35 protein-coding genes are annotated in these 55,361 nt (G+C 48.3%); 17 read left to right on the forward strand and 18 right to left on the reverse strand.

What is annotated here, in order from left to right; translation table 11 throughout:
• Together OEY58_18870 and OEY58_18875 are read left to right on the forward strand one after the other, a co-directional pair.
• On the forward strand, positions 1-1,164 hold a 1,164-nt coding region (locus OEY58_18870), incomplete at its 5' end, for a hypothetical protein (GenBank protein MDH5327519.1).
• A gap of 370 nt (positions 1,165-1,534) precedes the next feature.
• Positions 1,535-5,866 carry a hypothetical protein gene (locus OEY58_18875; protein ID MDH5327520.1) on the forward strand — a complete coding sequence of 1,444 codons (4,332 nt, stop codon included), beginning with the start codon at positions 1,535-1,537 and terminating at the stop codon, positions 5,864-5,866.
• Between the two features lie 138 nt (positions 5,867-6,004).
• On the opposite strand, the gene OEY58_18880 is transcribed toward OEY58_18875, so the two are convergent.
• Entirely contained in the window at positions 6,005-6,988 is a 984-nt protein-coding gene (locus OEY58_18880; GenBank protein ID MDH5327521.1) for a protein phosphatase 2C domain-containing protein, read from the reverse strand.
• 379 nt (positions 6,989-7,367) lie between these two features.
• Between OEY58_18880 and OEY58_18885 the strand changes: the two genes are divergently transcribed.
• Positions 7,368-8,528 (forward strand): FAD-dependent oxidoreductase, encoded by a 1,161-nt coding sequence (locus OEY58_18885; protein MDH5327522.1) that lies wholly within the window; start codon positions 7,368-7,370, stop codon positions 8,526-8,528.
• Between the two features lie 39 nt (positions 8,529-8,567).
• On the opposite strand, the gene OEY58_18890 is transcribed toward OEY58_18885, so the two are convergent.
• From OEY58_18890 to OEY58_18900, 3 genes are read right to left on the reverse strand one after another with little or no spacing between them, the layout of a single operon-like run.
• Positions 8,568-9,407: a hypothetical protein gene (locus OEY58_18890; GenBank protein ID MDH5327523.1), complete on the reverse strand. Its 840-nt coding sequence runs from the start codon at positions 9,405-9,407 to the stop codon at positions 8,568-8,570.
• A gap of 35 nt (positions 9,408-9,442) precedes the next feature.
• Entirely contained in the window at positions 9,443-11,470 is a 2,028-nt protein-coding gene (locus OEY58_18895) for a caspase family protein (protein ID MDH5327524.1), read from the reverse strand.
• A 25-nt stretch (positions 11,471-11,495) separates the two neighbouring features.
• On the reverse strand, positions 11,496-13,193 hold the full coding sequence (locus tag OEY58_18900; GenBank protein ID MDH5327525.1) for a serine/threonine-protein kinase: 1,698 nt from the start codon (positions 13,191-13,193) through the stop codon (positions 11,496-11,498).
• A 392-nt stretch (positions 13,194-13,585) separates the two neighbouring features.
• On the opposite strand from OEY58_18900, the gene OEY58_18905 reads away from it, so the two are divergent.
• Together OEY58_18905 and OEY58_18910 are read left to right on the forward strand one after the other, a co-directional pair.
• Positions 13,586-14,122, forward strand: a complete 537-nt coding sequence (locus OEY58_18905) for an outer membrane beta-barrel protein (GenBank protein ID MDH5327526.1) — start codon at positions 13,586-13,588, stop codon at positions 14,120-14,122.
• A gap of 2 nt (positions 14,123-14,124) precedes the next feature.
• A complete protein-coding gene (locus OEY58_18910) occupies positions 14,125-15,543 on the forward strand; it encodes a hypothetical protein (GenBank protein MDH5327527.1) in 1,419 nt (472 codons plus the stop codon).
• Between the two features lie 8 nt (positions 15,544-15,551).
• Here the strand turns inward: OEY58_18910 and OEY58_18915 are convergent, their stop codons facing one another.
• Positions 15,552-17,216, reverse strand: a complete 1,665-nt coding sequence (locus OEY58_18915) for a protein kinase (protein MDH5327528.1) — start codon at positions 17,214-17,216, stop codon at positions 15,552-15,554.
• Positions 17,217-17,258: 42 nt separating this feature from the next.
• On the reverse strand, positions 17,259-20,237 hold the full coding sequence (locus OEY58_18920; protein ID MDH5327529.1) for an Rne/Rng family ribonuclease: 2,979 nt from the start codon (positions 20,235-20,237) through the stop codon (positions 17,259-17,261).
• 429 nt (positions 20,238-20,666) lie between these two features.
• On the opposite strand from OEY58_18920, the gene rluC reads away from it, so the two are divergent.
• The 3 genes from rluC to OEY58_18935 all read left to right on the forward strand — a co-directional run bounded on the left by rluC (position 20,667) and on the right by OEY58_18935 (position 23,362).
• The gene (rluC, locus tag OEY58_18925) at positions 20,667-21,623 is read left to right on the forward strand and encodes a 23S rRNA pseudouridine(955/2504/2580) synthase RluC (GenBank protein MDH5327530.1); all 957 of its coding nucleotides are present in this window, start codon (positions 20,667-20,669) and stop codon (positions 21,621-21,623) included.
• Positions 21,623-22,276, forward strand: coding sequence for an HAD-IA family hydrolase (locus OEY58_18930; GenBank protein MDH5327531.1), 654 nt, complete (start codon positions 21,623-21,625; stop codon positions 22,274-22,276). Before rluC ends, OEY58_18930 begins: the two co-directional genes overlap by 1 nt.
• A 63-nt stretch (positions 22,277-22,339) precedes the next feature.
• Positions 22,340-23,362 carry a S49 family peptidase gene (locus OEY58_18935; GenBank protein ID MDH5327532.1) on the forward strand — a complete coding sequence of 341 codons (1,023 nt, stop codon included), beginning with the start codon at positions 22,340-22,342 and terminating at the stop codon, positions 23,360-23,362.
• A 63-nt stretch (positions 23,363-23,425) separates the two neighbouring features.
• On the opposite strand, the gene OEY58_18940 is transcribed toward OEY58_18935, so the two are convergent.
• Positions 23,426-24,556: an aminotransferase class V-fold PLP-dependent enzyme gene (locus tag OEY58_18940; GenBank protein ID MDH5327533.1), complete on the reverse strand. Its 1,131-nt coding sequence runs from the start codon at positions 24,554-24,556 to the stop codon at positions 23,426-23,428.
• Between the two features lie 362 nt (positions 24,557-24,918).
• Here OEY58_18940 and OEY58_18945 point away from each other — a divergent pair, with 362 nt between their 5' ends.
• On the forward strand, positions 24,919-26,871 hold the full coding sequence (locus OEY58_18945) for a lytic transglycosylase domain-containing protein (protein ID MDH5327534.1): 1,953 nt from the start codon (positions 24,919-24,921) through the stop codon (positions 26,869-26,871).
• A gap of 21 nt (positions 26,872-26,892) precedes the next feature.
• Here the strand turns inward: OEY58_18945 and OEY58_18950 are convergent, their stop codons facing one another.
• On the reverse strand, positions 26,893-27,747 hold the full coding sequence (locus OEY58_18950; protein ID MDH5327535.1) for a hypothetical protein: 855 nt from the start codon (positions 27,745-27,747) through the stop codon (positions 26,893-26,895).
• A 248-nt stretch (positions 27,748-27,995) separates the two neighbouring features.
• Here OEY58_18950 and OEY58_18955 point away from each other — a divergent pair, with 248 nt between their 5' ends.
• Complete coding sequence (locus OEY58_18955) at positions 27,996-28,826, forward strand: hypothetical protein (protein ID MDH5327536.1); 831 nt, start codon at positions 27,996-27,998, stop codon at positions 28,824-28,826.
• A 145-nt stretch (positions 28,827-28,971) separates the two neighbouring features.
• On the forward strand, positions 28,972-29,931 hold the full coding sequence (locus tag OEY58_18960; GenBank protein MDH5327537.1) for a phosphoribulokinase: 960 nt from the start codon (positions 28,972-28,974) through the stop codon (positions 29,929-29,931).
• Between the two features lie 17 nt (positions 29,932-29,948).
• On the opposite strand, the gene OEY58_18965 is transcribed toward OEY58_18960, so the two are convergent.
• The 4 genes from OEY58_18965 to OEY58_18980 all read right to left on the reverse strand — a co-directional run bounded on the left by OEY58_18965 (position 29,949) and on the right by OEY58_18980 (position 33,131).
• The gene (locus OEY58_18965) at positions 29,949-30,263 is read right to left on the reverse strand and encodes a plastocyanin/azurin family copper-binding protein (protein MDH5327538.1); all 315 of its coding nucleotides are present in this window, start codon (positions 30,261-30,263) and stop codon (positions 29,949-29,951) included.
• 25 nt (positions 30,264-30,288) lie between these two features.
• Complete coding sequence (locus tag OEY58_18970) at positions 30,289-31,374, reverse strand: tryptophan tryptophylquinone biosynthesis enzyme MauG (protein ID MDH5327539.1); 1,086 nt, start codon at positions 31,372-31,374, stop codon at positions 30,289-30,291.
• 214 nt (positions 31,375-31,588) lie between these two features.
• Positions 31,589-31,984: an ACT domain-containing protein gene (locus OEY58_18975; GenBank protein ID MDH5327540.1), complete on the reverse strand. Its 396-nt coding sequence runs from the start codon at positions 31,982-31,984 to the stop codon at positions 31,589-31,591.
• A gap of 10 nt (positions 31,985-31,994) precedes the next feature.
• Positions 31,995-33,131 (reverse strand): histidine decarboxylase, encoded by a 1,137-nt coding sequence (locus tag OEY58_18980; GenBank protein ID MDH5327541.1) that lies wholly within the window; start codon positions 33,129-33,131, stop codon positions 31,995-31,997.
• Between the two features lie 231 nt (positions 33,132-33,362).
• Here OEY58_18980 and hrpA point away from each other — a divergent pair, with 231 nt between their 5' ends.
• Positions 33,363-37,346 carry an ATP-dependent RNA helicase HrpA gene (gene hrpA / locus OEY58_18985; GenBank protein ID MDH5327542.1) on the forward strand — a complete coding sequence of 1,328 codons (3,984 nt, stop codon included), beginning with the start codon at positions 33,363-33,365 and terminating at the stop codon, positions 37,344-37,346.
• 42 nt (positions 37,347-37,388) lie between these two features.
• On the opposite strand, the gene OEY58_18990 is transcribed toward hrpA, so the two are convergent.
• The 3 genes from OEY58_18990 to OEY58_19000 form a co-directional block, all read right to left on the reverse strand.
• On the reverse strand, positions 37,389-37,997 hold the full coding sequence (locus OEY58_18990) for a DUF4124 domain-containing protein (protein MDH5327543.1): 609 nt from the start codon (positions 37,995-37,997) through the stop codon (positions 37,389-37,391).
• Between the two features lie 148 nt (positions 37,998-38,145).
• Positions 38,146-39,495, reverse strand: coding sequence for a YdgA family protein (locus OEY58_18995; GenBank protein MDH5327544.1), 1,350 nt, complete (start codon positions 39,493-39,495; stop codon positions 38,146-38,148).
• Between the two features lie 270 nt (positions 39,496-39,765).
• On the reverse strand, positions 39,766-40,791 hold the full coding sequence (locus OEY58_19000; GenBank protein ID MDH5327545.1) for an ankyrin repeat domain-containing protein: 1,026 nt from the start codon (positions 40,789-40,791) through the stop codon (positions 39,766-39,768).
• A gap of 214 nt (positions 40,792-41,005) precedes the next feature.
• Between OEY58_19000 and sbcB the strand changes: the two genes are divergently transcribed.
• The gene (sbcB, locus tag OEY58_19005) at positions 41,006-42,442 is read left to right on the forward strand and encodes an exodeoxyribonuclease I (protein ID MDH5327546.1); all 1,437 of its coding nucleotides are present in this window, start codon (positions 41,006-41,008) and stop codon (positions 42,440-42,442) included.
• Between the two features lie 121 nt (positions 42,443-42,563).
• On the opposite strand, the gene OEY58_19010 is transcribed toward sbcB, so the two are convergent.
• Together OEY58_19010 and OEY58_19015 are read right to left on the reverse strand one after the other, a co-directional pair.
• Entirely contained in the window at positions 42,564-45,515 is a 2,952-nt protein-coding gene (locus tag OEY58_19010) for an insulinase family protein (GenBank protein ID MDH5327547.1), read from the reverse strand.
• Between the two features lie 126 nt (positions 45,516-45,641).
• Positions 45,642-46,544 carry a hypothetical protein gene (locus tag OEY58_19015; GenBank protein ID MDH5327548.1) on the reverse strand — a complete coding sequence of 301 codons (903 nt, stop codon included), beginning with the start codon at positions 46,542-46,544 and terminating at the stop codon, positions 45,642-45,644.
• 211 nt (positions 46,545-46,755) lie between these two features.
• Here OEY58_19015 and OEY58_19020 point away from each other — a divergent pair, with 211 nt between their 5' ends.
• Positions 46,756-47,352 (forward strand): NERD domain-containing protein, encoded by a 597-nt coding sequence (locus tag OEY58_19020; protein ID MDH5327549.1) that lies wholly within the window; start codon positions 46,756-46,758, stop codon positions 47,350-47,352.
• Positions 47,353-47,387: 35 nt separating this feature from the next.
• Here the strand turns inward: OEY58_19020 and OEY58_19025 are convergent, their stop codons facing one another.
• Positions 47,388-48,833 (reverse strand): hypothetical protein, encoded by a 1,446-nt coding sequence (locus OEY58_19025; protein MDH5327550.1) that lies wholly within the window; start codon positions 48,831-48,833, stop codon positions 47,388-47,390.
• 436 nt (positions 48,834-49,269) lie between these two features.
• Here OEY58_19025 and OEY58_19030 point away from each other — a divergent pair, with 436 nt between their 5' ends.
• The 3 genes from OEY58_19030 (at position 49,270) to OEY58_19040 (ending at position 55,098) form a co-directional block, all read left to right on the forward strand.
• Positions 49,270-49,857, forward strand: a complete 588-nt coding sequence (locus tag OEY58_19030) for a hypothetical protein (GenBank protein ID MDH5327551.1) — start codon at positions 49,270-49,272, stop codon at positions 49,855-49,857.
• Between the two features lie 222 nt (positions 49,858-50,079).
• On the forward strand, positions 50,080-54,186 hold the full coding sequence (locus OEY58_19035; protein MDH5327552.1) for a DUF6531 domain-containing protein: 4,107 nt from the start codon (positions 50,080-50,082) through the stop codon (positions 54,184-54,186).
• A 360-nt stretch (positions 54,187-54,546) separates the two neighbouring features.
• The gene (locus tag OEY58_19040; GenBank protein MDH5327553.1) at positions 54,547-55,098 is read left to right on the forward strand and encodes a transposase; all 552 of its coding nucleotides are present in this window, start codon (positions 54,547-54,549) and stop codon (positions 55,096-55,098) included.
• Positions 55,099-55,361: the final 263 nt, after the last annotated feature.

The raw sequence follows: 55,361 nt of genomic DNA on the forward strand, positions 1-55,361 counted from the left end.
CCCATCGATCACAGTCAGACCACGGATCAGTGTGCCAACTGCCATAACAACGTCATTGCCACAGGTAAAGGCCCGGGTCATATTCCCACCACCTTGGCGTGTGACTCCTGTCATAACACCAACACCTGGGTAGGGGCCGTGTTCAATCACGCCTTAGTGGCCGGGCAAGCCTGTGCTCAGGCCGGTTGCCACGATGGCGCCAGTGGATTGACCTTTAAGTCTGTCACTCACCCCATCACCAGCAATCTGTGCGATCGTTGTCATACCACCAACGTCTGGACCCCCACGTTGCAACCCATCGACCACAGCCAGACCACGGATCAGTGCGCCAACTGCCACAACAACGTCATTGCCACAGGTAAAGGCCCGGGTCATATTCCCACCACCCTGGCGTGCGATTCCTGCCATAGTACCAACACCTGGGCCGGGGCCACCTTCAACCATGCCCTGGTGGCCGGGCAAGCCTGTGCTCAGGCCGGTTGTCACGATGGCACCAGTGGTCGGACCTTCAAATCCGCCACTCACCCCATTACCAGTAACCTCTGCGATCGTTGCCACAGCACCAATGTGTGGGTGCCCACATTGCAACCCATCGACCACAGCCAGACCACCGATGCTTGTGAGAACTGCCATAACAACAGCATCGCCACGGGCAAAGGACCGGGGCATATACCCACCACCTTGCCCTGTGATGCCTGCCACACCACCACAACATGGTTAGGTGCGGTATTCAATCATGCTCTTGTGGCCGGTCAGGCCTGTGCCCAGGCCGGGTGTCATGACGGTATCAGTGGGCCCACAGGCAAGCCTGCAACCCATCCCATTACCAGTAACTTATGCGACGCCTGTCATACCACCACTGCCTGGCTGCCGGTAATTGTGCCGTTCCGGCACGATCAGACCACGGATCGGTGTGATACCTGTCATACCTTGCCGGGAGGGCATTGCACCATAGGGCCGGGGGATGATTGCAGTGTTTGCCATGTGACCACACCGCCGTGGACCAACACCATAGGTGATTGCCCGGCCCCTCCGGCGCCGCCGCCACCCCCACCGGGTATTCCGCCACCGCCGCCGGCTGTTCCACCGCCACCGCCGCCGCCACCACCACCGCCGCCCATGGGAGGAATGGGCATGGGGGGCATGGGTGGTATGGGTATGTGATCACCAATTGTGGTTAAGTGCATGATTTTGGGGTGTATGGTTATAGATTGCGCATTATTTAAGTAGTGAACTATTTGCAATGGGACCATTGATTACATTAATATGTAATCACGAGTAATCCTATCGGCTATTCCAGAGTACTGATATTACGGGGGATAGAAGTCATACGGATCCAGTTGTTGAGTGGATGAGAGTAACGACAAACAGCAGGGTCAGTGATATCAGCCATCTGGAATAAGTAGCAACATGGTGTGAGTACGTAATACCTGTTGCAGGCTTTTCCACTCGGTTAGCAAGTTCGGGGGATAGGTTGCCACAATAATAAACCAGGGGCGGTAGTGGTAGACGTATGCAAGCACTAGGGCGGGTCATGAGTAGCAGACGCGGTCTACAACGCACATGTTGTGGCGTTTTCCTGTTGCTGTCTCTTTTTTTTCTGGGTGAGTTGCTCGCAGCACCGGCGCCTGCGGCTGATGACACACCTTTAAAAGATCCTACGGACTTTGATCATACCCAAACCGGCTTTCCATTGTTGGGCCTGCACGATTTGCTGGCTTGCGAAGATTGCCATTTCAATTCCATTTTCGAAGCACTACCGACCCAATGTTCTGCTTGTCATGATGGCAGTTTGGCCATCGGCCAGCCTGTGGATCATATTGTTACCGCGGCACCTTGCGACAGCTGTCACGAACCGACGGGTTTTGCCATATCCGCCGCTGCGGTCTTTGATCATAGTGTGGTGGGCGTTCGTCCCTGTTTTTCATGTCACAATGGAATTTTGGCCACTGGAATGGATGCTCAGCATCTCCCCACCAGTAACCGTTGCGAAAGTTGTCACAATACGCAAGCCTGGCTGCCCATAACGGGGTTTGATCACACCGAAGCGCCAAGCCGTTGCTCGCTTTGTCATGACGGCATCAGGGCTACCGGCAAAGGTCCCACTCATATAGTTACTAATGAGGAATGCGAAGTATGCCACTTTGATACCAGTAATTGGTTTGCGGCTTTTGATCACAGTACTGTGGCAGGGCAGGCTTGTGCCAGTGCCGGTTGTCATGATGGTACAGGAACCGGCTTAGGCAAGACAGCGACTCATCCCTTAACCAGTGATTTGTGTGAGCGGTGTCACCGTACCGGCGGATCTTTTTCACCTACTTTAATCCCCATCGATCACGGTCAGACCACAGACGCCTGTGCCAACTGCCACAATAACGTCGTTGCCACAGGGAAAGGCCCCAATCACATACCCACTACTTTGGCCTGCGACGTGTGTCATAACACCACCAGCTGGCTGAGTGTGACTTTTGACCACACGTTGGTGGCCGGGCAGGCCTGTGCCGGCAGCGGTTGTCACGATGGTTTGAGCGGCGTCACCGGTAAAAGTGCCACCCATCCTCCCAGCACCGATCAATGCCAAAGTTGTCACAGTACCACTGTCTGGGTGCCGGTTTTGACTCCCATGGATCACAGTCAAACCAGTGCAGCTTGCGCCAGCGCCGGTTGTCACGACGGTAACAGCAGCGGTACCGGCAAAACGGCCACTCATCCGACTACCACCGACGCCTGCGAAACCTGCCACACCAATAGTGCCTGGTTGCCACTGATTTTGCCGTTCCGTCACGATCAGGCCGTAATTACCGATTGTGCTACTGCCGGGTGTCACAGCAGCGCCGATAAAAGCGTTACTCATCCGCTCACCAGTGATCTATGTCAAGCTTGTCACACCAGTTCTGCCTGGTTACCTCTGGTGTTGCCCTTTGCACACGATCAAGCCGCTGATGTATGCAGCAACTGTCACAACGGCAGCATTGCCTTGGGCAAACATCCTGCTCACGTGCCCACCACAGCGGAATGTGATATTTGTCATCACAGCACCTTGAGTTTTCTGGTTTCCATATTTGATCATGGCACGGTGGTGGGGCAACCCTGTGCACAATCCGGCTGTCACGATGGCACTGGCATTGGCTTGGGTAAGAGCCTGAACCATCCGCTCACCACCGAAGCCTGTGAACTGTGTCATCAGTTCAGTGGTTGGACCCTGTTATTGACTCCATTCAACCACAGCCAAACCACCGCAGCCTGTTTCAGCAGTGGCTGCCATGATGGTCTGGGTCTTGCCGGTGGTAAGAGCACGAACCACCCGCAAAGCAGTGATAATTGCCAGGCTTGCCACACGGATACCGCCTGGATACCCCTGCGGCTACCGTTTGGCCACAGCGAAACCCAAGCGGCCTGTTTTAGCGCCGGTTGTCATGACGGCAACAGTGTTGCTGCCGGGAAAGGAGCTGCACATCCCTTAACTACGGATACCTGTGAGCTGTGCCACACAAACACTGCTTGGTCACCAACCTTATTACCGTTTAACCACAGCCAGACCAATGACGCTTGTGGTAACTGTCACAACAACACTATTGCTATTGGCAAGGGTGCCAGTCATCCAACCAGTGTGGATGCCTGCGAGCTGTGTCATCTTTATATCAACTTTGTGACTTTGGTGACTCCGTTCGATCACAGTCAGACCAGCGCGGCCTGTAATGCGGCGGGTTGTCATGACGGTGTGAGTGCTCGCCCATTTAAGAGCGCGACACATCCCTTGACCTCCGATGTGTGTCAGTCTTGTCATAATAACACCGCCTGGGTTCCCACTCTGATACCCATTGATCATACGCAGACCACGGATGCTTGTGCCAACTGCCACAACAATGCTATTGCTACGGGGAAGGGTCCCACTCACATCGTGACCACTGCGCCTTGTGATACCTGTCATAACACCACGACCTGGCTGGGTGCCTTTGATCACAGTCTGGTGGCCGGTCAGCCCTGTGCTCAATCCGGCTGTCATGACGGCACCGGGACGCCAACCTATAAACCGGCAAGTCATCCCTTAACCACCGAGGCTTGTGAAGCCTGCCACAGCAGTAACGGCGCATGGTTACCGGTTATCCTGCCATTTGATCACAGTCAGATAAACGATGCCTGTGCCAACTGCCACAACGGTACAATTGCAACGGGCAAAGGACCAAGCCATGTGGCAACAACCGCCGCTTGCGATGTGTGTCATACCACAACATCATGGTTGGGAGCGGCTTTTGATCACAGCACTGTAGTTGGCCAACCATGTACACAATCCGGTTGCCACGATGGTGTAAGCCCAAGAACGGTAAAATCCGTCACCCATCCGGTAACCAGTAATTTGTGCGATCGTTGTCATACCACTAACGCCTGGCGACCCACATTACAACCCATTGACCACAGCCAGACCACCGATGCCTGCGAAAACTGTCATAATTCTGTGATTGCTACGGGTAAAGGTCCGACGCATATTCCTACCACCTTGCCCTGTGACTCCTGTCATAACACCAGCAGTTGGTTAGGGGCTGTGTTCAATCATGCTTTGGTGGCAGGGCAGGCTTGTGCCCAGTCCGGTTGTCATGATGGGGCCGGTGGGCCTACCTTTAAGTCTGTGACCCATCCCCTCACCAGCAATTTGTGTGACCGTTGTCATACTACTAATGCCTGGCGACCCACACTACAGCCCATCGATCACAGTCAGACTACCGCGGCTTGTGAAAACTGTCACAATACGGTGATTGCTACCGGTAAAGGTCCGGGACATATTGTTACAACATTGCCGTGCGATTCCTGCCACAACACCAGTTCCTGGTTAAATGCAACTTTTAATCATTCTCTGGTAACGGGACAACCCTGCGCTCAAGCCGGTTGTCATGACGGAGCCGGTGGTGCCACCTTTAAATCCGTGAATCATCCGGTCACCAGCAATTTGTGCGATCGTTGTCATACCACCAACGTCTGGATACCCACACTACAGCCCATTGATCACAGTCAGACCACCGCCGCCTGTGCCAATTGCCACAACAATACCATTGCCACCGGTAAAGGCCCGGGGCATATTCCAACCACTTTGCCTTGCGATTCATGTCACACTACCAATACTTGGGCCGGAGCGACGTTTAACCATGCTCTGGTTGCGGGCCAACCTTGTGCCCAGTCCGGCTGCCACGATGGAGTCAGCGGTCCTACCTTTAAATCCGGCACTCACCCGTTGACCAGTAATTTGTGTGATCGTTGCCACACCACCAATGTGTGGGTGCCCACGTTGCAACCCATCGATCACAGCCAGACCACAGCGGCTTGTGAAAGCTGTCATAACAACACAATTGCTACAGGCAAGGGTCCGGGGCATATACCCACTACCTTACCTTGCGATTCCTGTCACACCACCACGACTTGGCTTGGGGCGGTATTCAATCATGCCTTGGTCGCCGGCCAGGCTTGCGCCCAGGCGGGCTGCCATGATGGCGTGAGCGGTCCAACGGGTAAATCCGCTGCGCATCCCATCACCAGCAATTTGTGCGAGGCATGTCACACCACCAATGCCTGGGTGCCGGTGATTGTGCCGTTCCGGCACGATCAGACCACGGATCGGTGTGATACCTGTCATAATTTGCCGGGGGGACATTGCGCCATAGGTGCGGGCCAGGATTGCTCTGCTTGTCACGTGACGACCTCATGGGTTAACACTATTGCCGATTGTCCGGCAACCCCGGCGCCACCACCGGCGCCAGGCTTACCGCCACCGCCGCCGGGCGTTCCGCCGCCACCGCCACCGCCGCCACCACCGCCACCACCGCCACCGGCGGGTGGAGGTATGGGGGGTATGGGCGGAATGGGTGGCATGTAACTCCCGGCCAATAGAACAGAACGGTCTTTTTGAGACCGTTTTGTTTTTTAAGAAGAGTTACTGGTAAAGCCGGAATAAAGGTTTGCGAGGCTTAACAGAAGAGTGATTGTGACCCGGGGTCCACTATGGGGAGAGTGCCTATCGGGAGGGTTTCTCCTCATTGTCATTATCGGCGGGCTCAGGCTTCTCAGAATCGGATTCTACCTCAGCTTCTGATTCGGCAGACTTCGTGATTGCCTCTGCGTCTACGTTGCTGGTATCGTTTTCTGCTTCCTTTGCGGCGATTTCAGAAATTTCTTCAGCAACAACATCCGCTTCAAGATCCACGGTACGTTCTAGATCAGCGTCTGTTTCCGGGAGCTCAGTCTCTTGAACTTCGTCAGCATTAGCCGCTTCAGCTGACACCACTACCACCGTAACGTTGTCAGTGGCTCCTCGTGCCAGAGTGGTTTCGATGAGACTTTTGCAAATATCTTCTAAATCGTTGTTTTGCAGGAGTTCGACCAGTTCGTCGTCGGCAATGTGTTTATACAGGCCATCACTACAGAGTAAGAATTTGTCGCCGGGTTGGGCTTCATCTACGTCCACATCAACAAATAATTGGTCCGATGCACCAACCGCCCGGGTAATGATATTGGCGGCGGGATGAGACTCAGCGTCTTCCGGCAGTATAACGCCTCTTTCCACCAGTTCTTCTACTTGACTGTGATCGCGGGTGAGACGGGAGACATGACCGTTGCGAGACAAATAAGCACGACTGTCGCCGGCCCACAGCAGGGCGTAGTGATCATCGAGCGCTACCATGGCCATGACGGTGCTGCCTATGGTGCGATTGTCTTTGTGCTGCGCTGCCAGGTCTCGCAGCTGTCGATTGACCGTGATTAAACGGTCCTCAATTTCGTCGATATAGGTGCTGAGTCGGGTACGGGGTGTAATGGCGTCCAATTCCGATACGATACTATTACTGGCCACATCACCGGCGTGATGACCGCCCATGCCATCGGCGATAGCCCACAGTTTAATGTCCGCGCGATCAAGGAAAGAGTCCTCGTTGATTTGCCGCACATGGCCAACGTGGGTGGAAGAGCAAGAAGTCCAACGAAGTAGTGGTGAATCAGCCATTAAATTTTCCAATTATTCATTAAGTTCCAAAAACTGCATCAAATCAGTATAGTTGACCACGCTCTCAATTCTGGAGGAACTGCTTCACGAATTTATATTTTAAGCCCACCTGCTTTGATATACGCAGTATCAAATATAAATAGCGGCAAGTTGTATCCATTTTATGAAGTGGAATTTGCAAAATAGGCTGACTACGATTTGTTCTAACTGTTTATAATTGTACGTTCCGATAACTATATATGAAATAAGCATTAGAGGTCCATACAAAAGCATAAATTTTTGGAAAATTTGCGTGCATTCTCGTAATTTAGCCGCAAATTTGGCCCGGATTTCCCAAACTAATTGATTTTATAATGGTTAAGGTAAACAGAGGATAAAAATGCGAAAACTTATCATTCTTGGTACGGGTATGGCGGCATACAGCCTTGCCAGAGAATTCCGTAAACTGGACAACGAAACCCCAATGACCTTGATCAGCGCTGATTCGGGTGATTTCTATTCCAAACCTATGTTATCGAATGCCTTGGCGCAATCCAAAACCAGCGAGACTTTGGTTACTACACCGGCGGCTAAAATGGCAGAGCAGATTGGGGCTGAAATTTTGTCCCATTGCCACGTACGCTGCATCGATAGTGAAACAAAAACTGTGGCTTATTCCCGTGACGGTGCGATTAATCAATTGAGTTATACGCAACTGGTCATCGCTTTGGGCGCAGAGCAACGTCAACTTCCCTTGGAAGGGGATAAGCAAGAGATATTGTCTGTGAACAGTCTAGAGGATTATGCGGTGTTTGAAAAACGCCTTAAAGACAGTGCTCATGTGGCAATAATTGGTTCCGGTTTGATCGGTTGCGAGTTTGCCAACGATATTATTACCACAGGACGTAAAGTGACAGTAGTGGGCGCATCCGCATTTCCTTTAGCCAATTTGTTGCCGGAGCAAGCCGGGGAGTTTTTCCAGAAAAAGTTACAAGAGCAGGGTATTGCATGGAAAAACGGTTTGAAAGTAGTGTCTATTGAAAAACACGCTAAGAGACTGCAATTGCGGATGAATGATGGCAGTCATTTGGATGCGGACCTGGTGTTATCGGCCATCGGTTTAGCACCGCGGGTGCAATTGGCACAGCAAGCCGGAATAGAAACCAATCGAGGTGTCGTGGTGGATACGCTATTGCAAAGCTCTGTGCCCGATGTCTACGCATTGGGAGATTGTGCTGAGATTAATGGTTTGACCCTGGCTTATATTCTTCCCATTATGCACAGCGCCAGGGCGTTGGCGAAAACACTGACAGGAACACCTACCGCAGTGAGTTTTCCCGTCATGCCCGTGGTGGTTAAAACTCCCGCTCATGCTGTGGTGGTTTCCAACCTGCCCGCGGGATCCCAGGGTCATTGGCACATTGACATTCACGCAAATGGTGTCGTTGCCTTGTTTCGGGATGAGTTGGGGAAATTATTGGCTTATGCCTTAACGGGAAGCGAAGTGAGTCGAAAACAAGAACTCAACAAGGAAGTGCCCGGGGTAATGCCTGGCCCTTAAACCTTAAGTCCAATTCTTCTTTTTCTACAGTAGCGGTCACTACTGCAGCACGTATAGTGGTAACAGTTCCGGCCATTGCTGTTCCCAACAACACACATGATCGAAGTGAGGCAACACTACCGTTTTGCTGTTGCTTTGTTGTTGTAGAAATTCTGTAACAATGGCTTGAGGCACATTGGTATCTTGACCGCCAATGAAGTGAACCTGACGGATAGAAGGACGCAAGGGTTCTTGACCGGCCGGATTTATGGAACCGCTGAGTTCGGAAAATTCATGTAAGCGAGTCCACTTTTGCGTATCCAAATTGGCGGCTATGGTGACCACGGTATGAGTTTGTTCAAATCGGGGTGCCAACAACATGGCCAGTACACCGCCGCCGCTGTAGCCGATAAAACTAAGATGGGTGTAAGGGTTTTTGTTCAGATAGATGCGTAAAGCGGCAACCATGCCGCCCACTACAGTAGCGGAATAGCGTTGATGGGTCCAAAGCAGGGGTTGACAGTTACTATTCACGTTGGGCTGTTGATGCTTCCTCTCTATTCCGTAACAGGGGCGACTGAGGTAGATCGCCGGTTGTGTGTCTAAGGCCATTAGCTTTAAGGCTACCGGGTTTCTTGGGGTTGGATCAGCCGCTACCGTGAACCGGTCCAACCACGGGGAACCGTCGCCTTCGAGATAGACATGTAAATGTCGGGAGTTTAGGGAAGTGTGTTTATTGCTATAAATAACCTGTAAAAAATCTTTGGTTTGTATAGTGTGTCGATCCAAATCCAGCTTTTTGCTGAGTTGGGTCAAGCGTTCCACCGGAGTGGCGCATGCGCTCAGGCTTAAGAGCAAAACCCACAGAGTGAATACTCTGTGGGGTTGGGCTGAGTTCACGGTGCTCAATGCAAAGATGGTGTTTCAGCGTCGCATCAGCTCTGTTTGGGGAGAAAGAAAAACTCCCCGGATTCGTGTCCGGCATGCCGAATTGGGGCATATAGCGGCTCTTGATTCACATTGAGTGTTTCGGCGCCAATGGATACTTTGGCAAACAGAAGATTGTAAAGCCGTTGTCCTTCCAGTATGTCGTTATTGTCGTTCAGTATATTCAGCAGAGCGTTGGCAAACAAAGAATGATTGTTACTGCCTTCATCGCTGACCGGTTTCAATCCGCCGGAGGTTAAAGCAAGTCTGGCTTTGGATTTAGCCATGGCACGCAGCCAGGTCAGACGTTCACTGCTGGAAGCATTATCATCCATTTGTGCCAGTGAAGACCGGGTCAGTGAACCGGAGTAACAGGAATCCGCTACGACCAGGACTCGTTTCACGGGCATAGAGCTGATGACATCGGAAATGGCCGAGTTGGGTATCCACTTGCGTTTATTGCTGCGATCGGCGTCCACCGGTAACCAGAACCCTGCAGTCTCATTATTGGCCAGTTCACCGTGTCCGGCGTAGTACACCAATAAATTGTCTTTTTCGGTTAATTTCTTGCTCAAGCGGTTTAAAGCCGCGAGGATCATAAAACGATTGGCGTTTACCAGTGTCGTGGTTCGAAAACCGTATTTATTGGAAAGCACAGCTGCCACACTTTTGGCATCGTTTATGGCAGTTTTCAGTGTGGGGTATTGGGTATAGTTATTATTGCCGATGACCAGAGCATGGAAGTTACCCAGGTTGCCGGAAACTTCCTGGGTTTCCTTCTTATTAAAACCGGTTTTAACCATCCGTGGTGTATCACTTTGCACCAGATCAAATTCAATTTTGGCTCGCTTGCCTTGCCGGTCAATAGCAACGATTTTAATGGGTTTGCGTTCCGCACTAACAGGTAGCAAGACTTTAAACAGGCCTTTTTCACTGATAGGATGCTGTTTGTCATTAATGGAAAGGGTTTTGAGACCTGCCGGTGCGTTGATATTGCCGATAATTTCCCGTGTTTTGGTTCCTGGGCGAACATTGACCACGGAGATGCCACGCATACTCACCAGCTGTGGATTCACCAGTTGAATGCTGGGACCTGCAATAGATACTTTGGCTAATTGCAGTGGCGTGACGGCGGTGCTTGGTATATCGGACGTCTGTGGAGGGGCTTCATCCGTTTGTGCCAGGCGTCGATTCAGTTCCATCTCCTTAATCACCAGTTTGGATTCCAATGCTTTTAACTTGTGTTTATCTGCATCCGTAAGGCGTTTTTGTTTTGCCAACAGGCGTTTCTGGCGACGTAAGTCACGTGTTTCCTGCGTCAGTCTATCTTTTTCCGATTGCAGCCTTTGTTGTTGTTCCTGTAAATCTTCAGACTGTGCGGCCAGTTGTTCCTGCTCTTTGTTTAAGCCCGTTTTCAAGTTAACAATGTCACCTATGGTAGCCTTGATGGTTTCAGAGGCGATGGTGGATTCAAACTGCATATCAGTATCGCTGAGACCGGAAGCTTGACGATATAGCTCCAAGGCAAATTTTACATCTTGTGTTACCCCCAGACCTTTTTCATAAAGATAACCCAGGTTCAGTTTAGCGCGGGCATAACCTTGATCGGCGGCTTTTTTATACCAAGCGGCCGCTGTTTTATAATCGCTTTCAATGCCAAATCCTTTTTCGTAGATTTCACCCACATAGGTTTGGGCGACCATATTGCCTTCCTGGGCACTGGGTAGCCATACTTTTAAAGCGCTGGCACTGTTGGCTTGTTCATAGGCTACGTACTCACCACCGCGGTTTTCGCAGTCCAGTGCCGTCAGTTTGGCGGGGCGGCGGGGGGTGACATAAGTGGACCCTACACCCAGGCGTTTGATTTGCCCGGGCAGCAGGCAATCCACAATCATCAATTTGTCTGCATCTTGTTCGGTTCCGTCCGTTTTCAGGAGTACCAGTTCATCTGAACCGCAAGCAGATAGCAGTGCCAAAATCGCCACGACAGGCCACCGACCGGTGACAGGTAAGAATGTTGGGTTTGTTAAGTGCATATTAAACCTCGTAAACATGAACATATTAATGTTTGGGTACAGTAGTGACCATTAAGTATTTTGCCGTTAAATGCTTTTGCTGGGTCACAATTTGCTTGTGCAATAGCGACAAATAGTCCTGGGCATTTTCTTTCGTTGGGCGTTCACCAATGAGCGGTTCATTGGTCGCCATGACCACAATTTGGTTTTCGCCAAAAGGCTTTTGAACTTTCCACTGCTTGGCGTTGGATGTGATACTGATACTTTTTAACGGTGCATGTTTTGCCGGCCGATTGTCTGTAGGGTAAAGGTGCACCACGCTGCCGTCAGAACGAAAATAGTCAACATAGACGTAAGATTCAAAATCCGGGGTAAATAGTTCCAAATCCACCGGGTTGCCTTCAGAAAAACTGGAACTGTTGGCACGGGTTTCCACGTGTAAACCGCGATTACTCACAACGTTACTTTGTCGGTCAGTGGAAAGAATGGATGCCACTTCGCAAAAGGGCCAGCTGAGTGACTTAATATCATAGGTAACATTGCTAATGCCGGGAACCGTATCCATCATATCCATTAATGCGAGCAAATCCTCTTCATGTGAAATATGGCCTTTGACCAATAGAGCATTATTGGCATCGGCTTGACTGCTTAAAGAGGCGCACTCGAATTGCAACAGGTTATAAGCGATTTTCTCCTGAATTTGTTCATCCAGATTGGATCCGCTTACTATCTTATTTCTGTCAATTTTAGCCGCATTGGGCGTGATCCCTTGCTTGGGAATTGCCGGTATGGATGTTGTTTCGATTTGCGTGGGCGGTTCAATGTTGTTTGAGGGAAAATGTTTGATTAGGCCCAGTACAATCATGGCTACGGCGGTAACCGCCAACCCCATGGGCAGCCAGTTATGCTGTTGGTTCTTTCCGGCTGATGTTGTTTCCGACTGTTGAAATGCCTGCAGTAATTCGGTGGCTGATTGAAATCGTTGTTCCGGTTCTTTGCTCAATAATTTGTTTATGATGCTGTTTAAATGTGCCGGTATATTTCGCACGGTATGTTCTAAGGGTTCCGGGTTCTGATGCGCTATTTGGTAGGTGAGTGCGGCGAGGGTATCACCGCCAAATGGCTTGTGACCGGTGAGTAATTGGTACAGAACCACTCCCAAAGAGAACAAGTCTGTACGGGCATCCAAAGACTTGCCTAATATTTGCTCAGGCGACATATATTTGGGTGTTCCCAAAACTTGTCCCTGCAAGGTGGAGCGAGTAATTTCCAGGTTTTCAATTCGGGCGATACCAAAATCCGTCAAAATAGCTTGTTGCGTTTTTTCAGACCAGGCGATGTTGGCCGGTTTTATGTCTCGGTGTATAACACCAAAGCTGTGAGCCCTTTCCAGTGCGGCTGCCAGTTGGGTGCCGATTCTAATAGTTTCATTGACGCTGAAACGTTTATTCTCTGCGGCCTTGTCCAGAAACCGGCCGGAAAGCAATTCCATGGCAATATAAGGTTGACCATTGGTTTCGCCCACATCGTAGATTTTGACGATATTGGGGTGGTTAAGTTTTCCTACCGCTTGTGTTTCACGGAGAAAACGATTGCGAAAATCCGGATTCACACAATGCTCCGGGCGTAAGATTTTTATGGCCAACTCCCGCTTAATCCGCGGATCGAAGGCTTTAAAAACCGTGGCCATTGCGCCACGGCCCAGTTCGCCTAGTATTTCATATCTGTCTATATTAAAGTTCATAATTGTGTGAAAAACGTATATAGAACACCGGAGGAATTATCTTATCGTAACAAAATATTCTATGTGTTTTTCTTGGGAATAAATACAGCAATATTCACGTTTGAGGATTTTTTTGACCTGATTTTGGTTTTTGCCGTATCATTTGGCTTGTAAACAAATGCCAGGGATTATCTGAATTAGTTCTCCCAGATATACGTGAATAAAACCTCCATTGATCCATATGTAGAGATTTATCGCCAATATCGGTGCCTTTGCTGGGGCTCTGGGGATTTCGCTATGGGTTTAGACTGGGTCTAGCTTAAAAGGTAATAATAACATTTTTTGTGATAAAGATTACATAGACAATCTTTGTTGGATATAAATAATATCATGTAAAGGAAAGCTCGGAAATAATGCGAATTTTGCTTAACTATCTGCTTGCTCTGGTGGGAACCATACTGCCGTTTGCGTCGATGGCACAAAGCGGCGATCAATATTATTTACCCAAACTAGGGCAAATGGTTATTGATATCAATAAGGCAACAAACTTGAATTCCATTGGTTTAATGTATGGTTATGGAATTACCAAACACTTTAGTTTGGAAGCTGAATTGAACAGCAGTTTAAGCGGTGGTACGTATACTAAGGAAGATGCGCTGGGAAATGTCACCGAAAAGGGTGAGTACCAGGTGCGGACCTTGGCCGCTTATGCGGCAGTGAGAAAAATTTTATGGGGTTCCGTCTATGCCAAGGGCAAAGTGGGCGTTTTATTTGAGACGGTGGAACGATCCAGTGACCGCGATCAAACCTCAAGTGATGATTCAATTGGTTTTGCGGGTGGCTTGGGTGCAGGGGCGTACTTGTTCGAGCACCTTACCATGGAACTGGAAGCCACTCAGATTGATCGAAACATCGTATTTTACAGTTTAGGGATGCACATACGATTTTAACTATGCGAATACCTTTTTTTATCTTTGTGACGATTTTCCTGGCGGCATGCGGAACCATGCCATTGCCGGTGGATATAAGCAATTCTTCACGAGTCAAAACCATAGCGCAGGCCCAATTGGATGCCTTGCAACGGGATGAGGAATCTGTAGTTCCATCGAACTCAGGAGCGGAATCCCTCACCGCTGCGTCAACCTCGCCACCCGTCACCGTGGTGTTGCCCAAAGACAGCTCTGTAGCCCAACAGGATTCCCAAGGCAGTGTGGTAATTGAAACCATCAGTCACTCTGGAAAAAAGCGCATCTTGGAAAGAATGGAATCCAACGCTCAGATACAAACCTCAGCGGCAACACCCAATGTTCAGTTGCAACCTCCCATGGTTCCAAGAAAGTCTATGGAAAAGCAAAAATCCAAAATCTCCGTGGACGTGGCTCCTATTATGTCATCAGAGGCCAGCGTGGAACGTCATGTGAAACGTGCAATTGAGAAATTAAAATCAGGAAACGAACATAGAGCCCGTTTGGAATTATCCACCGCGCTGGATAAAAGACCTGACTATGCGGATGCGCAAATTTTGTTACAGCAGATTGATCAAACACCATCTGAATATTTTCAACAATCTTCTTACTTTGAACATAAAGTTCGCGCCGGGGAAACCCTTGCTTCACTGGCTGAGCAATATTTGGGTAGCCATCTAATGTTCTACATGTTAGCCAAGTATAATGATTTTAGCGGTAAAATCTCGGTAAACCCCGGTATGATATTGAAAGTGCCGGGAACCAAACCTAAAATCAGTCCTGATTCAGATATTGCGGAGCAATCTATTGAACAAATACAAACTCTGACGAAGTCGCAACGTCTCATTGTGGATGAAGCGAAATCATTAATGGCCGAAGAAAAATATTTGAGTGCAATTGATATTCTCAGTAGTGTGAAGAATCCGTCTTCTGAAGTGGAAGATATGCTGGACAATGCATATATCACTTACAGTTCTGAACTGATTGCAAGGCTGAGTTTGTTAGAAGCGCAAGCACTGCTGGAGTCCGCTTTGAGCAGTCGCCCGGAAAGTCGTCGCTTAAAAAAGCAACTGGTACTGGTGCAGTCAAGACGGGAAGCGGAAAAGTTGTTTAAAATAGGCTTGTCAGAGTTAAGTGCGGGAAACGAAGTGGAAGCCTATGAAGTATTCAGTAAAGCCATCGAGCTGAATCCTAAACACCTCCTCGCGAAAAAGCGCTTAACATCTATTAAGGGGAGCGTGGTAAAGGAATATCATAAGCGCGCCATGGAACACTACATGAAACAAGAATTGAAACAAGCCATTAAAATTTGGGATGAAATTCTTGAGATGGATCCTGCCCATGCCATGGCCAGGGTTTATGTTGAAAAAGCCAAGGTGCTTCAAAAACGATTGAAGCAGTTGTAACCTTAGCTTTACTCCAGTGTGAACTTGCTTCCGAGTTTGGTGCTTTCCTGAGAGGGGTCCGGCGAAAATGGTTGGTTTGTGCGTTGTGCTTTTGATTTCACAGCTTTTCTTTGCAGTTGATCTGCCATATCGTTAAAAGACATATACAGGTCGCCAACTTCGTCCTTTCGTGTCACTTCTATGCGGCTGTGGGTTTTTCCCTGCTTTATATCGTTCATGGCAGCGTTCAATGTTGACAGCGACGCGGAAAAATATTTTCCTAGAATATAGGAGAACACCGATACGACCAAAAGATTGATGATGAGCAATACCGTCATCATGTACAGGGTCAGTTCGGTGATTTTCTGCACGGATTTTTGTTCAATACCCAAATACACGCTGCCAATTTTTTTGTTCTGAAACATGATTGGTGCTTCAAAGTTTGTAACCTTTATTTCGCTGGAAAAAATGTTCTGCATGAAATCCACAATGTTCATATTGTAGTCGGATTGGTCATTACTTCTTGGTGTGTAGCTTTTCCCTACATCTTTTGTGACAGAGGAACCTCTGACAATACCTTTATGATCCACAATGGTTAGATAATCAAAATCTTGTTGATTGCGGGCTTCCCTGACAAACAATTCGATGGATATCCAGTCCTCACTCAGAACCTGAACCGCACTTTCCGCGGCCACAAATTTCACGATGGAATCTCCGTATTCAAGCATTTGATTGGTCATCGCTTGAAATTGCTTTTGCATGACCAGACTGATGGTGGCAACCATGGAGATGGAAAAAATCACTGCCATAAATGCGCTCCACTTTAACGGGATAGGGAAGCGGTGTTGGCTGCCTTGAGCGGGTGTGTCACGGGATAAATTCTTGACGGTGCGAATAGCGTCCATGAGATCTTTGCCGGTTTGAAACCTCTGTTGTGGGTTTTTGTTCAGCAGTCTTTCGACGATTCCGGCGAGCGCGGGGGGGACCTCGGGGTTAAGGCTTTGGATCGGTTTGGGGTCGACGTGGGTAATTTGATACATCAAAGAGGTTATGGAGTCACCGGTAAACGGCCTTTCACCGGTTAACAGCTGATACAAAATAACTCCTAATGAAAATAAATCTGAGCGACGATCCACTATGGTGCCGGAGACTTGTTCCGGAGACATGTACTGAGGGGTCCCAATGACGTCACCCACCCGGGTTTGGTGGGTGAGGTCTGAGTCATCAATATGGGCGATACCAAAATCAGTGATTTTGGCGCTGTTCAAACTGTCTGCACAAATAATATTGCTGGGTTTAACGTCACGGTGGACGATACCTTTTTCGTGGGCATAGTGCAGCGCAGACGCTAACTGGAACGTGATTTCTAAAATGTTGTCAATTCCCAATCGGGTTCCGCGTTTAATAATCTCATTGAGGGGAGTACCTTCAAGAAACTCCATAACAATGAACGGGCGATTGTTGAATTCATCAACATCATAGACTGTGACAATATTGGGGTGGGTCAGATTGCCAACGGCTTTGGCCTCACGTAGAAAACGGACCATGTATTCACCATCAACCCGATGTTCCTCACGCAATACCTTCAGGGCCAGTTGCCGGTCGATTCGAGGGTCATAGGCTTCATACACATCGGCCATGGCGCCCTGGCCGATTTGACCTTTAATTTTATAGCGTTGGATCTCGGTAATCACAGTCACTGTTCCCGCAGGATGAATGTCATGTGCACTCGGGCATCACGGTTTATAATTATCCTGTGGTTTGTCGCTATTGCTAACGTCAGATTCGGACTTTTTTTCTCCATCCGGGGATTTGCCTTGATGTGCAGCCGCTGGTTTATCCCTATCTGTATTGTAAGTCGGAATGGCAACCGGAGCTTGCGCCTGTGTTGACGAGTTTTCAGCGTTTCTCTGACTCTGGTTCGGCGCAGGATCCGATTTCGATGGCACGGGCATGTCATTACCGGTGTAAGCCGGGCGTTCCGCTGTGGCAGAGGCCGTTTCGCTAAAGCCCGTTTTAGATTCCGCATGTGCGGTGCCGGCGTCAGGCTTGTTCCATCCGGCAGAGCCTAGGTCAGAACTCGTGTTAGAGCCTGGGTTGTGTTTGTTACTCTCATGAGGCTTGGATGCCGTCAACTGAGCGGAAGTCTCAGTTTTAGGCTCAGCCGCATTGGGTTGTTCGGGGCTGGATGGTTTGTGTTCTTTGGCGGATGGCGAAGGATGCTCCCAGGGTTTTCTTGTCGCCTGTGTCGATGCAGTCTCTGCTGTCGCCGTTGGGGTATTGGCTGATTGTGGTGCGGTTTCAACGCGAGATTGAGGCGCAGTCTCATGTTTCGGCGCAGACTCTGATTTTACGGCTGTGGCTTCAGCAGTTTTTGTTTCCATCGGCCGTGGCGCGTCGCTTCCACCGGGTTGGGCGGCTGCGTGTTGGACTGGAGCGGTTGCCACCGTGTTTTGGGTTTCGCTAACCGTATCAGGCTGGGCGCGCGAGCCCTCGCCACCGGCGGGGTTTCGTTCTGCTGAGCGACTGGAATCCACCGTCTGCGTTCGTGGCGCAGAAGATTCCTGATTTGCGCCGGCATTGCTGTTGTTTTGTTCAGCGTTGCTTTGACTAATGTTGCTCTGACCGGTGTTCTCTCCGGTGTCGCTGTCGCCACTGGTTGTTTTGCTTTTGTTGCCTGTATCCGCTGAGTCTTTACGACGCCGTCTACCGCCGCGTCTACCGCGCCGACCGCTGCTTTTTTGAGCGGATTGTCCCGCATCTGCCTGGGTATTCGTTGTCGCTGTCTCTGGGGCCGGTTTGCTTGCGGCTTCCTGTGCTTCAGGTTGCGGTTTTTCGCTTTTCTGAGGCCGGCTCTGGCTTTGGCCTTGCCCTTTATTGTCGCTGCGTTTGGTTTGTTCCGGCCGTTTTTGCTGTCGTTTACGTCCGCTTTGGCCTCTGTCCTGACGTTCCTGCCGGGGACTACTGCTACTACTGCGACTGGTTTTCTTCCGCGGGGGTGTCCTGCTTTCAGGAGCTGTGCTGCGACTGGGTTCCGGCTCTGAGCCAAACAGATTGGACCACAGTCTTTTTAACAACCCACCGGAAGATTTTTGTTGCGGTGCCGGCTGTTGAGGCACCACTTCTTTCACTGCCGGTTCTTCCGAGGTGTAACGGGTAGTGTCCGTAATAATTTCACGGCTTTCTTCCCGTTCAGTGGTTAAGGTATAACTGGAGGCAGTTGCGCCGGCTTGGTCCGACTCTGCAGTGCGGATTCGTTGAAATTCATAGTGAGGGCTTTCGAAAGACGGGTTTGGAACAATGACAATTTGAACCTTTTGTCGGCTTTCAATTTCTGTAACTGCCAAGCGCTTTTCATTTAATACATAGGTGGCGACATTGACTGGAAGGTGCGCAACGATTTTCGCAGTTTGCTCTTTCATTGCGTCCTCTTCCAGCAGTCGAAGTACGGACAAGGCCATGGATTCTGTGCCGCGAATAGTGCCTTGGCCTTCGCAGCGAGGACAAATGATCTGGCTGGACTCGCCCAAAGAAGGTCGTAGTCGCTGGCGTGACATTTCCAATAGTCCGAAACGGGAGATACGTCCGATTTGTACTCTGGCTCGGTCCATCTTCAGGGCTTCACGCAAACGATTTTCCACTTCGCGTTGATTTCGTTGCGCCAACATATCGATGAAATCAATGACGATCAAACCGCCTAAATCACGCAGGCGTAACTGACGTGCGATTTCGTCAGCCGCTTCCAGATTGGTGTTCGTTGCAGTTTCCTCAATATCACCTCCCTTGGTTGCCTTGGCCGAGTTGATATCGATGGATATTAAGGCTTCCGTGTGGTCAATGACGATGGCGCCCCCTGAGGGCAGGCGAACTTCACGCCCGAATGCGGTTTCAATTTGTGATTCGATTTGATACCGGGTAAATAAAGGGACTTTGTCTTCGTAGAACTTAACCTTATGCAGATTATGCGGCATAACCAACTGCATAAATTCCCGGGCTTTGTCAAAAGTGGGCTTGTGGTCTATTAAAATTTCACTGATATCGGTACGCAAGTAGTCTCGGATGGCCCGAATGATGACATTGCTTTCTTGATAAATCAGAAACGGCGCGGTGCGTTCTTGGGTTGCTGTTTCGATGGCTTTCCACAGATCAATGAGATAATTCAAGTCCCATTGTAATTCGGCTACACTTTTGCCCACACCGGCTGTGCGTACAATCAGGCCCATGTCATCGGGTACGTTCAACGCTGCCATGACATCGCGTATGTCGTTGCGATCGTCGCCGGAAATTCGTCGTGAAACCCCGCCGGCTCTAGGGTTGTTAGGCATAAGGACCAAATATCGACCTGCCAGACTGATAAAGGTGGTGAGAGCAGCACCTTTGTTGCCACGCTCCTCTTTTTCAACTTGGACGATTATTTCCTGGCCCTCTGATAGGGCTTCTTTTATGTTGATTTTTCCTGAGGAAGTGTCTGTGCCGGGTTTAAAATAGATGCGGGAAATTTCTTTCAGGGGCAAAAATCCATGCCGTTGAGCCCCATAATCCACAAACGCAGCTTCCAGACTGGGTTCAATGCGTGTGATTTTGGCTTTGTAAATATTGGCTTTTTTTTGTTCCCGACCAGCGGCCTCTATATCCAAATCGTATAATTTCTGGCCGTCAACAAGCGCTACACGCAACTCTTCGGGTTGAGTTGCGTTAAACAACATTCTTTTCATATTGTAAATTCTCTCTGCGCTCAACCGCATAACGTGGAAAGGTCACTAAGCGGGCAGGCTTTGGGAGCAGTCTCCTCAAGCTTCGCTGGTCCTCACACGTCGGGGGAGCGCTTTATCTGTTATATAATCGAAAAACGAACAGTGTGATATACACGTGTTCAAAATCTGTCCCGAGTTCACACAACGAACTCTAAAGAAGCTTTATTTTTTACTCAGTTCTAAATCCTAAACACAGGTATCTGCGATCGTATTGCTGCTGTGCCATAGGCCGCGTTAGGGGACATCCAGGCAACTTGGGGCTAACTATAGCTTATTGCAAGCAGCAAGCCTATAGCACTTATACCTATATAGTACCTACTGAATATAGCAGTGTAATTAATAGTGTTCAAATATATGATTAAACTATTAATATTGCAATAATATACGCAAATGAAAAAATTGTCTGTAGTTAATTCCAATAACCCTCAATTTATTACGGTGAATGAAGAGGAGGAGGCTCAACGAATTGATAATTATTTGATCAAATTGTTGAAAAACGTCCCCAAAAGTCATATCTACCGTATATTGCGCAAGGGTGAGGTGCGAGTGAACAAGGGCCGAGTAAAAGCGGCTTATCGCATCCAAGTGGGTGATATTGTTCGAATACCTCCAATTAAATTGCAGATTACCCCGGTGGTCACGGCGGGCGTTAAACAACTGGCTTGGATAGATTCCAGCATTGTTTACGAGGATAGTAAGCTCCTGATCATCAATAAACCATCCGGTTTGGCGGTCCACGGAGGCAGTGGAATCAGTTTAGGGGTGATTGAATGCCTGCGTCAGGCGCGCCCGGATGCACCGCTTTTGGAGTTGGTGCACCGTTTGGATCGAGAAACCTCCGGTTGCTTGCTGATCGCGAAGAAACGCAGCGCGTTACGCTATCTGCATCAATTGTTTCAGACCAATCAGATCCAAAAAACATATGTGGCCTTGGTGCAAGGGCCGTGGTCCGGTGGTGTCCAGCACGTCAAAGCGGCATTAACCAAGAATATGCTCAGTTCCGGTGAACGTATCGTTCGAGTAGATGCCCAAGGTAAACAGGCACATAGTATTTTTGAGCCGCTAGAGGTTTTTAAGAATTCCACCTTAGTTCGGGTCCGGCTCAAAACGGGTAGAACCCATCAGATCCGGGTACACGCCTCTCACATTGGCCATCCTATTGCAGGGGATGAGAAGTACGGGGATAAGGAATTTAATAAGATAATGAAACAACATCATGTTAAGCGCTTGTTTTTACACGCGCAAAGCCTGCGGTTTATTCACCCGGATACGGACGAGGTGCTACTTGTGGAAGCACCATTACACACCGATTTAACAACAGTGCTTGAAGATTTGCAGAGGACCTAATGGCAGTTGGATACGAATTACTCATATTTGATTGGGATGGCACACTAATTGATTCGGAAAAAAACATTATTCGCTGCATGCAGTTGGCTTTGGAGGATATTGGAGCACAAACCCGTGAGCCGGATGCCATCAGCCATATTATTGGTTTGGGTTTAGCGGAAGCCATAGAAGCCTTGTGTCCGGAATTAAAACCGGCGCAACGATCACAACTGGTGGAACGCTACCGTTATCATTTTCTAAGCAGTGAACCGTCAGAACCGTTTGCCGGAGTGGCAGTTACCTTGAACGCGCTGGTCGATCGCGGCTATTACTTGGCGGTGGCCACCGGCAAGGGGCGAGTGGGACTGGACAAGGCTTTGGCAGAGACAGGGTTTAAACCCCATTTTCATGTCACGCGATGCGCCGATGAAACGCGATCCAAACCACATCCGCAAATGGTGCTGGAGATTATGGACTTTGTGGGTGTGGATGCTCATCAAGCTCTGATGATCGGCGATACAGTGTATGACCTGGATATGGCGACGAATGCCGGGATGGATTCAGCCGCGGTTTTATATGGAGTGCACGCAGCGGAAAAGTTGCAGGCGTGTAATCCAATAGTTTGTTTACAGAGCATGACGGAATTGTTGCCCTGGCTCGAGCAAAGGGCGTAGCGTTATGTTCCTTAGCCGGGTCTGATGCGTATTTGACAAGAGGTTTCAACTAGAGGTTAGCCAATGAGTGATTTGGAAAGAAACGAGGGTGGGCTTGCAAGGCCGGATCCGCAAAACAATTCGCAAACACAAAACCCGGCAAGCGACGTATCGCCGGACTGGGAACGGGATTTACTCAACCGCCTGGCATTTGCCTCGGTCAACGAACAAAGGCGGGCGCGGCGCTGGGGGATCTTTTTTAAATCGTTGACGTTCTTATATTTACTGATGTTTTTTCTGGTAATGCCCGGGGACTGGAAAAGTCCCGATTCCAGCAAAGAACACACGGCGCTGGTTCAGGTGGAAGGGGTTATTGGGCCGGATTCAGAAGCCAGCGCGGACATTATTATCGGCGGATTACGTGCTGCGTTTAAGAATAAAAATTCCAAAGCCGTGATATTACGGATTAACAGTCCCGGCGGTAGCCCGGTGCAATCCGGTTATGTGTATGATGAAATCAAACGATTGCGCAAGAAATATCAGGACAAAAAACTTTACGCCGTGATCACCGATATGTGCGCTTCCGGCGGCTATTATATTGCGGCCGCGGCCGACGAAATATACGCCGACAAAGCCAGTCTGGTTGGTTCCATTGGGGTGTTGATTAACAGTTTTGGCTTTGTAGATGCCATGAAGAAACTGGGCGTGGAGCGACGGATGTACACGGCTGGAAAAAACAAGGGAATTCTGGATCCCTTTTCTCCAGTGAAACCATCAGATCGCAAGCATATCGACAAAATGTTACAGGGTATTCATCAGCAGTTTATTCAAAGCGTAAAAGACGGTCGTGGCGATAAGCTGAAACAGAGCCCCGAACTGTTTTCCGGCCTGTTTTGGAACGGCGATGAGGGCGTCAAGCTGGGTTTAGTCGACGCCTTGGGTAGCAGCAGTTACGTCGCCCGTGAAGTGGTGGGGGCTGAGAAAATCGTCAATTACACACCGAGGTCGGATTTTCTGGAGCGTTTTGCCGATCGATTGGGTGCCTCCTTCGCAAAAATGATGGTGCAGTTGGTGGGGACAGGCGCTCAAAGTGCGGATCTGTTCTGATCGGGTTTGAGCCGGTACAGGGCTTCGCATTGGCGATTCAAGCTTTGCCGTAACTTTGCCGGTTTAAACACCGGCCGCCAGCTCCAAAGCCTGCTGTAATGCCTGTCGGGGTGTATAAAAGTGCGGTGAAAAACGAATTCCGCCACCGCGAATGGCACAGACAACATTATTATCCGTTAGATGCCGGAAAACGCTTTCCGTATTTGCGTGTACATGACGGAAACTGACTATCCCGGAGAGGTGCTCCTGTTCCGGGGTGAGCAGTTGCAGAGTGTCGCTGTTAAGGATGAAATCCATGGCATAGCGACTGTTTGCCACAACGTCGGATTCCACCGCTTCCAACCCATATTGTAAAAGCAATGAAAGGCTGGCATCCAAGGCATGGATACCCAGCATATTGGGGCTGCCGCATTCAAAGCGTCGTGCGCTGCTCGCCGCTTGCCACTGGGTCTGATCGAAATTGAGAAAATCTTCCGTCATATGCCAACCAAATTGATGCAGCTTCAGTTGTGAAATGAGTGATTCCCGGCAATAAAAAAAGGCCAGGCCTTCCGGGCCCAGCATCCACTTATGTCCGTCTGCCATGGCAAAATCGATATGGTCTGCTTCCACATCAAACTGTAGAGCGCCAACGGATTGTATGGCGTCAACACAAAACAAAATCTCATGTTGACGACAATGTGCGCCTATGGTTCTTAGGTTGGGCTTTAAGCCGTTGCTGTATTGTACCGAACTGATGGATACCAGACGGGTGTTGTCATTGCATTGGTCGATAATCCGTTGCGCGGCATCGGTTCCGTCCTTGCTTTCACTTAAGGTGGCATAACGTGTTTGTACGCCGTAGCGGTGTAGTGATTCCCACACAATACGATTGGACGGAAATTCCATATCGCTTATGACAACATTGTCACCCGGTTGCCAGTCTAAACCGTAGGCGACCACAGATAGGGCTTCAGAGGTGTTTTTTAATAGAGCAACATCGTCCGTATTGGGGGCGTGGATTAAGGTTTGTATTTTACGTCGCAGTTCCCATTCCGTCTCCATCCAGCGTGGGTAATTTTTGGCTCCTACAAAGAGATTTTCCTGGGCAAAATCACACACTGCTTTTCGGGTTCTTTCCGGCCAGGGTGCTACCGCGGCGTGGTTTAAATAAATCAGTGACTGGTTTAACAAAAATTCATCTTCCAAGTGCATGATATTTCACTTTAAGTAGGTTGATAAGTTATTTAAAAACAGATAATTAATAATCAATGCTAATGTGAATAATTGAGTTTAAGCACAGGGGCTTTTTCTATATAATTGTTATTATAAGGTACGATAACGTAACAATCGTCATTGAAAAGTGGTTTGTACCTGATTTTCACGCAAAACTGCGTGTTACTGCTGCCGTGTCTCGTTGCGGGAGTAACCATTGGGCCGGAGCTGCGGTTCAAAAACATCAGTTCACAGCATCCGTGTGTGACAAACGTGAGTTTGGTTTTATGTTATTTTCTGGCAAATGGAAAATTGAGCACCGCTTTCGAACCCAGTCAATGTTTCCGGGGGGTGGTGTATATATGTCCCAAGCGTCCAGTTTGTCCAGTCGTCGCTTGATCCGCCTGCTTGTCCTGTGCCTGGGAGCCGGACTGATGCTTCCCGTTTCAGCCAATGTTCCCGATAAACCTGTAGAACGCCGGCACTTTGAAGATGCCGTAGTAGCATTGGAAGACGACAACCTGGAGTTGTTCCGACAATTGGCGGAAAAGAATAGGAACTATGTTCTTTATCCCTATCTGCAATACTATGAACTCCGTAAGCGGGTGGAGCAGGCGGAGGCGAAGGAGATCAGGGGGTTTCTGGATAAATACCGGGATTTACCTTTCAGCTCCGCATTACGTGCGCAGTGGTTGTCCCATCTGGCTAAAACTAAAAACTGGAGCTTGTATCGTCAGTTTTATACCGATCAGGTACGCAACGATTTACAGTGCCATCACTTTACGGCATCTCTGGCCGACACACTAAGTAAAAAGCAATTACAGCAGGTGCTGGATCGTGCTGAAAAGCAGTGGCTCAATGGGCATAAGGACAGAGCCGAATGCAAACCTATATTTGAAGCTTTACAGTCCTACGGTCGAATCACTACAGCGTTGCGCTGGCAACGGATTGAGTTGGCCATGAAAGTGGGTAATCTCAAACTGGCCGGGCAATTGTCCGAACCATTTGGCAGCAGAGATAAAAAGTTGGTTCGTTTGTGGCAGGAAGTTTACAAGAAGCCCGAAAAACTTTTTACGCATCGAGAAATGCGGCGTAATAGTCTGGTGAAAAGAAAAATAGCTTTTCACGGCATTCAACGTTTGGCGAAGCGCGATGTAGAAGCGGCCGGAAAATTGTGGAACACAGCCAAACGCCGGTTTCCCTTTGAAAAAGATCAAAAGCTGGAGATGGCCCGGTTTCTGGCTTTAAGGGCGGCCTATCAGTCCAAACCCAATGCTTTGAAGCTGTTGAAACAGTTGCCTCAGGATGTATCCGATTTCTCCGATAAACAATTACGGGCGCGGGTTGCACTGAAACATCAGAACTGGACAGAATTGATGGGGGCGATCAAGGCAATGGCGTCTGTCAGTAAGGAAGCTAAGTGGCAATACTGGCAGGCCAGGGCTTGGGAGCAATTGGGTCAAAAGGATAAGGCTATATCCCAGTTTGAGCGCTTAGCCACCCAAACCAATTACTATGGTTTTTTGTCTGCGGACCGTGTGAAGAAACCGTATCAGATTACCTCGGAGCCGCTGCGTCGGGATGAGGCCGCACTGGCTATGTTACGCAAGGATCCGGGCGTGCAACGCACCAAAGAGTTGTACGCGCTTGACCGCATTACCGAAGCGCGACGCGAATGGAACCAGGTAATTGCCAAACTGGATGAAAACTTGACCAAATTGGCCGCTTTGTTAGCTCATGATTGGCAATGGCACGATAATGCTATTCTTACCGTCGCTAAAACCGGCCACCGAAAGGATTTGAACTTACGATTTCCCACTCCGTTTCGCGACCTTATTTACGAGACCGCAGAGAGTTACGGTTTGGATCCGGAGTGGGTTTATGGTGTTACGCGACGAGAAAGCGCATTCAATACCTATGCTCGATCCAGTGCGGGCGCTATGGGGCTGATGCAGATACTACCGAGCACAGCTCGTATCCAATCCAAATCTCTGGGCATGGCAAAGCCCAGTTATAAGGATTTGTTTGAAAGTGAACGCAACATCGTGTTGGGCAGTTCCTATTTGAACAAAATGCTGCAACGTTTTTCCGGCAATCAGGTGGTGGCCACAGCAGCCTACAATGCCGGACCCAATCGTGTATCCAAATGGTTACCTAAAGACGGTGACAAGGTGGAAGCCGACATTTGGGTGGATACCATTCCTTACAAAGAGACCCGAGAGTACGTCAGAGCAGTGATGGCCTATGCTGTCATTTTTGAGTGGCGCTTAAATCAAACCATAACACCCTTACATAAGCGCATGGAAAATTTCTAATCCATTCCTGACCTTTAGAGATTATATAAAGCGGTTCAACCAAGTCTCGTGTGACCCCCAATTGGTGATTCGAAGCTCACCGCCATTGGATACGTATTCCAACAATATGGCTTTTTCACGCTTGGACAATTTGCGCATATCCTCTTCACCACGACTGTTTAAGTAAATAGTTTTGTATTGGTGGATGTCCGCCTTATTATCGCCGTTGCTGTCACTGAATAGTGAGGATAGAGTGGGAAACAGTAGTTCGTGCTCATATTCGTTAAGTTGGTAGTAGTCGAAAAAGCGCCGAACTAAGTGAGGATCTTGGAAAGGGCTATGGTCTCCTTGCCGGCTGATGTGCTCGAAGGGATTGAATAAATCCATGACAATGGCAATTTTATTACGCGTCAGTTCCGGATTTTGCAACGTCAGCCGACCCAGGTCTGTGCTCAGGTCATCCAGCGACAATAGAATGCTCGTAGCGTGTTGGCCACGATCGATGGATAATTGCAGCGGCAGACTGACAGAGCCCAATATTTGTAAATGAAACCGGCCGTCAGCATCGGTACAGGTGTAGGAGTAGAACGCTTGCTGGGGCTTGCGGCAGGCGCCGCTGGCGATACTGATGGAGCCTAGCTGATAGTCGGACAGGGTTTTCTTTTTGCTGGATTTGGATTTGGGTTTGGGAATGAAAACGGTGGCCGATGCCACGGGATTTCCATTGCGATCCACCACTTGCCCTCGCACGTATTGCAATAAGCGGTCAATATCCGGGAGCGCCAAGGGGGCGGCAAAATGTTCAGGTGCAGGAGCTTGTTGGGATATTCCGGCGCAACCGCTGAACAGCAGCGTTGCAGACAACAGCAAACTGAATTTACGGCTAAGGCGGCACATGGTCGTGGCTCCTTCCCTCGGAGTGTTAATTCCCGTCAGTGTATCAGAATCAGGTCAAGTTATGAACACTTCTTACGCTTCGCTTCAAATTATGAGGATTAGGTTAAAAATTAATCAAAGCATAAAAGCGTGTAAAAACAAAGAAATGCCTTATGACAATAGCTGCGAGTCGACTACACTATAGACTATAGTGCAGTGTGCAGGTTTTCCAAGAAAAATTTGTTTTTTTGTTGATACAAAGCAAATGTATGAATCCCATAGTCTATAAAATCGTGGTCACAGTCATTGCTCTGCTAATCAGTGCTGCAGCAGGCTTGGGTTTGTTGGATCATTTTGGTGAGCGTTATACCGAACAAGCCTTTGAACGGGCAATTATCACATTCGGTGTTGCCAGGGGACTTAATGCCGTCATTTCCGTGGCTCAGGGAACGGAAGTGGCCATTCACCCGGCAGGGTTTGGTGTCAATTTTACGCCAGGACAAATCCTCGATCCCATCAATGACCTTATCGAACAATTTTCGTGGGTAATGTTGGCAAGCAGTGCATCTTTGGGGATTCAAAAAATATTCCTGTCTATCTGTTCATCCTGGCCGGTGACGCTGACGTTGATGGTGCTACTGCTGGTGTGGTTGTGGGGTGTTTGGCGCTCCGTGTTCCCTGTGGCGCCTGGGCGTTGGCTCACTTCCGCCTTATTGATTTTATTGTTTATACGTTTTTCCGTTCCTGTCGCAGCCATTGCCGGTGAAGTGTTCTACCGATATTTCTTGTCAGAGCAATACCAGGAAGCTACACAACAACTGGAGCAAACTAAGGAAGCCATCAGTTCATTGAATGCGAATTTTCAAAATTTCCCGGAACCGCAAGGGATGTTGGACAGAGCTAAGGGCTGGTTTGACTCCGCAATGAATTTGATGGATTTGGATCGCAGGCTAGAGGCCTACAAGCAGGCGGCAACCGATGCCAGTCGCCATGCCATCAACCTAACCGTAGTATTCCTGATTCAAACGGTCATTTTTCCCATTCTGTTTCTTTGGGTTATCTACCGTTTTCTGCGAAATTTTTCCCTCTTCAGGCAGTGACCCCTTGTGACCTTTATGGTAATGTAAAAACCGATTGTCTCCGGACAGCCGTGATAAACAAAAGTAATTCTTACAAAAACTATAACCTATAACAAGGCATACGATTGCCAAACAGCTCTTATCAGAGGCTGTATAAGGAGGAACTATGTCCGCCAGGCACCCTATAATTGCCATTACGGGGTCTTCGGGATTGGGTACTACGGTGACCCAAAATGCTTTTACGGATATTTTTCGTAGATTGGGTATCAATGCTTCGTATGTATTGGGTAACGGTTTTAGACGCTATGAGGCAGATCAGGTGGTGGAAGAATTTAAGGCTGCCGCAGCCGCCGGTCGCCCAATCAGCCACTTTGGGCCTGAAACCAATCTCTTCGATCGTCTGGAAAGTTTGTTTCGTGAGTATGCCCGAAAAGGTACCGGGCTAAGTCGCGAGTATATTGCAAACGAAGAACAATCAGTCCGATTTGGGCGACCCATCGGAACCTATTCGAATTGGGAGGATATACCCACGGGGGACTTATTGTTTTACGAAGGGCAACATGGTGCTTGCATCGAGGCGACCTGGTCCATGCGTAGCATGAGTGCTTCGCACAATCCCGTTGTGATCAATGAACGACACAAATTGGATGTAAGACAGGATGCGGGCGTCGATATTGCTCGCTGGGTAGATTTGCTTATTGGGATTGTTCCCTGCGTTAACATGGAATGGATTGAAAAAATTCACCGCGACGGCAAGACCCGACAACGTTCAGCTGATGAGGTGACCACCAGTATTTTACGTCGCTTGCCGGACTACGTTCGTTATATTACACCTCAGTTTTCATTGACCGATATTAACTTCCAACGTGTACCATTGGTGGATACATCGAATCCGTTTATTTCCCTGGATGTTCCCGGTCACGATGAATCACTGGTGGTGATTCGATTTCGGGAACCCTATCGCTATGACTTTCCCAGGTTGCTGAATTTAATTGACAAGGCCTATATGTCGCGTCCCAACACCATGGTCATACCGGGTGGTGAAATGGAAAATGCCATAGATGTGATTTGCACGCCATTGGTTCAGGAACTGATGGAGAAAAAACGCCAACAGGAGATGGTGTAAGGTTCTTCAGACCATCGTTAAAAGATAAACAAGGTCATTTTCATACTCGGGTGTACAGTGCATTCAATATCCACGACGCCTTTACTCTTAAATTGCAGTGATCGCATCATGCCGGGTTTAAATTTTCCCAGGTCAAACTGAAACTCTTCTGTTTGACTGATAATATTGTGGACCACACTGTCGGAATTACGAAATGTCAACGTGTCTCCCGGCTTGATGACTTTGATAGGCGGATTGAATTTCAATTCATTTTGCGAAATGATATGTTCTTCCGAGTATGCGGTTGTGCATAAAGCTGACAATACTACGAGAAAGAATATTTTGTTAAACATGTTGCAGACTCCGTTATCGTTCTAATTATTCAGGCAGCGTGACCTGAGCCAGTTTGGGATCCCATTTGCCCGTCAATGCCTTGAGAAACGCCACCAGGTCTTTTTTATCCTTTGCATCCAAATTGGCCTGAATAAAATTGGGTGACAAATTACTTTGTACGACACCCCCATTCGCATAGTGGTCCACCACTGCTTCCAGGGTGGCAGCGGAACCGTCATGAAAATAGGGCGCTGACTGGGCAATGTTGCGTAGTGGTGGAGTTTTAAATGCGCCTCGGGTCATTCCCACTTTGACTTGGTGGTGCCGGCCCAGGTCCGGGTTTTTCTTACCAAATGATGCTAAGCCAATGTTATGGAAACCGTTGTCGGTAAAACTGGGAGGGCGGTGACACACAGCGCAATTACCCTTGGACGGGTTTAAAAATATTTTAAAACCTCGAATTTGAGACGGCGTCATGGCTTTGTCGTCTCCCTGTAGCCAGTGGTCAAACGGAGAATTGTTGCTGACGACCATTCTTTGGTACATAGCCAAAGCCTTGGAAACACGGGTTTGGTTAATCCCCAAACCGTAAAATGCATCCTTAAAGGCGCTGACATATCCAGGAATGCCTTTTAATGTCTTCAACATGTTATTCACGGTGTTATGCATTTCTTCCGGGTTTACAATGGGACCCATAGCTTGATCTTCCAGTGTTTTGGCGCGTCCGTCCCACATGAGAATTTTATTAAAACCCACGTTTATAATCGTGGGTGTGGCACGCTTGAGTGTTTTGCCTTTATGACCTTTGGCTGTGGCCAATCCATCGGACCAGCCCAATTCGGGGTTATGGCAGGTGGCACAAGACATCGTGCCATCCCCACTGAGACGGGGGTCAAAAAACAACATTTTACCCAATTCAATTTTTTTCTTGTCAAAACGGTTACCACCCGGAGCCTGAGGCAGGTTGGGTAACAACCATTGACTTAAAATTTGTTTAGGCGCTTCACTGGATGTATCCATCAAGGATTCAGCCCATTGTGTCATGTCCTGCAGCTCTGCTGTGCGGCTGGTTGAGGGGAGCAAGAAACTAAATATGGAAAAAACTAAAACCAGTCCTATTTGCCGAAGCATTATCGTCGTCCTTTCAATCTATTATGGTACGCTGATGAAAACTATGGTTATTATAAGTCAATCAATTATTTTTATTGTATTAAATAATTAGACAGATTTTAAAGCATTTTGGGTGATTTGTTGACTATTTACCAAAAGAGTAAGTAGCCGATGCGAAGACTAAACGGAATAATGATAAGGCAGCGTGTTTATGACTCTGGATAATATATCGAAATTACGAAATGAGTTCATCTTTGACTAATTGCATGGCCTCCTCTGTGCGGTCTGTGCAAATGGCTGCAAGACTTTGATTATTGTCACTGCGAATTATGCGAATACTGCGTAAATTGATTTGGGCCTCTTTGAAGCGACGAGCGATCTGCGCCAGGGCGCCGGGTTTGTCATCCAGACGAATGAGAATCACATCTTCTGTCAACGCTTTGATGTCGGGTAGGCGGTTGAGCAGGTTTAAGGCGTCATCGTAGCGATCTACGGTGAGTATGATTACACCGGTGTCGGCGTAGCCATCACCAGTAAGTGATTCTATGTTAATGTTTTCTGCGGCCAGCGCTTCGGTGATTTCCGCAACCACCCCCGGCCGATTTTGAGCTACGATAGTGATTTGTTTCACGCCCTTATCCTCATGGTGTCTGCTTTTGCTCGTTGACAATATCCGCGATCAGCGCATCAATATGTTCCCGGGTAACATGAGGCATGGTAACAATATGGGCAATATTGTTCTGAACTGCAAGTTGCCAGGTTTCCAGGATTCTTTGTGGGGGTCGTGGAATAACAACCGTAATGGAATTGGTGTTGCGCCAGGCGTTTATACCAACGGCACGAAACTGTGCGATAGCATAGTCGGCGATTTGCAAACAAGCGGCAATAATTTTTCTAAAGCCTTCGAACTTTACGGTTTTTAAGGCATACCAGAGAAACAGCGGCGTCACCGCATTGCGGGAGCCGCTCAAGGTGGTATCCAGAGTGCCAACGTACTCTATAGATCGAGCGATTCGGTCCACATTGGTTTTTTTAGCCAGCACGACTCCGCATGGTATGGGGGAGCCAATCATTTTATGGCCGCTGATGGATATGCTGTCTATGCCGGCATCAAAATCGTAATCAGGCGGATTGTTTATAAACGGTAATATCATTCCGCTTAGGGCGGCGTCCACGTGGATGTAATAGTTGGGGATGGCCAGATTATGCAAAATCTCTCGAATTTTTACCACGTTATCCAAGGCACCTTTCATGGTAGTACCAATATTGGCGAAAATGATGGGAGTGACATCCCGGTGGATCCGGATGGTTTCGTACAGATCCTCGTAGTCCATTTCTCCGTTTTCCTGACTTTTTATCATAATGTTGCGTACATGCAACACTCGTAAACTCTTGGAAACGCTATAGTGGGTGTCTTCTGAGTAATACAGCATGCCATCAGGGTAGAGTTCTCGTGCCAGGAAGATGCCGTACATATTACCCTCGGTCCCACCGTTGGTGATGTAACCCCAGGTATCCGCAGTAGCATGAGTCCACTGGGAAAATATGTGCAATACTTCCCGTTCGATTTCATGGGTATTCAAATGAAACAAAGTGGGAACAAAGGGGTCGCCGACATTATTCAGAGGGTAACTAAGAAAGGGGAATAGGGGGCTGTAATCAAAATTGCAGGTGCACGGGTATCCCAGGAAGTGATTGGATTCCACCTTGATCTGCTGCAACAGCGTGTGCAGCTTGTTTTGGTCGTCCTTGCTCAAATCATCAAATTGCCAGACCATGTTTTTCCTTTTTCAATAGGTATTCTTTCTGATAGGATCCTGCGTCCAGGGAGTTACCGGTTTTTATGTTTCTCCCTGAATCAGTTATCATAAAAATAATGTAGCAGCTGCAGCGTGAATTGTAAGTGCAACAGATCAATATCAATATACAGCCGTTAACAACTACAGCAGTTAATGACTACAGCGGTTTTACCGTTATCTTCTTTGTGAACAATTCCACGGATTGAGCCTATGTCTGAATTCTCCGGCGAAAAGAAAGACGCTGACGGTGAACCACCTAAGCGTGTTGAAAGCGTGAAAAAGCCTGAACGAGCCGAAAGTACCAAGGGGGCGCATTCCCGGTGTCGGAATCAACTCAAATTGTGGCAACAGACGCTACCACAGTGCATGTTGCGGGATCGATACCCTTTGGCCAGGCGTATTCAACGGTTTGATTGTTCCAAAATCCGACCGGAGTTGTTGCAGCGGTTGGAGCGAGACATCAATGCTTCTCAACAAATGCTGCAACAACGTCGCACCGGCTTGCCCAAACCGAACTATGCCGAAGAACTGCCCATAAATGCAAAAAGAGAACTGATCAAGAGCGCCATAGAACGGAATCAGGTGGTCATCGTCGCCGGTGAAACCGGTTCCGGTAAGACCACCCAAATCCCCAAATACTGTCTGGAGTTAGGGCGTGGTACCGCTGCACTTATCGGACATACCCAACCCCGGCGCATTGCTGCTCGAACGGTGGCTGCGCGCATCGCAGCGGAACTCAACTCGGAAATCAGTCACTATGTCGGGTTTAAAGTACGGTTTTCGGACCATGTATCTGAGTCAACCTACGTTAAACTGATGACAGACGGGATTTTGTTGGCGGAAATACAAAATGATCGATATTTGAATAGCTACGATACCATTATCATTGATGAAGCCCATGAACGCAGTTTAAACATTGATTTTCTATTGGGCTATCTCAAGCTCATTCTACCTAAGCGTCCGGATTTAAAAGTTATCATCACCTCAGCCACTATCGACACGGATCGATTTTCCCGGTTTTATCACGATGCTCCTGTGATCGAGGTCAGTGGTCGTACTTACCCGGTGGACGTGCTCTACCGCCCCCTGGTGAGCCTGGATGCGGAAAAAGAGCCCCAGGAAAAAGATCAATACCAAGGTATCCTTGATGCGGTCGATGAACTTAGCAGTACTTATGGCTCAGGCCATACCCTGGTGTTTCTCAGCGGTGAACGGGAAATCCGGGACGCCGCGGAAGCCTTACGTAAACATCATCCGGCACATACGGAAATTCTGCCATTGTATTCCCGCTTGTCAGTCAGTGAGCAAAATCGGGTGTTTCAGCCGGGAAGTCGTCATCGCATTGTCTTGGCCACCAATGTGGCAGAAACCTCATTAACGGTGCCGGGTATAAAATATGTGGTAGACCCCGGTTATGCCCGTATTAGTCGCTACAGTTACCGAAGTAAGGTACAGCGCTTGCCCGTGGAACGGATTTCTCAGTCCAGTGCCAATCAACGCAAAGGGCGTTGCGGTCGCGTGATGGACGGTGTTTGTATCCGCCTGTACTCGGAAGAGGACTTTGCTCAACGTCCGGAATTTACCGAACCGGAAATTCGGCGTACCAATTTAGCTGCGGTAATTCTGCAAATGGAAAACCTCAAATTGGGAAAAGTGGATGAATTTCCTTTTATTGAGGGGCCGGATGGTCGTTTTATCAATGACGGTTACAAACTTTTGTGGGAACTGCAGGCCGTCGATGCCGCCAGAACAATTACGGAGTTGGGCCGTAAGCTGGTGCAGCTACCCATTGATCCCAAATTGGGACGCGTGTTATTAGCGGCAAAGTTCGAGCAGTGCCTGCGAGAGGTTTTGATCATCGTCAGCGCATTGAGTTGTCAGGATCCCAGAGATCGTCCGGCGGAAAAACAAAATGCTGCGGATCAGGCTCATGAAAGGTTTTACGATCCGGCTTCGGATTTTTTGTTCTATACCAATGTGTGGCAGGAGTTACAGGAGCAGAAACAACACTTATCCAACAATAAATTTCGCAAGTTTTGCCAGCAACACTATTTGTCTTATTTGCGGGTAAAGGAATGGCAGGACCTGCATCGACAATTGAAGCAAAATGTGACCCAAATGGGCTGGCGTTTGAATCAGGAGCCGGGAAACTATGCTCAGATACATCGTGCCATACTCAGCGGTTTCTTAGGTAGTGTAGGCATGAAATCGGAGACCTATGCTTACAGTGGTCAACGCAATATCACTTTTTATGTGCATCCGGCTTCGGCTTTAAGCAGAAAGACACCCAAATGGCTGATGGCAGCGGAGATTGTGGAAACCAGCAAACTATACGCTAGAAACGTTGCGAAAATTGAACCTCAGTGGCTGGAGTCAGTTGGCGGTCATTTATTAAAAAAGACTCATTCGGATATTCATTGGGAAAAAAACTCGGGACACGTGGTGGCCTTGGAGAGTGCCACACTGTACGGTTTGCCCATTTATTCCGCTAAGCGAATTAACTATAGCGCAATCGACGCTCATACTTGCCGCGAGTTGTTTATACGGCATGCATTGGTGCAAGGGGATTGGAATGCCAAATTCGATTTTATCCAACATAATACGGCTCTGATGGACGAAATAGAACAGGAAGAAGCCAAGATTCGCCGTCGTGATATATTGGTGGATAAAGCCGTTCTGGAAAGTTTTTTTGCTGAACGCATTCCCGAGTTTGTGAATAATGCGTCTAATTTCAAGAAATGGTACAAGCAATCTTCCGCGGCAAAAAACCAATCCTTGTTTTACACTCGTCAGTTGCTGATCCAGGAAAACTCGATTTTTGCACAACAGGACCAATTTCCCAAAACACTGCAAATAAACGCCCAGGTAAAATTGGAATTGCAGTATTGTTTTTCACCCGGTGATGAGAATGACGGCGTTACCGCGCTTATACCAGCTCCGGTACTGGACCAATTGAACCCGGTACCATTTGAGTGGTTGGTTCCCGGTTTGATAAAGGACAAAGTGGTACATCTGATCAAGGGTCTACCCAAGTCCTTGCGCAAATCGTTTGTGCCGGCACCGCAGTTTGCTGATGCTTGTTTGCAAGGTAAGGTGAATGCGGGAGAACCGTTGTTGTCTTATCTCAGCCGGGAATTGCTACGAATGACCGCTATTAAGATAGAGCAGGGTGACTGGCAAGCAGAGAAGTTACCACAGCAATACCTGATGAATTTTCAAGTGTTGGATAGACAAGGCCGCGAGTTGGCGCGGGGCAGAGATTTAAGCCAAATAAAATCCCGGTTATCCGATCACACTCAAGCCATCATCGATACCGTGGATCAATCCGCAAAGGAGCCGGAACAGGTGGTCACCTGGGATTTTGGTGATCTACCTAAGGAAACCTGCCTTCAGGTGCAAGGTAACGATGTCAGTGTATATCCTGCACTTGTGGATAGGGCCGACAGCGTCATTATAAAGAATTTCAGCGATGCATCACAGGCAAATGAGCAGCACCCTCAAGGGGTGTACCGTTTGTATTTGCTTGAAAACAGATCCTCCATGAAATACTTAAGTCGTAATATTCCCCGCTTGAGTCAATTGTGTATGCAATACGCAACTCTGGATTCCTGTGAGGCGTTGCGCAGCGATATTTGCCAGGCGATTGTAAAACATTTGTTGTTTGAGGATGGCAAGGATATAAGGACCAAAGAGCAGTTCAGGCGTCAGTCTCATTTTACCAACGAGGGTTTACAAGCCGGTGCCAACGAATTGGCTACGGTTTTGCAGCAGGCTTTGGATGCTCACCAACAAATCCGCACCCGGCTAGACTCGATCAAGGCACCACAACCATCAGTGGAGGATATGTCTGATCAGTTGGACTGGCTCATCTATACCGGTTTTGTTGTGGAAACACCTTATCGCTGGTTATTGCAACTACCTAGGTTTTTGCAGGGATTGACGCTGCGATTGGGTAAATTGCAGCAGAACCCGGATCACGATGGACAACGCTTAGAGACGTTTTTACCCTATTGGCACGATTTTGTGGAGTTATATAATCAACAGTACGAGCAGGGGGGGGTGAGTTCAGCGCTCATGGAGTATCGATGGGTCTTGGAGGAAATGAGGGTTTCTGTGTTTGCGCAACCGCTGAAAACTTCAATGCCTGTATCCTATAAACGTTTGGAGAGGATGTGGCAGGTTATATGTGCCTAGGGTTCACCTGGGCCGGTTCAGCCCAGGTTCAATATCATGATTTTATTTCCAAAGACTACCCAGTTCCTTGGCGTCTTTCTCCGAAATTTTCGCTTTGTCGGTTTTCTTTTTCACAATCGCGGTGGCAAACTGAGCGGTATTTTTGAGTACAATCTGCCAGTCGGAATCACCGCTGCGTTTGGATGCCGTGCATTTTAAATCGGTATTGATCAATTTATCCGCTTCGGTGTATTTGGCGGTGCCTTCCAGAATGATGTGAACCGCATCACGGTTAATGCTGCGCTCCAAAATGGAAGGAAACTCAACCGCGGGTTTGACCCGCAATTTGGGATTTTCACTTCGAAATCGGTCTACATATTGGTCAGAACACTGCTTGTCAGCTTGTTTGGTGAGATTGTTAATCTCCGCAACCGCATAGTGGCGTTCTTGTTTTTCGCTGGCCAAGGGTTCTTTCGTAAGTCTTATTCGTTCGGTTTTCTGCTTTGCATTACAGGGTTTGTCTGTAAAAGTGATTTTACCCGTTTTAGGGTTCACACACTTGACGATGTTACCGGCTAAGACGGGCGTGGATAAAGCCAGTAAAACGATTGTGGTAATTAAGTGATGGTTTTTCATGGCGGCTTTAAACGGTTGGTTTAACAAAGTTTGCACACAATTGTTGATGCTGCTCTAGCATCTATCGGCAGGTATTATAGAAGTTTTAGTGTTTTCCAGCTTAAACCTTTTACTGAGTGGTTTGCAAATTCTCCTGGGTTATATGGAAAAGGTTAATTATAACAAATACTTAAATGAAATTCCTTTAAGGTGCCATGAGTTTCGGAAAACTGTAGGGCTTGCCATTAAAACTGAGTTGATTGTTGCGTAATCGCGCCAAGGCCAAATACTTGTCCTGGTTACGCACCACAAAGCCATCGGCCACATAATCGTCCATAAATTCCTGGATTTCGTCGCCGCTGAAATCGCTTGCGGCGGCCACATATTTGTGAATTTCCTCGATTGGCATGGACAGATTGGCATCCAGAGTAACGGAGTTCAGCCACTGGTTGAAGTCGGTGTTGTTTAATGCCGGCAGCGCCAGGGTCAAATCACCGGTTATGGAGCCGCCCGGCATGGCGATGTTGAGATTGCTGATTCGCAGAGTAGCTTGTTCCGGTATTAACTCGTTCAGCACCGTTCTAAGTTGTTCGATGGTTTTATTACGGGTTTTCTTATCAGCTTGAGATTTTAGCTCCAGGAACAACGATACAATGTTGGGTATGGAACCTACCGCCTTGCTGTTAATCTTATCCAATTGCACTTCCATTGAGCCGGGGCCGATAACCAAAAAGCCGTTATTGAGTTCTCTAAATTCAATATGCTTTTTAATATTGACGCTTTTATTGTCCAGTATGGAAATGTAATACCCCCAAATATTATTGATGGTGAGTGCCGTGTTACCCAGTGTGATTCTGGCGCTGTCGCTGGAGTAAGACAGGTCTCCTTCGGTGAGAAGACTATCGCCGCTGGATAAGAAGTTAAAGCCCAAGCTGACATTATGAAACAAGGCGGATAGCCGAGTATCTTTCCACATAAGCGATGAGCTGGTTAAACCACCGGTGATTTGATTGTCTTCATGTAACAATAAAACATTGGCCACTAAATCATCGACACTGAACATGGGTTTACCATCTGTGCCGTTTAAAAACAGGGATTGACGCTCAACGCTGCTACGCGCGTAGTGACGGTCGGGCACGCCTGTGCGGATGTTGATGGAGTTGCCACCGTTTTGTGTGTAGTCCGGATGTTGCAGAGAGAAAATGGTATTTATCGTGGCGTATTCCAGTTTGGGTAACCAGGGTACATCCGGGTCAAGAACAATGGGCTTATGGGTGATGCGGTGTTGCATGGTTGCTGTGACCGGTTCAAAGGGCAGGTGGGTTTGTAGCTCACCGACGGAGTAAAACCAATGTTTTTCGTAGTGCTCGTTGAGTATTTTTATATTAAACGTATTGGTGACCAGTTGTTTTTGTTCCCGGTAGACAGATTCAATGACCTGTCCGATGTAGTAGGGGACAAACACTACCAACCCGGCCAGAAGCAAAACGAACAGCGGTAGCATTTTGCTTTTTTTCTGTTCACGAAAAACGTTTTTTTCTTTTTGACGAAACACAAGCTAACCGCTTTTAAAGTTGGGAACCGTTGATTAATCCTTGGATGAGCCGATATGGTAACAGATTTGATAAGCGCGAAGCGAAAAGCGTCGGCTTCCCTGTAGTTGCTCTTTCCCCATATCCCTTTGGGGAAAACGAAGGGAATACCCGACATATTTCCGAGTTTTTTAAAACTTCCGCTCCGTGCTCACGCTCCTTGCCAACATGGGCAAGGAAACAATAAGCGGTACTGTTAGCATAGATGCCATTCATTGTTAATCAGGTGGTCCTTAGTGAGTGCTGGCGTTGGTAATGATGGCGACAACAGCCCGGTGATTTTCCTGCAATGCGGTTTGTAGGGGGGTGACCCCCTTGCTGGTTTCCAGCTTGGAGTTGGCGCCGCTATTGAGCAGTGTGTGTACCACTTCCACGTGTCCTTTAATGGATGCGAGATGCAAAGCGGTAATCCCTTCCTTGGTTTGTTCATTGACATCAGCGCCTCGGTCCAGAATGGCGCTTACTGTTTTTGCCAGTCCGGCATTGGCCGCCAACATCAACGGGCTCATGTTGTACTTTAGATCACGGGCTTTTAAATCCACCTTGCCGTGTTGCAACATTACCAGAGTGGCTTTTTCATAACCTTTGAGGCAGGCCAGCATGAGCGCAGACATATGGTTCTGCTTATCTTTGAGATTTTGATCGGCACCTTGTTCCAGTAACAGTTGCAGTGCCATAGTGCGGTTTTTTGCTGCTGCATGCATCAAAGCGCTATAACCGCTCTTATCCGTATGATTGACATTGGGGTTGGCATTAAAAATCAACCGCATTAATGATTCTTCACCTTTATTGGCTGCGATCATTAGCGGTGTCCAACCGTTTTTATCAGGGGCATTAATGTCCGCACCGGCGGCTATCAGCGACTTTACGCTGGAAAGGTCGCCGTTTCGAACCGCCAGCAACAGGGCGCTGGTGCCGTCGGGAAGTTGCACATCGCCTTTGGCACCGTGTTGCAGCAATTCTCGAACCACTGTGGCATGGCCACCTTGAGCAGCCGCCAATAGCGCGTTCCAGCCGTCTTTGTTGCGTTCGTCCACAGAAATGTTGGCATTTAGGTACAAGGTCAACAAATTGGACTCACCCAAACGGGCCCGTTCGATAAAGCTGCTGGCACTGAATTCAAAACCCAGACTTTCGATTTCCGTACGGAATTCTGTCGGGTCTTTGGCGCATCCCCCCAGCACTGATAGTAATAGTGCGTAACTGAGTATTTTATAAACCATTTTTTTCACCACATCGGCATATTGGAACCGGGGCATGGGTTCCCTGTATTATGCCTGGAATAAAGCATTGCATAAAGAGAGTTGCAGGAGTATTTTGGGCAAATTCGCCTCATGAGGCACAAAATAGCTGCAATCCCGGTTAATTTATTGACCAGAGCGGCAAGTAACACCAACAAAAAACCAAGAACGCGACAATAACAACACAAAATTCGCGAATTAGAGGGGGGCGCTTATCACTACGCCGAACACATTGTATTGGTATGATCTGGAAACTTTCGGCATCGATCCTCGGGAGTATCGAATTGCCCAATTCGCCGGACTGCGAACCGACCTGGATCTTAACATTGTGGACGATCCTTTGGTCATGTATTGCCGTGCCTCGGATGACTGTTTACCTGACCCCAATTCCTGTCTCATCACCGGCATAACTCCGCAGAAGGCCAATGGCCTGGGGATGATAGAAAGCGAATTTATTGAACGCATAAATGAGCAATTTGCCAGACCCAACAGCTGCGTGGTGGGGTATAACAATATTCGCTTTGACGACGAGTTTGTACGCTATACCTTGTATCGCAATTTTCTCGATCCTTATGCTCGGGAGTGGCAAAACGGCAATTCGCGCTGGGATATTATCGATATGGTACGTTTGACCTGGGCCTTACGACCGGATGGGATAAATTGGCCCACGCACGACGATGGCAGTCCCAGTTTCAAGCTTGAGGATCTCACACGGGTTAACCACATTAAGCATGAAGCGGCTCATGATGCTATGTCGGATGTTTATGCCACCATTGCCATGGCTAGGCTGATACGAGATAAACAACCCCGATTGTTTGATTTTGTCTTTGCCAACCGATCCAAGCAAGCCCTGGGGAAGTTACTCAATACCGTGCAAGCGAAGCCGGTGGTTCATGTTTCCGCCATGTATTCCAGTTCACGCAAATGCACCGCTCTGGTTTTACCCTTGGTGCCCCATCCCGTCAACAAGAACGCCGTGGTGGTCTACGATCTGAGTGAAGACCCGGAGCCGTTGTTTCAGTTGAGCGCTGCTGAAATTAAGCAACGGCTCTACACACCCGCTTCGGAATTGGAAGCAGCGGGTTTGGCGCGCATTCCGCTGAAGTTGGTTCATATAAATAAGAGTCCTATTGTGGTACCTCTGTCGGTATTGGACGAAGCCGCAAGCCGGCGGGTGGGCCTGGATAAACAAAAGTGTGCACAAAATCGGGAACGCCTGTTGGCCGGTCAGGGCTTGTCATCGAAAATGCGGCACAAGTTACAGCAGGTGTACCGGGAAAATGGGTTTGCACCGGATGCCGATCCGGATCACGGTTTGTACAATGGTTTTTTCAATGATGCCGACAGGCGCAAAATGCAGAGCATCCGTCGCAGTACTCCGAAACAACTGGCGGAATTGGATTGCGTGTTTGATGACCGTCGCTTACCGGAGATGTTGTTTCGCTATCGCGCCAGAAATTTCTATGAAAGCCTAAACGAAGATGAAAAACAACAATGGCAGGAACACTGCTACGAAAAATTGACTCGAGCATCGGCAAACGCTATGACTGTTCTACGTTACCAAGAAATTTTGCGCGATTTACGCCGGCAACATCCCGGCAAGGCGGCCTTGCTGGATGAACTGCAAGCCTATGGCGAGTCGCTATTGCCCCAGCTTGAGCCGGCTTGATTCGAAACGGTTCAGCTTTCCGTGCCCCGGCCTGCCGAGGCGGGACCCGACGCCCCTGTTGGTAAAAAGAACATAACTATCCGATAACCGAACCGAAATTGTTCAAATAACCGATACGGCATCAAATCAAATGCTTCTCCAACCCCATCCTCTCCAACACCTCTGCGTTAGAGTGATTGGAAATCACCGCTACGCTGGCTGTTTGAGGATCAAAATAGGTTTGGCCCACTCGCTGTAGATCAGCGATGGTGACGTCCAGGATCTTGGAGCGATAGGCCTGACGTTGTTCCGCAGTGCGACCAAATAAGAGATTGGTAAAGGCATCCTTGGCTTCACCGGCTGGGGAGCTGGGTTTGTCGATTCCACTGATAACCCCCAAAATGGCCTCTTCCAGGGGTTGCTGTTGATGTTTTTCCTTGAGTAGCCATTCGATGGAACGATCGAAATCGTCCAAGGTTTCCTCGAGTCGCGGGTCTCGATAAGAGTAAAATCTAAACGCTGCGTTCTCCGCAAGAAAACTCGCACCACCGCCATAGGCACCGCCTTGTTCGCGAATGGAGCGATGTAAATAGCCGTTACGCAGAAAACCGGCCAGTACTGCCAGAGCCGGTGCGTCAGCATGACTCATGGTGACGGTTTTATAGGCTTTGGCACAAAAACTCACGGGAGCATTGGTGAGCCAGGCTTGCTTTACTTTTTCTTCTACAGGTGCCAGTTGCAACAGACTGCCCTGCTTGTGGCCATAGCGTATTGCATCGTCTTGCCACAAAGCGTTTAAGGTTTTGAGCATGGTGGCTTCCTGTTCGGTTTCTCCCACCAGCAGGAATTGCAGGGAACTGGATTTAATGCGTTGATGCAGTGCTTCCAGTTTGGCAGCAAAGGCTTGCAAGGCGTTGTCTTGTTTCAAGCTTTCGTCCAAAGATTTGATGTGCTGTATTGATGCCACACCACTGAGGCGATGCTTAAGGGCTGAGGCCGCGCACAGGCCACTGGTGGCGGCTGACATAGCCAAACCGTGCCCGTTACGCATAACCCCCTGTTCGCGGCTGGCCCGTAGTTGGGAAATGAGTTCACGGACTCTACCCAGTTCGTCAAAACGGGCGTTTTCCAGTGTGTCATAAAGCAACTGGGAAAAGGCAGGATTGTTACTGCTTAAAGCTTTACCGGAAACAAAAAAATAACCGGAGGTTTCCTGTACGTTATCCACATGGCTTCTAATGTTGCTGAAAGCACTGATGCCCCCGGAGACTCGTGCCTGCAAGGCCTGGGTTTGTAAATAATCCATATCGCCACAACCCAATTCCGTAAGGCAATAACTGTAATAGGGCAGTATTTCCAACAGTTCTTCATCCAGATTGGGAAGAGGAATAACGGCTTGTTGGTACACCAAGCCATTGGTGGGTTGAGGGTAATAGTGAACCGGAAAGGGCAAGTCGGCCACTTGGCTGCCCTGGGCAATGTGCATGCTGGCGGGGATATCACTCAGCTCTACCTTGGGTAATATGTCTGCATCTTCCGTTTGTGCCTGGCGCGCCAGCAAGTCCTGGGTTTGTTGCAGGATTTTTTTCACATGGGTCTCACTCAAAGAGGACTTGAGCTGCGCTAATTTGTTTCGTTCCTCTTGCTGAGCCCGCTCATCGTGTTTGGGATCGGGGATCATGCTGAGTCGAACCCGATGCGGGTTGTTCAGCAGCATATCTTTGACTAGATTTTGAGCATAATTGGCTTGTTTAATATCCTGGTGCAACTGCTCCAGGACCGGGTCCAAGTTTAAGGACGCGACCGGGTCGCCATTATGGATGGCCGTTGGCAGGGCATCCAGAATGATTTGCAGCCCGTAAGGGTAGCTGCCGCCCGTGATTTCCCGCTGTTCCAGCTCTAATTGGTGTAACACCGACTCCAGTTGCTCTTGCGGTACGCCGTCCAGAGCCACTTGTTCCAAAACGTCCAAAATCATGGCTTCTATGGCAGCTGCATCCTCGGTTTTTGCTCCTTCCAGCCCACACATAAAGGTCATTTCCCGGTTGGAGTCTTCCACGCCACACAAGGGTGAGGGAGCCGAGCCCAGCGGACTGGTTTCCAAAGCTTTTAGCAGGGGGGAAGCGCTGTTATCCATCAATATTCCGGAGAGAATCTGGGCTTTGAGTTTGGATTTTAAGTCAATACTTTCTCCCAACAGCCAGCCTGTGACCACATGGGTTTTATTGGGTTGAGGGTCGTTATCATCCGCTTGATAGGTTTCTTCCACGGTAATGGGCGCGGAATAACGTTTTTCTAAAGGGACTTCTATGGTTTTGTCGGAACGCTGGAACTGGGACAGAACCCGGTCCTCAAAGCGTTGTTGCAGCTCCACCGCAGGAATGTCACCAAAGGTCAGAAACACGGCATTGGAAGGGTGGTAATGGGTCTGATAAAAGGCTTTCAGTTCTGCATAACTCAGATTGGGAATATCCGCTGGATCACCACCGCTGTTGTAATGGTAGGTTACGCTTGGGAACAAATGTTTGGTCAGGTTTTGCCACAATAGACTCACCGGGGAACCCATGGCGCCTTTCATTTCATTAAACACCACGCCTTTGTATACCAGATCGGATTGAGGGTTTTCCGGTTCTGCAAATTCTACGCGATGACCTTCCTGGGCAAAATCCAGTTCGTGCAGGTTTGAGAAAAACACCGCATCCAGGTAAACATCGAGTAAATTGTAATAATCCTTGCGATTTTGACTGGCGAAGGGGTAGGCGGTCCAATCGCTGCTGGTGAAAGCGTTCATGAAGGTGTTTAAAGAACGACGAATCATCATAAAAAAGGGATCGCGTACCGGGTAGTTCTTGCTACCGCATAATGCCGTGTGTTCCAGGATATGAGCGACCCCGGTGGAGTCTGTGGGTACGGTTTTTAACCCCACCAGAAATACGTTTTCAGAATTATCAGCAGCAACATGATAATGCCGGGCGCCGGTTTGCTTGTGTTCATATTCTTCCACGGTGACATTCAGTGATGCGATGGTTTCACTACGGCGCCATTGAAAGGCGGGGTGGGTATCTGCAGGTTTTAAGGCTGTTTGATTTTCCATTAATGACTCATTTTTGTTGCTGGTTTGTGTGAAGTTAGAACCCTGTTCAATTTCTTAAATATGGAGTTTATTTGAACGAATTCAATGTGCAAGAGGGAAAGTTGCCGTTTTTGCTACGGATGTCATTTATGCCACTTTTTTCCGGCTTTTCTGCGATGCGGTGCACAACAGTTTAGCGCAGGCGGAGTAAGCAGCGATCATGGTATCTATCATAGGAACATCCAAGCGTTGCGGGTCGATATAAAACATGTCGTTGATAGTATAGATCATAGCCAGCAGGATGGCGGCGCCCGGTACTTTGGATAAGTGCTCTATGGCTTGCTGTTCATTTTGAAAGCTAAGGTTTTGTTTTAGTTCCCTAGCCATATTATTTAGTTGGGACAGATTCAGGACCCGCAGGCGATGTTCCAGAGGAATCCGCTGGCCTTGTAGTACGATGAAGTTTTTAGCCAACCATTCAAGATGGGGCCGGATTTCATTATTCTTTGGCACCAGTACCGTATTGGGTTTGCCTGTGTACAGATTGCGGTAAATGCGGTAATTGTCCAAGAACCGACGAATGCCACCAAAGACATCGAAGACAGCCAGATTGAATGGAGTGCTCCAGTGTGGTGCGTAGGTGCACAAATGTTCCAAGTCCTTCATAGTGAGTTCCGAAAAGTCAAACAGCTCCGGTTGTTCGGGTAAGAACAAATGATCTTGCTTTCGGGTTTGACCTCGTTGCAAAGCCAGTTGATAATCCCGCATCCGCTTAATAACGACCTCGTCCACATATTTTTCGATTTCTAACAACCGTGGCCTGGTAAAGAGTAAAAACTGGGTTAGACTTGTACAGTCTTGTGCGCTTAGCAACGACTTTAACTGATTAATTTGTGGCGGGTTTATTCCTGCAACGTGGACGGTATCAGCGACAAATACAGGAACCTGATTGGACGGAGGTAACGCAGGTATGCTCTGGAGGATCTCAGACACTAAGCGCAAGGCGATAATCACAGCGGCAACCAGCAGTAATTGGGTTATGGCTATCATGTCCAGATCCGGTTTGTTACGGGTAGTCTCGGTTCAGTGTGTAAAATATCCAAAAACTGATGTTTTTAAACCTTTAATAACAAAAACTTATGTGGCAAACTGCGACTCAGGTTACAAAACCACTTACAACAGTAGTAGAAAAATTATAGATCCAAATAGAACAACTACTTACTTCTCGACATAACTTTTAACAACTTTACTTTTTAAACACATGAACCAATTAATTGAATTTGATCCAATGCAGATGATAGGCCTGGGGGTCGCTGCCGCGTTGCTGGTAGGGTTGATTTTCTGGTGGATTTATAAACTGGCTCATCCTTCCCTGGAAAAGCAGGTAGAGAAAACCATCAAGGAAAACAGCGAGGACTATGCTAAGGACATTGTGGTCTCCGATGGACTGTACGGCTACCATTTTATCGACTATCTGGTGCTGTTACCGGGAAGAATCGTGGTGTTAGGCTTACATTCTTTTGAGGGCTATATTTTCGGCGCCGACAAAATTGAAGAATGGGCTCAAGTACTCAACAATCGCAGTTATAAATTCGAAAATCCTTTGTTAAAAAACAGCCACTATGTGCAATCGGTTCAGGAATTGACCAGAAACACGGAAGTCATTGGCCGGGTGCTGTTTACCGGTAATTGCAGTTTTCCCAAGGGCATTCCGGAAGGAGTGATCGAATTGGGTCAACTGCCCAGTATGCTCGATGAACTGAAAAGAGACACTGATTCGGAAGCAACGAAGGTGTTGTGGGACGAATTGTTGGCGGCCTGTCGACAACAGAAAAACAAATATCTTAACGATAAATAACAAGACAAATAAACAACCTATCTCAAGCGCATATCTTATTTTCGCAATCGTTTTTGAATCGTAGAAAACTGCGTAATCCAGGGTTTGTATCGCTTTAACTCAGGGTCCAGTTCCTTCAACTGCATACTCGCCGATTTTTCATCGCGGAACCTGCCATACAATAAATTAAACCACTCTTGATTGGTTTGACGGGAATACACACTGTAATAAGCCAGTTTGGAAGGCGTGGACACTTTGCCGGCAATGGTCAGCAACGCTCGCAGATCCGTACTGCCGGCCAATTGCAGGGTATAGTGATTGGGGTTTTGTTGCATGACCCAATTGGAATCGCGTACCAAGGAGTATGCAGGTTTCGTAGGTGCGCTCGCTATCTTCTTATGCTGGGGTGGCATGGGTTTGGTGTGTGGATTGCGGCTGTCACTTCCGGCCAACCGGGTTGGTGTTCTTTCAGTTTGTTCCTGTTTTGGGTGAGGTTGTTGGCTGCTGCGTTTTTTGTCAGATGCCTGCTTCGATGTGGTTTTTTGCGACGTGCTCGCTTTGGTCACGGGTTGTTGCTTCGGACTCTGCTTTTTCGGGCGTTTCTTGTCTTTATTCGCAGTCTTAATATTATCGCCGTCCGTGGTTTTACTGTCTTTGTTTTGTCCTTCTTTTACCTGTTGGTTCAGCTCGTAGTGGCGTTTGGATGCATGAAAACGCACTACCGGATTGACCTTGCCTTTGTGTTTCTTAGGTAAATTTCCCCAATCTTCCAACAGGGTTCGCGCCGCTTTGACCCCTTGCAAAGACGCAATTTGCAGCCAGAAAATCGCTTCATTACGGTCCTTTTTTACACCCCGGCCCTTGTGATACAAAACGCCCAGATTGTATTGTGCATAGGGGTAACCCAACTCAGCCGCTTCACGATACCATTTGGCCGCCTTGCGGTAATTTTTGCTCACCGAAATACCTTTTTCGTAAAACACTCCCATATTGTTTTGCGCCACAATATGATTTTGTTGCGCAGCCAAACGATACCAGTTAAAAGCGCGCTTTAAATTCTGGCGTACCCCTTTGCCCGAATGAAACATCCATCCCAGGGTGGCTTGGGCTTTGGCATTGCCCTCATATGCCAGTGGTTCCCAGATTTTATAAGCGTATTCATAGCGGCCGAATAAAAAAGCCATGCGTGCCAGTTTGTACTCTTCCTCGATATCCACTTCGGCAAAATCCAGGTCCGTGTCCCGGTACAAGGTTTCGCCATAGGCCGTGCGCAAGCAGGGATCCATATCCGGGATATACGACTCAATAGAGGTGCTCGGGTTACCGGGTGTTTCGGGTTGGGTGACCGGTTTTTTTCTGTTTTGCTGTGGGTCAAAGCTCAGATCCACCACCGCATCCGGCACAAAAGCGCCTGTTGCCGGCGCACTTAGCGTGGAGCCGGAGAATAATATCATCAGGCTCAACATGCTTAAGAAAAATGCAGAAATTATCCCGTATCTCATAAGATGGCTACAATTCCAAAGTGCGCAAACCTGAATCGCACAAATAAATTAATAAAAACAATGAATTATATATTTTGATTATATTCAGTCTGAAACAAGGTTTTATTGTAAGACATTTTGCACTGAAAAAGAAAACCCTTTCCTACACAAGTAATTGAGGGATCTAAGCCCTGCAACATCTTACAACGAGCCCCAACAACCTCCAACACCCTCCAACACCCCTCAATGTATGAGTATAGCGCCGCGGAAGCCAAACCCAAACAGTCAACATCTGTATTAATTTTAATCAAACTGAGAGAGGCTAAGTATACCCCCGGTTGCTTAGCAACCTGCCTATCCCGTATCATCGGCGTTTAGGAACCTCTGCTCGTCCGGGAAATAATCAGACGTTCCCCAATAATAAGCATCAAGCAAATCCGCAAGAGGGGACCCCGCAATGAAAAAAACCATCACAACACTAGCGCTCACAATGGCTCTGTTGCAGGGGTGCACTGAAGATGTGGTGGACTTGTCTTGTGCCAGGGAAGACATTTTACTGGATGGTCGATTTCAAAATCTGATCAGTGCGTGGATACAGTCTGGTGGACGTGTCGATAGTTGGAATCAATTGGATCCAAAAGTGCCAGGCTGGGAATATGGGGGAGTAGATGATCCAGATTCGAAATATGCTCGATTACTCGGCGTAAACGGTATTAACGTGCTGAATCCACACTATATTCAACAGACGGTGACAATCCCCACTAGTACAAGCAATTTGTACCTTACCGGATTTAGACGATTCCAGTCAGAAGAAGGTGTGTCCGGTGATCAACTGATAATAGGATTTCTCGAGGCCAGTTCGAGCGATAATATTGTAATGAACAGCCCGATAGATACGGGTGGTTGGATAGAGTTCACGGAACCGTTTAACAACACCTATGCAGGCATGACGGTTACACTCAGAATTCAAGCCATATCCGACGCGGCGGTCATTAGTACATTTGATTTTGAAAATTTATCGCTTATCGCCGAATCCTGTTCATGAGCAAACGCTCAATTTACCCCGTCCCACCATCCAAAAAACGTGAATATTACCACCCCCCTTGTCTGCCTCAGCCACTGACGTAAAATTCCAGGTTGTTACTGTGGGTGGCATTATGTCAAAGGCCATGGAAGATCGCAGCAGGCTGAATTTTTTAAGCAGAGGGTAGTGTGAACAATCTATGAGCACAATCAAATACAGCTACAAAAACAACAGGTAACACCAATGCATCCGATCAACGGAAGAACTCCCGGAACTGTCGGCATGGATCCCACCACTGGAGATGATGCGGCACAAACTCCTATGACCACCGGTACGATGGCTCAAGACCCGGGGCCTCGTGATGACGCGTTGCAAGAGCTAAAAACTGAAGTGGTACTGGATATTAGCCAGCTGGTTCTGGATCTCACGGGTATTATCGACCCGACACCGGCTTCTGACGGGACTAACGCACTCATTTCTCTGGCTCGTGGCGATTTTTGGGGCGCGGCAATCAGCGCCATTAGCATAGTACCTCTGGTGGGCGACCTGGCAAAAACCGCTAAGTTACCCCGTTACGTGCAATCGGTACGCAAAGCCGTGTACATCGCCAAGCTGGATCCCCAATGGGCATCCGCTCTGCGCGAACTGTTTACCAACCTCAACAGTGTTTTGGACAAAGTTTATAAAATGTCCGACGTGTTGCCCGATGCCGCTTTGCGTCAACTCAAACAAATTAAAGGGGAAGTGGACGAATTCATCAACCCTAAGCTGGGTGGTAAATACGAAAGTAAAGTCGCCAGTGGTGGCGGCACACCCCAAACGCCTTCTCAAATACACAGAAAACCGGAAACCAGTCCGGAACCGGCCAGGCCTGCAGAAACTAAGGACGCCACAGAGGCCAGTAGCAGTAATAAAGACCCCGGCACAACTGAAACCAAGCAATGCACACCAGCCAATCCAAAATGTCAGGGTGAGCCCATCAGCATGGTCACCGGTGAAGAGTTGCTGGAACAAGTGGACTTTGTATTGCCGGGACCAATCCCCCTGGTTTGGCAGCGCACGTACCGCAGCAGTAACTCCCAAAATACCGGCATCGGCGCCGGATGGATGGGACCTTGGCGCGCGCGCTTAAAAATAGAATCCGATAAAGTCGATTACAAAGATTATCAAGGTCGTCATATTTCGTTCACCAAACCCAAGGTGGGTGATGGTTGCCGCAACATTACGGAAAAACTCACACTCTACCGCGATTCGGACCAACAATACCGCATTGTCGACGATAGCGGTCAAGTGTTTTGGTTCACTGGGCCAAAAACGGTAAAACGGCTGCAAAAACTCGCTAATAACGACAGCCACGCCATTCAATACCACTACAGCGACAGCGGTAGACTGATACGAATGACCGATAGCAGCGGTCGACAGCTGAAACTGGATTACAACATCACCAATCATGTGAAGGCGGTGTACCTTCTGGACGAGAAGGGTGAAAAGCAGGGCGCCCCTCTGGTGCAATACAGTTACAGCAATGATGGCGATTTAATTGCCGTGGCTGACGGCAACGGTAACAAAGAAACCTTTGCTTATAAAAATCACATCATCACCCGACGTACCACGCGGGACGGATTTAGTTTTTATTTTGAATGGGACCAGTACGACAACTTCGGCAAGTGTTTACACAACTGGGGTGATAACGGTACCTACGATTACCGCTTTGAATACGACATTAAAAACAAAATTACCCACAGCACCGATGGCCGCGGCAATACCCTTGAGTTCCACTACAATGCCATGGGGTACATCACCAAGGAAATCGATCCGGAAGGTGGTGTCAAAGTATTTCACTACAATGACACAGGCCAGGTTACGGAAACCACCGATGCCTTGGGCAATGCCACACAGACGCATTACAACAAAAACGGCCAAGTCAGTAAGGTAGTCAACAGCAACGGTGATGAAACGTCCATCATCTACAATCTGGGCGGTCGTCCGGTTGCTTTAATCGATGCCCAAGGTAATAAATGGCAGCGCAAATACGACAGCAAGGGCCGTCTTAGCGCCACTATCGATCCTAACGGCGCCACCACCCAATACAAATACGACAAACGAGGCAACCTGATCCAGGTCACCGATGCCGGCGGTCGTAGTCGGCAATACGAATGGAACAAGAAGCATGAGCTTATTGCTCAAACCGATGCCGCCGGCAATCGTACGGAGTATCAATATGATGCTCGCGGCCAGGTAAGCAAAGTCACCGACAGCCAGGGTAAACAAACCCTGTATTTTTACGATGGCAATGGCAACATCACTCAGGTGTTTAACCCGGACAACAGCAACATTCAACTGCAATACACGCCCGGTGGCCATTTGACCCATCATATCGACGCGCTGGGCCGTACCACCCAATACCGCTATGACGGTCTAAGTCAACCGGTGGAACGCATTGATGCCAACGGTCGGCGCTTTATGTACGAGTACGATGCCGAGCGCAACCTGACCGCACTCATCAATGAAAACAATGATCGCTATGAGCTGCACTACGACAAGAACGAACGCCTCATAAAGGAAGTGGGTTTCGACGGTCGGGTACAAGAGTACAGCTACAACGCTGCCGGACACTTGCTGCAACACGCAGATGGCGCCCATCGAATCACCCAGTTTAAACGCGATAACAATGGCCGTTTGTTGCAAAAACAATCGTCCGACCAGGAAGTCAGTCGCTTTCAATACGACAACTTGGGCCGCTTAAGTGCCGCGGAAAACCACCATTCCAAACTCAGTTTTAAATACGATGCCGTCGGTCGTTTAATCGAGGAATGGCAAAACGGAGATTGTATCCGTCATGGCTATAACGACATCGGGCAAAAAATCGAGACTCAATTACCCGGCGACGAACGCATCCAGTTCCAGTACAACGAATTAGGCTTATACACCCAAGTTAACTACAACGGTGAAACCGTCACCCAGGTCCAACGCGACCAACAGGGACGGGCTATTGTTCGTGAAAGCGGTGAACTAAAAAGTCATTTTGATTACGATCCCATGGGTCGGCTTATTAAGCAAAGCACTCAAGCAAAAGACCATCATCCTATTCTGGAACGCAGTTACCGTTACAATAAAGCCGGTAATCTGAAATTCATCGACGACTTTAAACACGGTGTAACTAAGTTCCACTACGACGCGCTGGATCGTTTGCAAGCCGTACAAGGCCTAACCCAGGAACGTTTTGCCTTTGACCCAGCCGGGAATATTTTGGATTTCGATCAAGTGGCGCAGGCCAAAGCCGGCGGTCAATCCGCCGGGTTCGTCAAAGGCAACCGGCTGCAGGTATTTCAAGACTACCGTTTCGAATACGACGACGTCGGCAATCTCATCAGCCAGAAGAAAGGCAAGAAAGAAACCCGGTTTCACTACAACCACCAGAACCAATTGACACGGGTGGAAAAAGACGGGCAGGAATTCAACTATTGCTACGACCCCTTCGGACGCCGGGTCAAAAAGCAAGACGCGTTTGGCGAAACCACTTTCCTGTGGAGCGGCGATGTCATCCTGGCGGAAAAACGCAATAATTTGAACATCACCTATTTGCACGAACCCAACAGCTACGTGCCCTTGGCTCAAGTCCGAGACGGTCAAATCTACCACTATCACACCGATCACCTGGGCACACCCCAGCTAGTCACCGATGGCGTGGGAGAGGTGGTATGGGAAGCCCGCTACAAAGCCTACGGCAGTGTCGTACAATACGAAGTGGAAGCCATAGAAAACCCCATCCGCTTCCAAGGCCAGTACTACGACACGGAAACTGGGCTACACTATAACCGTAATCGCTACTACCACCCGGTCATTGGGCGTTTTACCTCCGTCGACCCCATTGGTTTACTGGGCGGCACCAACAACTACGAGTATGCGCCAAACCCTACGGGGTGGGTGGATCCGTTGGGGTTGAGTTCGAAGGATTGTGGTACGCAGGGAACCGCTACAGTAAATTTTCATGAAGGTGGTCACTTTAGTGTTGAGATAAATAGTTCATCATCGCAGCAGAAAACTCATCAGGTAATAACATCGGCAGATCGTAGTACGACCCAAATTGTGGACGCGGATGTGCGACCTCCATCAAAGCCAATTAAGTCTTCTGCTACAATAGACATACCAGATGCGCAAAGTGCCATAGCCAAACAGAAGGAACTTATGGATCAAGGAAACTTAGGTGCATATGACAAAATAGATAACAGTTGTGTTTCACATGTTTGTGATGTGTTAGATGCTGGTGGTCTTGAAACTCCTGCGCCTCAGGGGTCGGCGCAGTCCAAGCATTTATTTAGAATTTTAAAAGGAAGTTCTGCAAAATGATGATTCACTGTCAGGAACATGGTGATCAAGGCGGTGTTCAAGTATCTCCAGATATTGAACAATCTATACGCTGTAAAGAAACTTGTAGTACGCACATTGTGAATTATGAATTTGAAGGAGAGGTGGTCGATACATTCTATTTGTCAAAGTCTTATGCGGAATCGAACGGTTTAGAGCTAATTGACGTGTTACCTTTGCCTGATGATTATCCGAAATGGGTATTGGATTTAAATGTAGTGTGCGAAGTATGTTTCAATTCCTATGTAAAAAAATGAAATCGTAAGACGTAGGGCGGAATAGCGTTTTTTGCGTATTCCGCCAAGCAGACTTCAATACACCACATAATTAACTAAAACTCCCATGCCCAACTACCGCCGCACCCAACATCCCGGCGGTTGCTATTTCTTTACCGTCAATTTATTGCAACGCTATCCTAATCGCTTGTTGGTGGATCATATCGATTCTTTACGAACCGCCGTAAAAAAGGTCAAAACGAAATTACCGTTTCACATCGATGGTTGGGTAGTCTTACCGGATCACATGCATTGTATTTGGACCCTACCTGAAGGCGACCAGGATTACGCTACACGTTGGCGATTAATCAAAACCCACTTCGTCAAATCCCTACCGAAAACCGAACGGCTGAATACCACAAGGCAAACCCGAGGCGAACGCGGAATATGGCTACGCCGCTATTGGGAGCATTTCATCCGTGATGACCGGGATTATGAAAAGCACATGGATTATTTGCATTATAATCCCGTAAAACACGGTCACGTGGCCCGTGTGAGGGACTGGCCACACTCCAGCTTTCATCGCTGTGTGGATTTGGGAATTTATCCAGAGAACTGGGGTAACGGAGAAATTGAAGAATTGAATGTGGGGGAGTTTGACGATAGTGTGGTAGTGTGAAATTTGAGGTAGTCAAGGACCAGAGTTAGAGCCCATTACAAATTCATACCCGGAGTACGGAAAAGGTGGGCATGCTCAACTTACTACAGATCAAATCGTAGAATTTGATAAAGTTGAAATATTACCTGAGTAGAAAAAGAGTTATAGTCAAATCTGGTGTACGCGACCATGATCAGGCAGCGCTCCTTTGACGTTTAACTGTTTGTTTCTTTACTCCATCTACAAATCTTACATCGTTAATCACTTCGGCTAAAAGTGAAAAC

It is taken from the genome of Gammaproteobacteria bacterium (assembly GCA_029882975.1).
Lineage (GTDB): Bacteria > Pseudomonadota > Gammaproteobacteria > SZUA-152 > SZUA-152 > JAJDNG01.

Coding starts and splice junctions, on each gene's coding strand:
- OEY58_18875 (MDH5327520.1), top strand. CDS start 1,535: ATGAGTAGCAGACGCGGTCTACAACGCACATGTTGTGGCGTTTTCCTG.
- OEY58_18880 (MDH5327521.1), bottom strand. CDS start 6,988: ATGGCTGATTCACCACTACTTCGTTGGACTTCTTGCTCTTCCACCCAC.
- OEY58_18885 (MDH5327522.1), top strand. CDS start 7,368: ATGCGAAAACTTATCATTCTTGGTACGGGTATGGCGGCATACAGCCTT.
- OEY58_18895 (MDH5327524.1), bottom strand. CDS start 11,470: ATGCACTTAACAAACCCAACATTCTTACCTGTCACCGGTCGGTGGCCT.
- OEY58_18900 (MDH5327525.1), bottom strand. CDS start 13,193: ATGAACTTTAATATAGACAGATATGAAATACTAGGCGAACTGGGCCGT.
- OEY58_18905 (MDH5327526.1), top strand. CDS start 13,586: ATGCGAATTTTGCTTAACTATCTGCTTGCTCTGGTGGGAACCATACTG.
- OEY58_18910 (MDH5327527.1), top strand. CDS start 14,125: ATGCGAATACCTTTTTTTATCTTTGTGACGATTTTCCTGGCGGCATGC.
- OEY58_18920 (MDH5327529.1), bottom strand. CDS start 20,237: ATGAAAAGAATGTTGTTTAACGCAACTCAACCCGAAGAGTTGCGTGTA.
- rluC (MDH5327530.1), top strand. CDS start 20,667: ATGAAAAAATTGTCTGTAGTTAATTCCAATAACCCTCAATTTATTACG.
- OEY58_18930 (MDH5327531.1), top strand. CDS start 21,623: ATGGCAGTTGGATACGAATTACTCATATTTGATTGGGATGGCACACTA.
- OEY58_18935 (MDH5327532.1), top strand. CDS start 22,340: ATGAGTGATTTGGAAAGAAACGAGGGTGGGCTTGCAAGGCCGGATCCG.
- OEY58_18940 (MDH5327533.1), bottom strand. CDS start 24,556: ATGCACTTGGAAGATGAATTTTTGTTAAACCAGTCACTGATTTATTTA.
- OEY58_18945 (MDH5327534.1), top strand. CDS start 24,919: ATGTCCCAAGCGTCCAGTTTGTCCAGTCGTCGCTTGATCCGCCTGCTT.
- OEY58_18950 (MDH5327535.1), bottom strand. CDS start 27,747: ATGTGCCGCCTTAGCCGTAAATTCAGTTTGCTGTTGTCTGCAACGCTG.
- OEY58_18955 (MDH5327536.1), top strand. CDS start 27,996: ATGAATCCCATAGTCTATAAAATCGTGGTCACAGTCATTGCTCTGCTA.
- OEY58_18960 (MDH5327537.1), top strand. CDS start 28,972: ATGTCCGCCAGGCACCCTATAATTGCCATTACGGGGTCTTCGGGATTG.
- OEY58_18965 (MDH5327538.1), bottom strand. CDS start 30,263: ATGTTTAACAAAATATTCTTTCTCGTAGTATTGTCAGCTTTATGCACA.
- OEY58_18970 (MDH5327539.1), bottom strand. CDS start 31,374: ATGCTTCGGCAAATAGGACTGGTTTTAGTTTTTTCCATATTTAGTTTC.
- OEY58_18980 (MDH5327541.1), bottom strand. CDS start 33,131: ATGGTCTGGCAATTTGATGATTTGAGCAAGGACGACCAAAACAAGCTG.
- hrpA (MDH5327542.1), top strand. CDS start 33,363: ATGTCTGAATTCTCCGGCGAAAAGAAAGACGCTGACGGTGAACCACCT.
- OEY58_19000 (MDH5327545.1), bottom strand. CDS start 40,791: ATGCCCCGGTTCCAATATGCCGATGTGGTGAAAAAAATGGTTTATAAA.
- OEY58_19010 (MDH5327547.1), bottom strand. CDS start 45,515: ATGGAAAATCAAACAGCCTTAAAACCTGCAGATACCCACCCCGCCTTT.
- OEY58_19015 (MDH5327548.1), bottom strand. CDS start 46,544: ATGATAGCCATAACCCAATTACTGCTGGTTGCCGCTGTGATTATCGCC.
- OEY58_19020 (MDH5327549.1), top strand. CDS start 46,756: ATGAACCAATTAATTGAATTTGATCCAATGCAGATGATAGGCCTGGGG.
- OEY58_19025 (MDH5327550.1), bottom strand. CDS start 48,833: ATGAGATACGGGATAATTTCTGCATTTTTCTTAAGCATGTTGAGCCTG.
- OEY58_19030 (MDH5327551.1), top strand. CDS start 49,270: ATGAAAAAAACCATCACAACACTAGCGCTCACAATGGCTCTGTTGCAG.
- OEY58_19035 (MDH5327552.1), top strand. CDS start 50,080: ATGCATCCGATCAACGGAAGAACTCCCGGAACTGTCGGCATGGATCCC.
- OEY58_19040 (MDH5327553.1), top strand. CDS start 54,547: ATGCCCAACTACCGCCGCACCCAACATCCCGGCGGTTGCTATTTCTTT.